The organism is Kitasatospora sp. NPDC049258 (assembly GCF_040678895.1).
In the GTDB taxonomy this organism is placed as follows: domain Bacteria; phylum Actinomycetota; class Actinomycetes; order Streptomycetales; family Streptomycetaceae; genus Kitasatospora.
Genome location: NZ_JBFAQT010000028.1, coordinates 1 through 55595, shown reverse-complemented (window position 1 = coordinate 55595; position 55595 = coordinate 1). Strand labels below are relative to the sequence as shown.

51 protein-coding genes, 1 pseudogene and 1 riboswitch (1 of these 53 running past the window's edge) are annotated in these 55595 nt (G+C 73.3%); of the genes and pseudogenes, 31 read left to right on the top strand and 21 right to left on the bottom strand.

Annotated elements, in window-relative coordinates:
- From AB0K43_RS22590 to AB0K43_RS22540, 11 genes are all read left to right on the top strand, one after another.
- A protein-coding gene (locus tag AB0K43_RS22590; protein WP_363642464.1) for an ABC transporter ATP-binding protein crosses the window boundary here: on the top strand, positions 1–976 show its 3' portion. It extends 818 nt beyond the left edge of the window; only the last 976 of its 1794 coding nucleotides appear in the window; its start codon lies beyond the left edge, outside the window; the stop codon is at positions 974–976.
- A complete protein-coding gene (locus AB0K43_RS22585) occupies positions 973–2745 on the top strand; it encodes an ABC transporter ATP-binding protein (RefSeq protein ID WP_363642462.1) in 1773 nt (590 codons plus the stop codon). The genes AB0K43_RS22590 and AB0K43_RS22585 overlap by 4 nt, the downstream gene beginning before the upstream one ends.
- Positions 2746–2856: 111 nt before the next feature.
- Complete coding sequence (locus tag AB0K43_RS22580; protein WP_363642460.1) at positions 2857–3105, top strand: LapA family protein; 249 nt, start codon at positions 2857–2859, stop codon at positions 3103–3105.
- Positions 3102–3854 carry an amino acid ABC transporter ATP-binding protein gene (locus tag AB0K43_RS22575; RefSeq protein WP_363642458.1) on the top strand — a complete coding sequence of 251 codons (753 nt, stop codon included), beginning with the start codon at positions 3102–3104 and terminating at the stop codon, positions 3852–3854. The genes AB0K43_RS22580 and AB0K43_RS22575 overlap by 4 nt, the downstream gene beginning before the upstream one ends.
- Before the next feature lie 9 nt (positions 3855–3863).
- A complete protein-coding gene (locus AB0K43_RS22570) occupies positions 3864–4784 on the top strand; it encodes a glutamate ABC transporter substrate-binding protein (RefSeq protein WP_363642456.1) in 921 nt (306 codons plus the stop codon).
- A 50-nt stretch (positions 4785–4834) separates the two neighbouring features.
- Positions 4835–5479, top strand: a complete 645-nt coding sequence (locus AB0K43_RS22565; protein WP_363642454.1) for an amino acid ABC transporter permease — start codon at positions 4835–4837, stop codon at positions 5477–5479.
- Positions 5476–6339 (top strand): amino acid ABC transporter permease, encoded by an 864-nt coding sequence (locus AB0K43_RS22560; RefSeq protein WP_363642452.1) that lies wholly within the window; start codon positions 5476–5478, stop codon positions 6337–6339. The genes AB0K43_RS22565 and AB0K43_RS22560 overlap by 4 nt, the downstream gene beginning before the upstream one ends.
- A gap of 76 nt (positions 6340–6415) precedes the next feature.
- On the top strand, positions 6416–7324 hold the full coding sequence (locus AB0K43_RS22555) for a LysR family transcriptional regulator (RefSeq protein WP_363642450.1): 909 nt from the start codon (positions 6416–6418) through the stop codon (positions 7322–7324).
- Positions 7325–7400: 76 nt separating this feature from the next.
- Complete coding sequence (locus AB0K43_RS22550) at positions 7401–7967, top strand: cysteine dioxygenase family protein (protein WP_363642448.1); 567 nt, start codon at positions 7401–7403, stop codon at positions 7965–7967.
- A gap of 13 nt (positions 7968–7980) precedes the next feature.
- A complete protein-coding gene (locus tag AB0K43_RS22545) occupies positions 7981–9012 on the top strand; it encodes a putative sulfate exporter family transporter (RefSeq protein ID WP_363642517.1) in 1032 nt (343 codons plus the stop codon).
- Positions 9013–9100: 88 nt separating this feature from the next.
- A complete protein-coding gene (locus AB0K43_RS22540) occupies positions 9101–9826 on the top strand; it encodes a spermidine synthase (protein WP_363642446.1) in 726 nt (241 codons plus the stop codon).
- Here the strand turns inward: AB0K43_RS22540 and AB0K43_RS22535 are convergent.
- The 3 genes from AB0K43_RS22535 to AB0K43_RS22525 form a co-directional block, all read right to left on the bottom strand.
- The gene (locus AB0K43_RS22535; RefSeq protein ID WP_363642444.1) at positions 9807–12062 is read right to left on the bottom strand and encodes a glycosyl hydrolase family 18 protein; all 2256 of its coding nucleotides are present in this window, start codon (positions 12060–12062) and stop codon (positions 9807–9809) included. The two genes, AB0K43_RS22540 and AB0K43_RS22535, sit on opposite strands and share 20 nt — an antisense overlap.
- A 318-nt stretch (positions 12063–12380) precedes the next feature.
- Entirely contained in the window at positions 12381–14195 is a 1815-nt protein-coding gene (locus tag AB0K43_RS22530; protein ID WP_363642442.1) for a hypothetical protein, read from the bottom strand.
- Positions 14196–14333: 138 nt separating this feature from the next.
- Positions 14334–15113: a TetR/AcrR family transcriptional regulator gene (locus AB0K43_RS22525; protein ID WP_363642440.1), complete on the bottom strand. Its 780-nt coding sequence runs from the start codon at positions 15111–15113 to the stop codon at positions 14334–14336.
- Between the two features lie 191 nt (positions 15114–15304).
- On the opposite strand from AB0K43_RS22525, the gene AB0K43_RS22520 reads away from it, so the two are divergent.
- Both AB0K43_RS22520 and AB0K43_RS22515 read left to right on the top strand, forming a co-directional pair.
- On the top strand, positions 15305–15958 hold the full coding sequence (locus AB0K43_RS22520; protein WP_363642515.1) for a molybdopterin-dependent oxidoreductase: 654 nt from the start codon (positions 15305–15307) through the stop codon (positions 15956–15958).
- The gene (locus AB0K43_RS22515; RefSeq protein ID WP_363642438.1) at positions 15942–16586 is read left to right on the top strand and encodes a cytochrome b/b6 domain-containing protein; all 645 of its coding nucleotides are present in this window, start codon (positions 15942–15944) and stop codon (positions 16584–16586) included. Before AB0K43_RS22520 ends, AB0K43_RS22515 begins: the two co-directional genes overlap by 17 nt.
- On the opposite strand, the gene AB0K43_RS22510 is transcribed toward AB0K43_RS22515, so the two are convergent.
- A complete protein-coding gene (locus tag AB0K43_RS22510; protein WP_363642436.1) occupies positions 16556–17074 on the bottom strand; it encodes an NUDIX domain-containing protein in 519 nt (172 codons plus the stop codon). The genes AB0K43_RS22515 and AB0K43_RS22510 overlap by 31 nt on opposite strands.
- 87 nt (positions 17075–17161) lie before the next feature.
- On the opposite strand from AB0K43_RS22510, the gene AB0K43_RS22505 reads away from it, so the two are divergent.
- The gene (locus tag AB0K43_RS22505; protein ID WP_363642434.1) at positions 17162–18388 is read left to right on the top strand and encodes a serine hydrolase domain-containing protein; all 1227 of its coding nucleotides are present in this window, start codon (positions 17162–17164) and stop codon (positions 18386–18388) included.
- A gap of 31 nt (positions 18389–18419) precedes the next feature.
- On the opposite strand, the gene AB0K43_RS22500 is transcribed toward AB0K43_RS22505, so the two are convergent.
- Positions 18420–18743 carry a nuclear transport factor 2 family protein gene (locus AB0K43_RS22500; protein ID WP_363642432.1) on the bottom strand — a complete coding sequence of 108 codons (324 nt, stop codon included), beginning with the start codon at positions 18741–18743 and terminating at the stop codon, positions 18420–18422.
- A 192-nt stretch (positions 18744–18935) separates the two neighbouring features.
- Between AB0K43_RS22500 and AB0K43_RS22495 the strand changes: the two genes are divergently transcribed.
- Positions 18936–19364 carry a DUF6325 family protein gene (locus AB0K43_RS22495; protein WP_363642430.1) on the top strand — a complete coding sequence of 143 codons (429 nt, stop codon included), beginning with the start codon at positions 18936–18938 and terminating at the stop codon, positions 19362–19364.
- 82 nt (positions 19365–19446) lie between these two features.
- On the opposite strand, the gene AB0K43_RS22490 is transcribed toward AB0K43_RS22495, so the two are convergent.
- The 3 genes from AB0K43_RS22490 to AB0K43_RS22480 form a co-directional block, all read right to left on the bottom strand.
- Positions 19447–19830 (bottom strand): DUF779 domain-containing protein, encoded by a 384-nt coding sequence (locus tag AB0K43_RS22490; protein ID WP_363642428.1) that lies wholly within the window; start codon positions 19828–19830, stop codon positions 19447–19449.
- 1 nt (position 19831) lies between these two features.
- Positions 19832–21355 carry an aldehyde dehydrogenase family protein gene (locus tag AB0K43_RS22485; protein WP_363642426.1) on the bottom strand — a complete coding sequence of 508 codons (1524 nt, stop codon included), beginning with the start codon at positions 21353–21355 and terminating at the stop codon, positions 19832–19834.
- A gap of 189 nt (positions 21356–21544) precedes the next feature.
- Positions 21545–22495: a terpene cyclase gene (locus AB0K43_RS22480; protein ID WP_363642424.1), complete on the bottom strand. Its 951-nt coding sequence runs from the start codon at positions 22493–22495 to the stop codon at positions 21545–21547.
- Between the two features lie 263 nt (positions 22496–22758).
- On the opposite strand from AB0K43_RS22480, the gene AB0K43_RS22475 reads away from it, so the two are divergent.
- From AB0K43_RS22475 to AB0K43_RS22465, 3 genes are all read left to right on the top strand, one after another.
- Positions 22759–25707: an AAA family ATPase gene (locus AB0K43_RS22475; protein WP_363642422.1), complete on the top strand. Its 2949-nt coding sequence runs from the start codon at positions 22759–22761 to the stop codon at positions 25705–25707.
- Positions 25708–25838: 131 nt separating this feature from the next.
- A complete protein-coding gene (locus AB0K43_RS22470) occupies positions 25839–26903 on the top strand; it encodes an aldose epimerase family protein (RefSeq protein WP_363642420.1) in 1065 nt (354 codons plus the stop codon).
- Positions 26904–26943: 40 nt separating this feature from the next.
- Positions 26944–27612, top strand: a complete 669-nt coding sequence (locus tag AB0K43_RS22465; RefSeq protein ID WP_363642418.1) for a helix-turn-helix domain-containing protein — start codon at positions 26944–26946, stop codon at positions 27610–27612.
- A 7-nt stretch (positions 27613–27619) separates the two neighbouring features.
- Here AB0K43_RS22465 and AB0K43_RS22460 read toward each other — a convergent pair whose 3' ends face one another.
- Positions 27620–28831 (bottom strand): globin domain-containing protein, encoded by a 1212-nt coding sequence (locus AB0K43_RS22460; RefSeq protein ID WP_363642416.1) that lies wholly within the window; start codon positions 28829–28831, stop codon positions 27620–27622.
- A 381-nt stretch (positions 28832–29212) separates the two neighbouring features.
- On the opposite strand from AB0K43_RS22460, the gene AB0K43_RS22455 reads away from it, so the two are divergent.
- The 5 genes from AB0K43_RS22455 to AB0K43_RS22435 all read left to right on the top strand — a co-directional run bounded on the left by AB0K43_RS22455 (position 29213) and on the right by AB0K43_RS22435 (position 35470).
- Positions 29213–30493, top strand: a complete 1281-nt coding sequence (locus AB0K43_RS22455) for an extracellular solute-binding protein (RefSeq protein ID WP_363642414.1) — start codon at positions 29213–29215, stop codon at positions 30491–30493.
- Positions 30494–30643: 150 nt separating this feature from the next.
- Positions 30644–31645, top strand: a complete 1002-nt coding sequence (locus AB0K43_RS22450) for a sugar ABC transporter permease (protein WP_363642411.1) — start codon at positions 30644–30646, stop codon at positions 31643–31645.
- 47 nt (positions 31646–31692) lie between these two features.
- Positions 31693–32589 (top strand): carbohydrate ABC transporter permease, encoded by an 897-nt coding sequence (locus tag AB0K43_RS22445; RefSeq protein ID WP_033823451.1) that lies wholly within the window; start codon positions 31693–31695, stop codon positions 32587–32589.
- A gap of 102 nt (positions 32590–32691) precedes the next feature.
- Positions 32692–34419: a glycoside hydrolase family 13 protein gene (locus AB0K43_RS22440; protein ID WP_363642408.1), complete on the top strand. Its 1728-nt coding sequence runs from the start codon at positions 32692–32694 to the stop codon at positions 34417–34419.
- A 25-nt stretch (positions 34420–34444) separates the two neighbouring features.
- Positions 34445–35470, top strand: a complete 1026-nt coding sequence (locus AB0K43_RS22435; RefSeq protein ID WP_363642406.1) for a LacI family DNA-binding transcriptional regulator — start codon at positions 34445–34447, stop codon at positions 35468–35470.
- 115 nt (positions 35471–35585) lie between these two features.
- Here AB0K43_RS22435 and AB0K43_RS22430 read toward each other — a convergent pair whose 3' ends face one another.
- The gene (locus AB0K43_RS22430) at positions 35586–35786 is read right to left on the bottom strand and encodes a hypothetical protein (protein WP_363642404.1); all 201 of its coding nucleotides are present in this window, start codon (positions 35784–35786) and stop codon (positions 35586–35588) included.
- Between the two features lie 95 nt (positions 35787–35881).
- Positions 35882–37066: a transglycosylase family protein gene (locus tag AB0K43_RS22425; protein ID WP_363642402.1), complete on the bottom strand. Its 1185-nt coding sequence runs from the start codon at positions 37064–37066 to the stop codon at positions 35882–35884.
- A gap of 7 nt (positions 37067–37073) precedes the next feature.
- Positions 37074–37233: riboswitch (cyclic di-AMP (ydaO/yuaA leader) on the bottom strand.
- 635 nt (positions 37234–37868) lie between these two features.
- Here AB0K43_RS22425 and AB0K43_RS22420 point away from each other — a divergent pair.
- Positions 37869–39674, top strand: coding sequence for a hypothetical protein (locus tag AB0K43_RS22420; protein ID WP_363642400.1), 1806 nt, complete (start codon positions 37869–37871; stop codon positions 39672–39674).
- A 141-nt stretch (positions 39675–39815) separates the two neighbouring features.
- On the opposite strand, the gene AB0K43_RS22415 is transcribed toward AB0K43_RS22420, so the two are convergent.
- Complete coding sequence (locus AB0K43_RS22415; RefSeq protein WP_363642398.1) at positions 39816–40691, bottom strand: hypothetical protein; 876 nt, start codon at positions 40689–40691, stop codon at positions 39816–39818.
- A 419-nt stretch (positions 40692–41110) separates the two neighbouring features.
- On the opposite strand from AB0K43_RS22415, the gene AB0K43_RS22410 reads away from it, so the two are divergent.
- Positions 41111–41356: a DUF397 domain-containing protein gene (locus tag AB0K43_RS22410; RefSeq protein WP_363642396.1), complete on the top strand. Its 246-nt coding sequence runs from the start codon at positions 41111–41113 to the stop codon at positions 41354–41356.
- Between the two features lie 179 nt (positions 41357–41535).
- Here the strand turns inward: AB0K43_RS22410 and AB0K43_RS22405 are convergent, their stop codons facing one another.
- Positions 41536–42042: an ATP-binding protein gene (locus AB0K43_RS22405; RefSeq protein WP_363642394.1), complete on the bottom strand. Its 507-nt coding sequence runs from the start codon at positions 42040–42042 to the stop codon at positions 41536–41538.
- Between the two features lie 448 nt (positions 42043–42490).
- Between AB0K43_RS22405 and AB0K43_RS22400 the strand changes: the two are divergent.
- Positions 42491–43326: pseudogene (locus AB0K43_RS22400) on the top strand (helix-turn-helix transcriptional regulator).
- A gap of 43 nt (positions 43327–43369) precedes the next feature.
- Here AB0K43_RS22400 and AB0K43_RS22395 read toward each other — a convergent pair.
- Complete coding sequence (locus AB0K43_RS22395) at positions 43370–43975, bottom strand: helix-turn-helix domain-containing protein (RefSeq protein ID WP_363642392.1); 606 nt, start codon at positions 43973–43975, stop codon at positions 43370–43372.
- Positions 43976–44178: 203 nt separating this feature from the next.
- Entirely contained in the window at positions 44179–45717 is a 1539-nt protein-coding gene (locus tag AB0K43_RS22390) for an MFS transporter (RefSeq protein ID WP_363642390.1), read from the bottom strand.
- Positions 45718–45803: 86 nt separating this feature from the next.
- Between AB0K43_RS22390 and AB0K43_RS22385 the strand changes: the two genes are divergently transcribed.
- On the top strand, positions 45804–46223 hold the full coding sequence (locus AB0K43_RS22385; RefSeq protein ID WP_363642388.1) for a MarR family transcriptional regulator: 420 nt from the start codon (positions 45804–45806) through the stop codon (positions 46221–46223).
- 97 nt (positions 46224–46320) lie between these two features.
- Here AB0K43_RS22385 and AB0K43_RS22380 read toward each other — a convergent pair whose 3' ends face one another.
- From AB0K43_RS22380 to AB0K43_RS22370, 3 genes are all read right to left on the bottom strand, one after another.
- Entirely contained in the window at positions 46321–47271 is a 951-nt protein-coding gene (locus tag AB0K43_RS22380) for a M56 family metallopeptidase (protein ID WP_363642386.1), read from the bottom strand.
- A gap of 168 nt (positions 47272–47439) precedes the next feature.
- Positions 47440–47853 carry a hypothetical protein gene (locus AB0K43_RS22375; protein ID WP_363642384.1) on the bottom strand — a complete coding sequence of 138 codons (414 nt, stop codon included), beginning with the start codon at positions 47851–47853 and terminating at the stop codon, positions 47440–47442.
- Positions 47854–47993: 140 nt separating this feature from the next.
- The gene (locus AB0K43_RS22370) at positions 47994–48578 is read right to left on the bottom strand and encodes a DUF5134 domain-containing protein (RefSeq protein ID WP_363642382.1); all 585 of its coding nucleotides are present in this window, start codon (positions 48576–48578) and stop codon (positions 47994–47996) included.
- A 160-nt stretch (positions 48579–48738) separates the two neighbouring features.
- Here AB0K43_RS22370 and AB0K43_RS22365 point away from each other — a divergent pair, with 160 nt between their 5' ends.
- On the top strand, positions 48739–48984 hold the full coding sequence (locus AB0K43_RS22365; protein WP_363642380.1) for a hypothetical protein: 246 nt from the start codon (positions 48739–48741) through the stop codon (positions 48982–48984).
- Between the two features lie 53 nt (positions 48985–49037).
- Here AB0K43_RS22365 and AB0K43_RS22360 read toward each other — a convergent pair whose 3' ends face one another.
- Genes AB0K43_RS22360 through AB0K43_RS22350 form a run of 3 tightly spaced genes read right to left on the bottom strand, consistent with a single transcriptional unit; the run spans position 49038 to position 51591 of the window.
- Positions 49038–49808, bottom strand: a complete 771-nt coding sequence (locus tag AB0K43_RS22360; RefSeq protein WP_363642378.1) for an amino acid ABC transporter ATP-binding protein — start codon at positions 49806–49808, stop codon at positions 49038–49040.
- Positions 49805–50689, bottom strand: a complete 885-nt coding sequence (locus AB0K43_RS22355; RefSeq protein WP_363642376.1) for an amino acid ABC transporter permease — start codon at positions 50687–50689, stop codon at positions 49805–49807. The genes AB0K43_RS22360 and AB0K43_RS22355 overlap by 4 nt, the downstream gene beginning before the upstream one ends.
- Positions 50686–51591 carry an ABC transporter substrate-binding protein gene (locus tag AB0K43_RS22350; protein WP_363642374.1) on the bottom strand — a complete coding sequence of 302 codons (906 nt, stop codon included), beginning with the start codon at positions 51589–51591 and terminating at the stop codon, positions 50686–50688. The genes AB0K43_RS22355 and AB0K43_RS22350 overlap by 4 nt, the downstream gene beginning before the upstream one ends.
- Positions 51592–52081: 490 nt before the next feature.
- On the opposite strand from AB0K43_RS22350, the gene AB0K43_RS22345 reads away from it, so the two are divergent.
- From AB0K43_RS22345 to AB0K43_RS22335, 3 genes are read left to right on the top strand one after another with little or no spacing between them, the layout of a single operon-like run.
- Positions 52082–53482 (top strand): DUF6421 family protein, encoded by a 1401-nt coding sequence (locus AB0K43_RS22345; protein WP_363642372.1) that lies wholly within the window; start codon positions 52082–52084, stop codon positions 53480–53482.
- The gene (locus tag AB0K43_RS22340; RefSeq protein ID WP_363642370.1) at positions 53479–54228 is read left to right on the top strand and encodes an SDR family NAD(P)-dependent oxidoreductase; all 750 of its coding nucleotides are present in this window, start codon (positions 53479–53481) and stop codon (positions 54226–54228) included. Before AB0K43_RS22345 ends, AB0K43_RS22340 begins: the two co-directional genes overlap by 4 nt.
- Positions 54225–55298, top strand: coding sequence for a low specificity L-threonine aldolase (locus AB0K43_RS22335; RefSeq protein ID WP_363642513.1), 1074 nt, complete (start codon positions 54225–54227; stop codon positions 55296–55298). Before AB0K43_RS22340 ends, AB0K43_RS22335 begins: the two co-directional genes overlap by 4 nt.
- Positions 55299–55595 lie beyond the last annotated feature (297 nt).

The window sequence follows — 55595 nt, the reverse complement described above, 5'->3', positions numbered from 1 at the left end:
GTACGGCGCCCACCTGGCGGTCGCCGGCCGGATCGGGATCGGCGAGCTGGTCGCCGTGTACGGCGCGACCGCCTTCCTGGCCGCGCCGCTGCGGATCCTCGGCGAGGCCGCGCACGCCTACAGCGTGGCCCGGGTCTCGGCCGCCCGTGCCACCCGGGTGCTGAGCCTGTCCCGGGGCGACGGCGAGCCGGGCCCGGCGGCCGAACTGGTCCGGCCGGACCGCGCCGACCTGCACGACCCGCTGACCGGGCTGACCGCGGTGGCCGGCCGGCTGACCGCGGTGGTCTGCGGCGACCCGGACTTCGCCGGCGAGCTGGCCGACCGGCTCGGCGGCCACCTGCCGCCCGCCGGCGGCGAGCCGGCCGGTCCGGGCGTGCGGCTCGGCGGCACCGCGCTCGACGACGTCCCGCTGGCCGAGGCGCGGGCCGCCGTCCTGGTGCACGACAAGGATCCGGTGCTGCTCTCCGGCACCCTGGCCGAGCTGCTGGACGTACCGCGCTCCGGCCGGGTGGCGGTGGCCGAGGCACTCGCCGCGGCCCAGGCCGAGGACGTGCTGGACGCCCTGGTGGACGGCTCGCCCGAGTGCGCCGGGGACGCCATGGCGGCCCGGATCACCGAGCGCGGCCGCTCGCTCTCCGGTGGCCAGCGCCAGCGGCTGGCGCTGGCCCGCTCGCTGGTCGCCGACCCCCCGGTGCTGGTGCTCGACGAGCCCACCAGCGCGGTCGACGCGCACACCGAATCGCGGATCGCGACCGGGCTCGCCGAAGTCCGGGCCGGGCGCACCACCGTGGTGTTCGCGACCAGCCCGCTGCTGCTGGACCGGGCCGACGCGGTGGTGCTGGTGCACGGCGGAAGGGTCGCCGCGGTGGGCCGCCACCGCGAGCTGCTGGCCGGCGACCCGCACTACCGCGCGGTGGTCACCCGCGCCGACGAGAGCCCGGTGGACCGGGACCGAGCCGTGAAGGAGCCGGTATGAAGCCCCCCGTCGTCCAGGAGACCGGGCCCGCCACCATGCTGCCGGTCGGCTCGCCGGCCGCGGTCCGCTCCTACGTCCGACTGCTGGCCCGCCGGCACCGGGGCGGCTTCGCCGGCGTGGTGCTGCTGCACACCGTGGCCACCCTGGCCGGTCTGGTCGGGCCCTGGGTGCTCGGCTCGCTGGTGGAGTCGCTGAGCGCGGGCACGGCCGAGGGCCGGGTGCTCGGCGCGGTCGGTTGCTACCTCGCGGCGCTGGTGGTGCAGTCCGTCTTCACCGGGCTGTCCCGGCTGCGCGGCGGGGTGCTCGGCGAGGAGGTGCTGGCCGACCTGCGGGAGGACTTCCTGGTCCGCTCGGTCGCGCTGCCGCCCGGCGTGCTGGAGCGGGCCGGCACCGGTGACCTGGTCTCCCGTGGCACCACCGACATCGACCGGCTGGGCAAGTCGGTCCGCGAGGCGGTGCCGGAGCTGGCGGTCGCGGTGGTCTCGCTGGTGCTGGTGGCCGGAGCGCTGCTCGTCACCTCGCCGCTGCTGGCGGTCAGCGCGCTGATCGGGCTGCCGCTGCTGCTGGCCTCCTCGCGCTGGTACTTCCGGCGGGCCCCGGGCTCGTACCGGGCGGAGTCCGCGGGCTACGCCGCCGTCAACACCGTGCTGGCCGAGACGGTGGACGCGGGCCGGACGGTGGAGACGCTGCGCCTCGGCGAGGAGCGGGTCGAGCTGACGGACCGGAAGATCGCCGAGTGGCTGGCCTGGGAGCGGTACACGCTCTGGCTGCGGGTCACCTGGTTCCCCACCATCGAGGCCGCCTACACCCTGGCGATCCTGGGCACCCTGCTGCTCGGCGGGGTGTACGCGCTGAACGGCTGGATCGGTGTCGGCCAGCTGACCACCGGGGTGCTGTACGCCCAGGCGCTCACCCATCCGGTGGACATGATCCTGCGCTGGTACGACGAGCTGCAGATCGGTCAGGCCTCGCTGGCCCGGCTGGTGGGCGTGCGGGAGGTGCCCGACCCGGAGACCGACGAGTCGGCGCACCCGGACGGCCTGCGGGTGACCGCGGACCAGGTCCGGTTCGGCTACCGGGAGGGCTCCGACGTGCTGCACGGCATCAGCCTGGACGTCGCGCCGGGCAGCCGGGTCGCCCTGGTCGGGCCGTCCGGCGCGGGCAAGTCCACCCTGGGCCGGCTGCTGGCCGGGGTGTACGCGCCGAGCCGCGGCACCGTGACGCTGGGCGGGGCGCAGCTGTCCCGGATGCCGGCCGAGCGGGTCCGCACCCAGGTGGCGCTGGTCAACCAGGAGCACCACGTCTTCGTCGGCACCCTGCGCGACAACCTGCGCCTGGCCCGGCCGGACGCGGACGACACCGAGCTGCGGGCCGCGCTGGCCGCGGTGGACGCCGGCGAGTGGGCCCGGGCGCTGCCCTCCGGTCTGGACACCGAGGTCGGCTCCGGCGGCACGGTGCTGACTCCGGCGCAGGCGCAGCAACTGGCACTGGCCCGGCTGGTGCTGGCGGACCCGCACACCCTGGTGCTGGACGAGGCGACCTCGCTGCTGGACCCGCGGGCCGCCCGGCACCTGGAGCGCTCGCTGGCCCGGGTGCTGGACGGCCGGACGGTGATCGCGATCGCGCACCGGCTGCACACCGCCCACGACGCTGACGTGATCGCGGTGGTCGAGCAGGGCCGGATCAGCGAGTACGGCAGCCACCCCGAGCTGGTGGCGGCCGACGGCCCGTACGCCGCACTGTGGCGCTCCTGGCGGGACGAGCGCTGACCGGCCGTCGGCGCGCCCGGGCCACCCGGGCGGGTGTACCGCGTTGCGCCGCCCGGGCCAACCCCGGGCGGCGCGCCGCCCGGGCCGCTCGCGGCGGAGCACACTGCCCAGGTGACCAAGATTTCCGACGGCTCCCCGGGAGCCAACAAGCGCGGTGAGATCGCGGGCATCCCGACCAGGGTGATCGCCATTGTGGTGATCACTGCCCTGGCGCTCTGGTTCCTGTTCGCCAACCTGGACCGGGTGAAGATCCAGTTCTGGGTCTTCACGGTGACGGCTCCGCTCTGGATCGCCCTGCTGGCGACCCTGCTGGTCGGGGCGGCGCTGGGCTGGCTGGCCAAGGGGCGCCGCACCGAATGACCTCCGCAGGGTTCACCCCGCTGATCGAACTCAGCGGGGTGAACAAGCATTTCGGCGCCCTGCACGTGCTGCGGGACGTCGACCTGGTGGTCGGGCGCGGTGAGGTGGTGGTGGTGATCGGCCCGTCCGGCTCGGGCAAGTCCACCCTGTGCCGGACGATCAACCGGCTGGAGCCGATCGAGAGCGGCACCATCAGCGTCGACGGGCAGCCACTGCCCACCGAGGGCAAGGGGCTCGCCAGGCTGCGGGCCGAGGTCGGGATGGTCTTCCAGAGCTTCAACCTGTTCGCCCACAAGAGCGTGCTGCAGAACGTGGCGCTCGCCCAGGTGAAGGTGCGCCGCCGGCCCCGGGAGGAGGCCGAGGCTCGGGCCCGGGACCTGCTGGAGCGGGTCGGGCTGACCGGGCAGGCCGACAAGTACCCGGCGCAGCTCTCCGGCGGCCAGCAGCAGCGGGTGGCGATCGCCCGGGCACTGGCGATGGACCCCAAGGCGCTGCTCTTCGACGAGCCCACCTCGGCCCTCGACCCCGAGATGATCAACGAGGTGCTGGACGTGATGCGGGGGCTGGCGCAGGACGGGATGACCATGGTGGTGGTCACCCATGAGATGGGCTTCGCCCGCTCCGCCGCCAACCGGGTGGTCTTCATGGCGGACGGCCGGGTCGTCGAGGACCGGGAGCCCGAGGCGTTCTTCGCCGAGCCGCGGAGCGAGCGGGCGAAGGACTTCCTCTCCAAGATCCTCAAGCACTGAGGCGGCGGCGTGCGACGGACCCTCGGCGTTCCCCTGCCCCTGACCCTGCTTCGGCTCCTGCTCCTCCTGCTGCTCGTGGCGCCGGCCGGCTGCGGCCGGGCCGGCACCCCGCCGGTCAAGGGCCCGCAGCCGGGCGCGCTGCCCGGCTACCAGGTGGCCGGCGGCGACCCGGTGCCCGACTCGCCGACCCTGGCGGCCGCCCGGGCCCGCGGCCACCTGGTGATCGGGGTCAAGGAGGACCAGCCCTACCTCGGGCAGAAGGACCCGGCCAGCGGCGTCTACTCCGGCTTCGACATCGAGATCGCCAAGATGGTCGCCGCCGACCTGGGCTTCGCCCCGGACCGGATCGAGTTCAGGACCGTCGCCTCGGCCAACCGCGAGACCGCGTTGCAGAACGGCCAGGTCGACTACTACGTGGGCACCTACACGATCAACGACAACCGCAAGAAGCTGGTCGGCTTCGCCGGGCCGTACTTCGTCGCCGGCCAGGCCCTGCTGGTGCGCCGCAACGAGAAGGGCATCGACGGGCCGCAGGACCTGGCCGGCCGGAAGGTCTGCTCGGCGGCCGGCTCCACCCCGTACCAGCGGATCCAGCGGGACTACCCGCAGGCGAAGCTGGTCGGCTACGACACCTACTCGGCCTGCGTCGACAACCTGATCACCGGCCAGGTGGACGCCGTCACCACCGACAACGCGATCCTCCAGGGCTACGCCGCCAAGGTGCCCGACGAGCTGCGGATCGCGGGGCAGCCGTTCTCCACCGAGCCGTACGGCATCGGCACCCCGCGCGGCGACACCGCGCTGCGGCTGGCGATCGACGACGCCCTCGCGCACCACGAGCAGAACGGCGACTGGCTGCGGGCCTACCGGGCGACGCTGGGCCTGTCCGGGGTGCCGGCCCCCGAACCGCCGCCGATCGACCGGTACTGAATCGGCACCGACCGGCACCGACCCGGTCCTGCGAGAGGGATCCGCCCGGCATGAAAGTCCTGACCGACAACTTCTCCACCTACTGGCACGGCTTCCTGGGCACCCTCTGGCTCACCCTGGTCAGCGCGGCGCTCGCGCTGGCGCTCGGCGTGCTGGTGGCGGGGTGCCGGGTCTCCCCGGTGCGCCCGCTGCGGACCTTCGGCACGGCCTGGGTGACGGTGCTGCGCAACACGCCGCTGACGCTGCTGTTCTTCGTGGTGGTGCTGGGCCTGCCGCGGTTCGACGTGACGCTGCCGTTCTTCACCTTCGCGGTGCTCGCGCTCGGCTGCTACACCTCGGCCTTCGTCTGCGAGGTGCTCCGCTCGGGCGTCAACACCGTGCCGGCCGGGCAGGGTGAGGCCGCCCGCAGCCTGGGGATGACCTTCGGCCAGACGCTGGGCGTGGTGGTGCTGCCGCAGGCGTACCGCTCGGTGGTGGCCCCGCTCGGCAGTGTGATGATCGCGCTGGCGAAGAACACGGCCATCGCCGGCTCCTTCAGCGTCACCGAACTGCTCGGCGTCTACCGCCCGCTCAACGAGCTGGGTTACGGCATCGTCTGGACCTTCGTCTGGATCGCGGCCGGCTACCTGGTCATCACGCTGGCGATCAGCCTGCTGTTCAGCCTGCTGGAGCGGCGCGCGGCGGTGGCCCGATGAGCGAGGCCTCCGCGCTCCACGACGCCCCCGGCCCGCGGGCGCTGGCCCGGCACCGGCGGTACGGGCTGATCGCGCTGCTGGCGATCGCCGCGGTGCTCGGCTGGGTGGTGTACATGCTCGTGCACACCCACCAGTTCACCGCCGAGAAGTGGCGCCCGTTCGAGTACCGGGGAGTCCAGGAGCTGCTGCTGAGAGGGCTGGGGAACACCCTGAAGGCGTTCGCCCTGACGGTGCTGCTGGCGCTGCCCTTCGGTGCGCTGTTCGCGGCCGGGCGGCTCTCCGAGCACCGGGTGCTGCGGTGGGTCAGCACGCTGGTGGTGGAGTTCTTCCGGGCCATGCCGCTGCTGGTGATGATCTTCTTCATCTTCGTGGCCATGAAGGTGCAGCCGCTCTGGGCCCTGGTCGCCGGGCTGACCCTGTACAACGGATCGGTGCTGGCCGAGGTGTTCCGGGCCGGCGTGCTCGCGGTGCCGGCCGGGCAGCGGGAGGCCGCCTTCGCACTCGGCCTGCGCAAGACCCAGGTGATGGCCTACGTCCTGGTGCCGCAGGCCAACCGTGCGATGCTGCCGAGCATCATCAGCCAGCTGGTGGTCGCGCTGAAGGACACCTCGCTCGGCTTCCTGATCACCTACGAGGAGTTCCTGCACGCGGGCAAGCTGATCGCCACCAACCTGGACTACGGCCTGCCGTTCATCCCGGTGGTCATGGTGATCACGCCGGTCTACATCGGCCTGTGCCTGCTGCTGTCCTGGCTGGCCCGCTGGGTCGAGCGGCGCGGGCGGCGCAGCCCGCGGGCGCGCGGCGGGGCGCCGATGGCGAAGGCGGGCGTGGTGCTGGGCCTGCCACCGACCGGGGAGTGACGCGGGAGGCCCGGGGATACCAAAGTGACGGAGTAGAGGTGGGTCGCGGACCCCAAAATCCGCTTATGCTTCATCAGTGTTCGACTCACGGCACATCAAGACCTTCCACCAGGTGGTCAGCAGCGGCTCCTACTCCGCCGCCGCCCGGGTGCTCGGCTACACCCAGCCGGCCGTCACCCAGCAGATGAAGGCGCTGGAACGCACCGCGGGCGTCCCGCTGTTCACCAGGGCCGGCCGCGGGCTGCGGCTCACCGAGGCCGGCGAGGCGCTCGCCCGGCACGCCGAGACCATCCTGGGCAGCCTCGCCGCCGCCCAGCAGCAACTCGGCGCACTCGCCCGGCTGCGCGCCGGCCGGGTGCGGGTCTGCGGCTTCCCCAGTGCCAACGCCACCCTGATCCCGGAGGCGATGGCCCGGCTGCTGGCCGACCACCCGGGCGTCCGGGTGGAGCTGACCGAGGCCGAGCCGCCCGAGTCGGTGCAGCGGCTGCTGCGCGGCGAGTGCGACGTGGCCCTGTCGTTCAGCTACGTCGGCGGCGGCAACGCCCCGGTGCCCGAGGAGCTGGCCGAGATCCCGCTGCTGGAGGACCGGCTCACCGTCCTGCTGCCGGTCGGCCACCCGCTGGCCCGCCGGCACGCCGTCCGGATGGCCGACCTGGTCGAGGAGCGCTGGATCGCCGGCTGCCCCCGCTGCCGGGCCAACCTGCTGCAGGTCTGCGCCGAACAGGGCTACGCTCCCGACGTGGTCTTCACCACCGACGACAACCTGGCCGTCCAGAGCCTGGTGGCCGCCGGGGTCGGCATCGCGCTGATGCCCTCGCTGGTGCTCGCCTTCATGTGCCACCAGAAGGTCACCGGGCGCCTGGTCGAGCCGCACCAGTTCCGCCGGGTCTCGGCGTACGTGCTGCGCGAGCACCTGCGGGTGCCGGCCACCGCCGTGGTGGTGGAGGAGCTCAGGCTGGCCGCCGCGGCCCGGGCCGGCTGCTGATCCATAAGCGTTGATGGGGAGTCGGCCAACAAACCCTCCTTGGACGTGATGGGACGAGTGGCTCGACCCTGCAGGCATGACCACCACCGCCCCGAGGGCAGTCACCGCCGCCTGCACCCGGCGCATGCGCGGCTTGATCGAGGAGATCCGGGAGACCGTCGACCGCGGGCTGCCGCCGGACCTGACGGCCTACCTGGTCGGCGAACGGCTGGCGCCGCACCTCGGCGCGCCGGACCTGCTCACCGCCGAGCACTGCGAGGGCGACCCGGACCGCTACCGCCAGCACCTGCTGCACGCGGAGGCCGACGGCAGCTTCTCGCTGGTCGCGCTGGTCTGGCTGCCCGGCCAGCGGACTTCCGTCCACGACCACCTGTCCTGGTGCACCACCGGGGTCCACCTCGGTGAGGAGAGCGAACGCCGCTACCGGCTGATCTCCGACGGCCGCAACGCCCGGCTGGTCGCCACCGAGGACGTGGTCAACCCGCAGGGCGCGGTCTGCGGCTTCGCCCCGCCCGGCGACATCCACCGGGTGAGCAACTCCGGTGCCGGGCCCGCGATCTCGCTGCACGTGTACGGCGCGGACCTGGCCCGGCTCGGCAGCAGCATCCGCCGGGTCTACCGGCTGCCCGCCGAGGAGCGGTGACCTCGTCGTGGCACTGACCCTGCGGGCCGCCGCCCGCCCGGTGGCGGCTCCGCCCGCCTTCCGCCGCAACGGCCCGGGCCTCGCGCTGGCCGTCCTCGGCGTGGCCGTCGCCTGGGGCGTGCACGCGGTGCTGCCCGCCGTCCCGCGGCTCACCGCGGCCGTCGCGCTCGGCATCGCCGCCGCCCATCTGCCGGGCCTGCGCGCCCTGGTGCGGGGCGCCGCCCGGCCCGGGCTCTCGCTGGCCGGGCGCCGGCTGATGCGGATCGGCATCGTGCTGCTCGGCTGCAAGCTCAGCCTGCACGACGTGCTCGGCCTCGGCTGGGCCACCGTCGCGATGGTGCTGGCCGTGGTCGCCGCGACCTTCGCCGGGACCCTCTGGCTCGGCCGCCGGCTCGGCCTGCCCGGCGACCAGCCGCTGCTGATCGCCGCCGGCTACTCGATCTGCGGGGCCTCCGCGATCGGCGCGGTGAGCGAGGCCGCCGGCAGCGAGGAGGAGGACGCCGCCACCGCCGTCGCCCTGGTCACCCTGTGCGGTACCCTCGCCATCGCCGTCCTGCCGATGCTGCACCAGCCGCTCGGCCTGGACCCGACCGGCTTCGGCCGCTGGGTCGGGGCCGGCGTGCACGACGTCGGGCAGGTGGTCGCCACCGCGCAGACCGGCGGGCCGCTCGCGCTGCGCGAGGCGGTGCTGGTCAAGCTGATGCGGGTGACCCTGCTCGCGCCGCTGGTGGCCGGGGTGGGGATCGCGCTGCGGGAGCGGCGGCGGGCCGCCCCGGCCGTCCGCAAGCCTCCGGTGGTGCCGCTGTTCGTGGCCGGCTTCCTGCTGGTGGTCGTGGTGCGCAGCGTGCTGGAGGTGCCCGACGGGCTGCTCTCCGGCGCCCAACAGGCGCAGGAACTCCTGCTGGCCGCAGCCCTGTTCGGCCTCGGCAGTGCGGTCCACCTGCCCACGCTGGCCCGCACCGGCGGCCGGGTCGCCGCGCTCGGGCTGGCCTCCTGGGTGGTGGTCGCCGGGGTGTCGTACGCGGGCGTGCTGCTCACCACCTGAGGGCGTGTGGTGGGCGCGGAAAATCGCCGAGGCGGCGCGGGTGGTCGGTTAGAGTCGGATCGATCACGATGCACCATCCGGAGGACGCATGATGCCCGGACCCCAGAGCCCCGTCACCCTCGACCGGCAGGACGGCCCGTACGGGGAGGTGGTGCTGCGGCAGCGCGGCGAGCACTACGAGATCATCGCCAACGGCTGCTTCCTGATGGACACTTCGGACGGCCGCTCCGAGCGGCTGCTGGTCGCGGCGGCCCTGGGGCAACTGGCGGTCGAGCGGCCGTCGGTGCTGATCGGCGGCCTCGGGGTGGGCTTCTCGCTGGCGCACGCGGCGGCCGAACCGCGCTGGGGGCGGATCACGGTGGTCGAGCGCGAGCAGGCGGTGATCGACTGGCACCGGGCCGGGCCGCTGGCCGCGTTCTCGGCGGGCGCCCTGGACGACCCGCGGGTCGCCGTGGCCCACGCCGACCTGCTGGCCCACCTCGCGGAGCCGGGGGAGCGGTACGACGCGCTCTGCCTCGACATCGACAACGGCCCGGACTGGACGGTCACCGAGGCCAACGCCGGGCTGTACGGCCCGGCCGGGCTGGCCGCCGCGCACGGCAGGCTGGCGGCCGGCGGGGTGCTGGCGGTGTGGAGCGCGCAGCCGTCCGGGGAGTTCGAGCGGGCGCTCGGCGCGGCCGGGTTCGTGGACGTGCGGACGCTGGAGATCGACGTGGTGCGCGGCGTGCCGGACGTGGTCCATCTGGCACGCCGCGCGCGCGGGGGCCCCGACCCGTCGCCGGGCCGGGACGCCGCTACTTCAGGCCGTTGCTGACGGCGGTCATCAGCTCGCCGTTGGCGGTGTCGCCGTCGAACGACCAGACCATCGCGCCGCCCAACCCCTGGGCCTTGATCCAGGCGGTCTTGCGGGCGATCTCGGTCGGGTCGTCGTAGGTGTAGAAGACGCTGCCGTTGTAGAGGTAGGCGAAGCCAGCCACCGGGTCCCGGTAGATGGTGTAACCGCCGCTCGTCGCCATGTCCTTGAGCTTGTGGTAGTCCTCGTACCCGGGCTCGTAGGTGCCGGGGCCGGGGCCCGTGCCGGTCTGGAACAGGCCGTTGGTGGTACCGCGCGGCACGCCCGTCCAGCCGCGGCCGTAGAACGGGATGCCCAGGGTGAGCTTGCTCCTGGGGGCCCCGCCGGAGAGGTAGGCGTTGATGGCGATCTCGGAGCTGAACCTCTGGTTCGCCGGGCTCGGGTCGCCGGCCGGGAGCTTGATGGCCGACTGCTGGTTGGTCACGGTCTCCCAGCCGCCGTGGTAGTCGTAGCCCTGGATGGTGGCGAAGTCGAAGGCGCCGAACAGGCCGGGGATGTCGATGCCGGCGGAGACCTTCAGCGGGTCGGCCGGCAGGAAGGCGCTCAGCGTGTAGTGCTTGCCGGTGGTGGCGCCCAGCGCGTCCAGCTGGCGGCGGAACTCCTGGGCCAGCAGGGTGTAGTTGGCCTTGTCGGCGGGCTTGAAGATGTTGCCCAGGTGGCCGTCCGAGTTGGGCCACTCCCAGTCGAGGTCGATGCCGTCGAAGATACCGGCGGCCGAGCCGGCCCCGCCGCGGCCGTCGATCACCGGCAGGTTGCCCTTGATGTACATGTCGATGCAGGAGCTGACCAGCGCCTTGCGGGAGGCGTCGGTGGCGGCGGCGTCGGAGAACCACTTGCTGTAGGACCAACCACCCAGCGAGATCTGCATCTTCAGGGCGGGGTACTTGGCCTTGAGCTGCTTCAGCTGGTTGAAGTTGCCCGCCAGCGGCTGGTCCCAGGTGTCGGTGGTGCCGGCCACCGAGGTGCCCGCGTCCCAGCCCCGGCCGAAGTCGGCCCAGGCGTCACCGGCGCCGTCGCCCGCGTTCGGGTCGGAGTCGTTGCCGGCCGCCTTGTTGGTGATGAAGCACTGCTTGGTGGTCGGGTGGATGTTGGCGAAGGCGTAGTTGAGCGTGGTCAGCTTCGCCGCGGAGCCGGAGGTGTCGAGCTGCTTCACGCTGTAGCCGCGGGCGTAGACGCTCCACTGGGTGAAGTAGCCGATCTTCAGCCCGCCACCGCCGCCGGTGCCCGGCTGGGTCCTGGCGGTGACGGCGGCCGAGGCGGGCGAGACGTTCCCCGCGGCGTCCCTGGCCTTGACCGTGAAGGTGTACGGGGTGTCCGGGGCCAGGCCGTCGACGGTGGCGGCGGTGGTGGCCACCGTCCTGGCGAGCCCCGCGCCGTTGTAGATGTCGTACGCGGTGACGCCGATGTTGTCGGTGGCGGCGGCCCAGCTCAGCGAGACCGAGGTGGAGCTGGTGCCGGTGACGCCCGGGGTGCCGGGCGCGGTCGGCGGCTGGGTGTCCACCGGCGGGGTCGGCACGGTCACCTGGACCGGTCCGGCGGCGGCGGAGCGGTTGCCGGCGGCGTCGAAGGCGACCACGGTGAAGCTGTGGGTGCCGGCCGCCAGGCCGGCCAGGCTCGCCGAGGTGCCGGTGACGGTGGCCGCCTTGGTGGCCCCGTCGAACACGTCGTACCCCGCCACCCCGACGTTGTCGGTGCTGGCCGACCAGCTGAGCGCCGCTCCGTTGGCACCGGACAGGGCGCCCTGGAGGTTGCCGGGCACGCTGGGCGCGGTGGTGTCGGAGGGTGCGCCGGCGCAGGGCTGGCCGTTGAGCTTGCAGTTCAGCAACGGCTTGTAGGCGCCCGAATAGGCGATGTTGAAGCCGAAGTTGTACGAGGCGCCGGGCGCGATGTCCGGCTGCCAGCTCGGGTTCTTCACCGTCACGTGCGAACTGGCCACCGTGTAGGTGGCGTTCCACAGCGAGGCGACGCTGTTGCTCGCCGGGAGGTCGAACTCCAGGGTCCAGCCGCTGATGGTGGCCGCGGTGCCGTTGCTGATGGTGTAGCCGCCGCCGTAGCCGCTGCCCCAGTCCTGGTCCTTGGTGAAGGTGGCGGTGGCGGAGGCCGCGTGGGCGGCGGTGGCGGGGAGGGCGACCGCGATCAGTGGGGCGATCAGGCTGCCCGCGGCGAGCAGGGGCAGCCGGTACCGACGTCTGCGCATGGAAGAGCTCCTGTCCGGGAGCGCGCCCGGGGCCGTGGCCGGAGCGAGCGGGCTCCCCTACCTGTGGGGGAAGGTGCCAGGTGCGGTGGTGATGCGCGCTCGGGCGGTCGGGGACAGCCCGGAGCCCAGGTCCCGGGCCGTCGGGGTGCCGCGGAGGTCCTGTGTCATAGGAGGGTAGGGAGCCCCGGCGTGGCTGGCAATAGGTCTGGACCAGACCACGGGGTGTGCGGCCCGGCCCGCGGCCGGTCGTCGCAGCCCGCCCATGCGCTCCCGGAGCTGCATGGCCGGCGTTCGACGATCGGCCGCGGGCGAGCGGGCTCAGCCGAACGGGCTGTACGCCGGCGGCTCGGGGGCCGGGGGCTCCGCCGCCGCGGCGGGCGCCGACGGGGCCTGCGGGGCGAACGGGTTGAAGTCCGGCGGGGGCACCCGGACCGGCGTGCCCTTGCCGGGCGCGGGCCGCTCGGCCGGTGCCTCGGCGGCGGGTGCGGCCGGCGGCGCGGGCGGGGCGAACGGGTTGAAGTCCGGCGGCGGGACGCGGACCGGCGTGCCCTTGCCCGGCCCGGGCGGGGCCGCGGCGGGGGCGGCCACCGGCGCGGCCGGCGCCGCGGCGGGCGCGGGGGCCGAGCCCGTGGTGACCGTGCCGAACGGGTCCGCCGGCAGGCTGGGCAGCGTGGTGCCGAACGGGTCGGCGGCGGCCGGGGCCGGGGCGGGGGCCGCCGGGGCGGGAGCGGCGGCGGGCGCCGACGGGGCCTGCGGGGCGAACGGGTTGAAGTCCGCGGGCGGCACCCGGACCGGGGTGCCCTTGAGCGGTGGCTGCTGCTGGACGGGGGCGGCGGCCGGCGGCGCCGGCGGTGCGAACGGGTTGAAGTCGGCCGGCGGCACCAGCACGGGCGTGCCCTTGGGCGCCTCGGGGGCGGGCGGAGCCACCGGCGGTGCGGCCACCGGCACCGGCGGGGCCACCGGCGGGGCCGGCGGTACGGGCGGCGCGGCGGGCGCCGGCTCGGCCGGCTGCTGGGCCGGAGCCGGCGGCCAGGCCTGCGCCTGGGGCTCCGCCTGGGGCTGGGCCTGCGGCCGCGCCGCCGGGAGCGGGCTGGTGTCGACCACGCCGTCCCAGGCCAGCTGGATGCTCTCCAGCACCCGGGCGAAGGCGCCCGCGTACAGCTCCCAGTCCTCGGTCCGGGTGGTGCTCAGCTGCACGGTGAGCACCGAGCGGCCGTCCGGCAGCGGGACGAAGGCCTGGGCGACCGCGCTGACCAGCAGCTGGGACTGCCCGCCGGGCGCCAGCGGGGCCGGCACCGAGGCCGCCCGCGGCTCGACCAGCAGCACGGCGGGCCCGGCCGGCAGCAGCACCCGCCAGACCTCGGCGGCGGGCCGGTCGTCGGCCAGCGCGTTGGCCAGCTCGCCGACCTCCTGCGCGTGCGGGGTGAGGGCGGCGACCAGCGAGGCGTGCGTACGGCGGCCGGCGACGCTCACGGCCGCGAGGCCGGCGAAGACCACCCCGGCCGCGGCGGTCTCCTCGGCCAGCGCGGCCGCCACCACGGCCCACTCCTTGCGGAGGTCGGCCCCGGCGCCGGCGAACAGCTCCTCGGTGACCTCGGTCAGGTGGGTGCCCAGCGCGGCGGCGCCGCCGCGGATCGCCAGCGGGTGGAAGGCCGAGGGCACCAGCAGCCTGGCCTCCACGCCGGACCCGGTCGACAGCTCGTCGGGCTCGCGGACCTGGCGGTCGGCCGCCAGCGCCGCGAGGGCGGGCGGGAACGCCGGGCGGAGCTTCTCGTCCGCGCTCTGCGGGGTGACCGGCAGCTGGAACGCGCGGGCCGAGGGGGCGGCCGTGCCGCGCACCGTGCCGCCGCCGTACCGGGCCAGCAGCTCGGCCGCGGCGCCGGCGGCCGGCTCCGGGCGACGGGTGTGGGCGGCCTCGACCACCGTGCCCAGGCCGTGCACACCGGTCAGGCCGGGGCCGTTGGGGCCGATCCGGACGCCGAACAGCGCGCCGGCCGACGGGTGGACGGTGCTCCCGAAGGCGGCCAGGGCGGTCGACGGATAGTGCGTCGCCCGCTCGCCCAGCAGCGCGTCGGCCAGTGTGTCCAGCGTGGCCGCGATCCGCTCCGCGGCGGTGAAGCCGTCCTGAGTCATGGCGCCGAGCCCCCCTCGCTCTCGGTGTGGCAGTACGCCCACTTTCTATCAGAAACCGCTGGCACCGCGGCATTCGGCGTCGAACCTCACCAACCGGCCGCCGCAGCTCCGGATCCCGGGCACCGGACCGGGCCGGATTCAGCCGGCCGGCGGGGTCGCCAGCCGTCCCAGATCCGCCGCCAGGCCGGGCACGGCCAGCAGAGCGGCCAGCTCGCGCAGCAGCCGGCCGGTCGGCCCCTCGGGCTGCTCGGCGGCGAAGAACCCGGCCAGCTCGGCCGCCAGCGCGGGCTCCCGGGCCGCCGTGACGGCCAGCGCCGCGACGAACTCCTGCACCAGCTGGAGCTGGAGCTCCGCCAGCGGGACGCTCCGCCCGGAGAGCCAGTCCAGCGAGGTGATCTCGGCGTTGGCGATCCAGGCCCGGACGGTACGGCGCAGCCCCGGGCTGGGATCCGGGATCGCCAGGTGCAGCAGGATCTGCTCCTGCGCCGCCCGCCGGACCTCGTCGATCACCGCCGTGGTGCCCGGGCTGGCCGCCACCGACCCCCCGCGCAGCAGTGCCTCGAAGCCCGGGCCGTGGCTGCTCACGAAGTCCAGGTAGCGTCCCATCACCCGCAGCAGCCGCTCCGAGAGCGGCCCCTGCGCCTGCTCCTCGAAGCGGCCCGCCAGCTCCTGCCCGGCCCGGCGCAGCGACTCCTCGTACAGCGCCTGCTTGCCCGGGAAGTAGTGGTAGACCAGTGGCCGGGAGGCGCCCGCGGCGGCCGCGATGTCGTCGATCGAGACGTCCTCCGGCGGGTGCTTGCTGAACAGGTCGAGGGCGACCGCGATCAGCTGCTCCCGGCGCTCGTCCACGCTGAGCCTGCGGCGCGGCGCGCGCTCGTCCTCCGACCGGGTCGCCGCCGACGGCGTACGGGAAGCCATGCCGCTCAGCCTAGCCGTCCGGGCGGGCCCGGCCGGACGTTCGATCATGTTCCGGCCGGACCGTCCTTGGAGGAGATGACGAAATTCTGACGGCGACCCCGCAGCTCTGGCCTCCCCGCCGCTGACCTGGTCGAATCGACGGTGTGAGTGAGAGTTCCGGAACACCTGTCGGACGCCGGGTCGTCCTCGGCATGCTGGGCCTGGGCGCCGCCGGGGTGGCCGCCGGGCCGTTCCTGCAGCGGGCCGTCGAGGGGGTCACCAGCAAGGACCCGACCGGGCTGAGCGGGCTGCTGCCGGGTGGCGGCGGCTTCCGCTACTACTCGGTGGTCGCCTCGGTGCCGACCCGTACGGCCGAGGACTACACGCTGACCGTCGACGGACTGGTCGAGCGCCCCACCACCCTGCGGCTGGCCGACCTGCAGGCGATGGAGCAGCACCGGATCGTGCACGACGTGCAGTGCGTGACCGGGTGGCGGGTGCCGGGCACCCCGTTCGAGGGGGTCCGGCTGTCCAGCCTGCTGGACGCGGCCGGGGTGCGGCCGGACGCCGGCGCCGTCCGGTTCAGCTGCTTCGACGGCAGCTACACCGAGAGCCTCACGATGGACCAGGCCCGCCGGGAGGACGTCCTGGTCGCGCTGAAGATGCAGGACCAGCCGGTGAGCCACGCGCACGGCGGCCCGGTGCGGCTGTACGTGGCGCCGATGTACTTCTACAAATCGGCCAAGTGGCTCTCCGGGATCACGGTGACGCCCTCGGTCGAACCCGGCTACTGGGAGCGGTACGGATATGACGTCGACGCCTGGGTCGGCCGGTCGAACGGACGCGACGATGCGCCCACCGGGTGAGCGGGCGCCGCAGGGGCGGATCCCGCGGTTCAGCCGGGCGGAGCGCTGGGTGCACCGGATGACGGCCGCCCTGATGACGGTCTGCCTGGTGACGGCCGCCTTCCTGTACTACCCGCCGCTGAGCGAGCTGGTGGGGCGCCGCCGGCTGGTCGTGGTGGTGCACGAGTGGTGCGGCCTGCTGCTGCCGGCCCCGCTGCTGCTGGGGCTGGTCTCGGCCGCCCTGCGCGCCGACCTGGGCCGGCTGAACCGCTTCCACCCGGTGGACCGGGAGTGGCTGCGCGCGGTGCGCCGCCGCTCGTACCACCGGCCGGCCGGCAAGTTCAACGCCGGCCAGAAGCTGTACGCGGCCTGGAGCGCGGGTGCGGTGCTGGTGATGCTCGGCACCGGGCTGCTGATGTGGTTCACCCACCTGGCGCCGCTGGTCTGGCGCACCGGGGCCACCTTCGTGCACGACTGGCTGGCGGTCGCGGTCGCGGTCGCGGTGGCCGGGCACGTCTGGATGGCGGTGCGCGACCCGGAGGCCCGCCGCGGGATGCGGACCGGCAGCGTCGACCCGCTCTGGGCGACCCGCGAGCACCCCGACTGGGAGCCCGCGGCTCAGGCCGAGGCCGAGCGCCACTCCAGGTAGCGCCGCCAGGCCTCCCGCCCGTCCGGCACGAACTCCCACTCGGCGAGGCGGGCGGTCAGCTCCGCCTCGGTCAGCCAGTCGTGCCAGGCCACCTCCTCGACCTGCGGGGAGACCGGCCCGTCCCACCGCGCCCGGTAGAGGTCGCACCACCAGGACTGCTTGTCGCCGTCCTGGTAGCGGAACTTGAACATCGGCTCGGGCCGGATCCCGCTGACCCCGAGCTCCTCCTCGGCCTCCCGGACGGCCGCCTGCGCGTAGCCCTCGCCACTGCCGACCACACCGCCGACGAAGCAGTCGTACGCGCCGGGGGCGAACAGCTTCTGCTCGGTGCGCCGGTGCGTGAAGATCCGCCCCTGCGGGTCGCGGACCAGGATGAACACGCACCGGTGGGTCAGACCCTGCCGGTAGACCTCACCGCGCGGCGCGGTGCCGATCACCCGGTCCTGCTCGTCCACCACGTCCAGCAGCTCGTCAGCGGGGTTCGTCATGGCCCCACGGTACCGAGTCGGCGTCAGGTGGATCACCGGTCTAAGGTTCGAACGAGGTACGGACGGCGGCGACGAGGGCGGCGAGCGGTGACCACGGTGGAGATCTGGGGCGAGACGGCCGACGGCTTCGAGCCCGTGCGGGAGGCGTTCGCCCGGAACTTCCGGGACCACGGCGAGCTGGGCGCGGCCTTCGCGCTGTACGCCGACGGGCGCAAGGTGGTCGACCTGTGGGCCGGTGACGCCCGGCCCGAGGTCGGCGCCCGGCCCGCGCCCGCCACCCCCTGGACGGCCGACACGGCCCAGGTGCTGCGCTCGGTCACCAAGGGGCTGACGGCGGCGGCCGCCCTGCTGCTGGTCCAGCGCGGTCACCTGGACCTGGACGCGCCGGCCGCCTCGTACTGGCCGGAGTTCAAGGCCGCCGGCAAGGACCGGATCCCGGTGCGCTGGCTGCTCTCCCACCAGGCCGGGCTGCCGGTGCTGGACAGCCCGTTGCGGGTGGAGGACCTGATCGCCTGGGAGCCCGCGGTGGCCGCCGTCGCGGCGCAGGCGCCGGCCTGGGAGCCGGGCACCGCGCACGGCTACCACCCCTACACCTTCGGCTGGCTGGTCGGCGAGCTGGTCCGGCGGGCCGACGGGCGCAGCGTCGGCCGCTACTTCGCCGAGGAGGTCGCCCGTCCGCTGGGGCTCGACCTGTGGATCGGCCTGCCGCCCGCGGCGGCCCCGCGGGTCGGGAGGCTGGTGGACCTGCCGGCACCGCCGGCGGCCAGGACCGGCCCCGGCGGCCTGAAGGTGCGGCCCAAGCAGTCCGTCAAGGACGCCTACCGCGACCCGACCTCGCTGACCGCCCGGGCCTTCGCGGCCGTCCGGCCGAACGTGGACCTCAACGATCCGGCGGTGCAGGCCGCCGAGGTCCCCGGCGCCGGAGGCATCGGCACCGCCCGCTCGCTGGCCCGGTTCTACGCCGCGCTGATCGGCGCCGCGGACCGGCACGGCGGGGCGCCCGGCGAGCGGCTGAGCCCGCTGTTCACCCCGCAGGTGCTGGCCGAGGCGACCGGCCCCTCGGTGGACGGACCGGACCGGGTGCTGATCGTCAACACCGCCTTCGGCCAGGGCTTCTTCCGACACGGCGGGACCTCCCCGATGTCCTCCCCGGCCGCCTTCGGCCACCCCGGCCGGGGCGGTTCGCTCGGCTTCGCCGATCCTGAGCTGGGGATCGGCTTCGGCTACGTCACCAACGGCATGCAGCCCGGGGTGACCGGCGACATCCGCTCCCGGACGCTGATCGCCGCCGTCCGCGGCTGCCTGGGCGGATGACGGGGCGTCGGCGTCCGGGCGCGGGAGGGGTTCAGGCCTGTCCGGTGTCGAACCGGCTGACCTTGCCGCCGTCCACGGTGAAGCGCCAGGCGGTGCGCATCTCGCCCCAGGTGTCGTTGCGGAAGTTCGCGACCAGGGCGAGGCCGCCGTCCTTCTCGGTCTGCACGTCCATGCGGCCCCGGGAGGAGAAGATCTCCCGGTCGGTCCACTCGGCGAGGTCCCGGTCCGAACCGTCGTCCGACATGGTGGCGTCCGGGGTGAGCGCGGCGGCGAACGCCTCCCGGTCGCCCGCGTTGATCGCGGCGACCAGGGTCCGGACGGCGGGTTGGGACAGCTTGTCGACGGGGATGGTCATGGGTCTGCGGCTCCTGTTCCGCGGCCCGGTCGGCCGCTGCTTCCCAGAGACCACGGCCGCGGCGGCGGCGCGCGCCGCTTGGGCCGTTCGCAGTCGCCCCGGTGCCCGCCTGACGGGGTGTCGGCCGGCGGGATCGGCCGACCGGTGTGCTTGGATCCGGCTGGGGGACCAGTCGGAGGAAGGGAGACCGGGATGGGGCCGGCCGAACTGCTCGTCCTGACGTTCCCGCAGGCGACCATCACCCGGGAGACCGCCGTGGCGCTGCGGACGCTGCGCACCGCCGGGGACATCCGGGTGATCGACTCGCTGGTGGTCACCCGGCACGCCGACGGCGCGGCCACCTACGGCGAGCTCGCCGACTTCGAGCACCTGCGCGGGGTGGTCGCGGACGGCGGCCACGAGCTGCCGCTGATCGGTCCGCAGGACGCCCAGGAGGCGGCCGAGCTGCTGGAGCCGGGCTCGGTGGCGCTGCTGGTGCTGATCGAGCACGCCTGGGCCGAGGCGGCCGCCGAGGCGCTGCGGGCCGTCGGCGGGCGGATCGCCTCCGGGGTGCGGATCCCGCCGGAGACCATCGAGGAGGCCGTCCGGGCCGCCGAGGCGCGTCTGGCGACGGAGGGCTGACGGGGATCGGGGCACCCCCGGCCTGCGGGGGTGCCCCGATCGGGCGGCGGCCCGGGTCAGCGTCCCAGGTCAGCGTCCCGGGTCAGCGGCCCAGCGCCGAGGCCTCCTCGTCCGTGAGCAGGCGGGAGCGGAGCAGGAACCGCCGGCCGGTGGGCGCCTCCAGCGAGAAGCCGCTGCCGCGGCCCGGCACCACGTCGATGGTCAGATGGGTGTGCGACCAGTAGGCGTACTGGTCACGGGCCATCCAGACCGGCACCGGTGCCAGCCCGTCGACCGTGAGCGAGCCGAGCCGGTGGTCGGCGGCCGAGGTGAGGAACTCGCCGGCCGGGTAGCACATCGGCGCCGAGCCGTCGCAGCAGCCGCCGGACTGGTGGAACATCAACGGCCCGTGCTCGGCCGCCAGTTCGCGCAGCAACTCGGCCGCCGCCGCGGTGACGGCCACCTGGGAGTGGGTGTCGGGCGGCATCCTAGAAGAAGCCCAGCGCCTGCGGGGAGTAGCTGACCAGCAGGTTCTTGGTCTGCTGGTAGTGCTCCAGCATCATCTTGTGGGTCTCCCGGCCGATGCCGGAGTTCTTGTACCCGCCGAAGGCGGCGTGGGCGGGGTAGAGGTGGTAGCTGTTGGTCCAGACCCGGCCGGCCTGGATCGCCCGCCCGGCCCGGTAGGCGGTCGAGCCGTTCCGCGACCAGACGCCCGCGCCGAGCCCGTAGAGGGTGTCGTTGGCCATCTCGATGCCGTCCTCGAAGCCGTCGAAGCGGGTCACCGCGACCACCGGGCCGAAGATCTCCTCCTGGAAGATCCGCATCCGGTTGTGCCCCTCGAAGACGGTCGGGGCCACGTAGTAGCCGCCGGCCAACTCCCCTTCCAGCTCGACCCGTTCGCCGCCGATCAGGACCTTGGCGCCCTCCGCCTGGCCGATCTCGATGTACGAGAGGATCTTCTCCAGCTGGTCGTTGCTGGCCTGCGCGCCGACCATGGTCGCGAGGTCCAGCGGGTTGCCCTGGCGGATCGCCCGGACCCGCTCCAGGCCGTCGCCGAGGAAGGAGTCGTAGATCGAGCCCTCGATCAGCGCCCGGCTCGGACAGGTGCACACCTCGCCCTGGTTGAGGGCGAACATCGCGAAGCCCTCCAGCGCCTTGTCGTAGAAGGCGTCCCGCTCGGCGGCGACGTCGGCGAAGAACAGGTTGGGGCTCTTGCCACCGAGTTCCAGCGAGACCGGGATGAGGTTGGCGCTGGCGTACTGCATGATCAGCCGGCCGGTGGTGGTCTCCCCGGTGAAGGCGATCTTGCGGATCCGCGGGCTGGCGGCCAGCGGCTTGCCCGCCTCCACGCCGAATCCGTTGACCACGTTGACCACGCCCGGCGGCAGCAGGTCGGCGACCAGCTCCATCAGCAGCATGATCGAGGCCGGCGTCTGCTCGGCGGGCTTGAGCACCACCGCGTTGCCGGCGGCCAGGGCCGGGGCGAGCTTCCAGACGGCCATCAGGATCGGGAAGTTCCACGGGATGATCTGGCCGACCACGCCCAGCGGCTCGTGGAAGTGGTAGGCGACGGTGTCCTCGTCGAGCTGCGACAGCGAGCCCTCCTGGGCGCGCAGCGCGCCGGCGAAGTACCGCAGGTGGTCGACGGCCAGCGGGATGTCGGCGGCCAGCGCCTCCCGGACCGGCTTGCCGTTGTCCCAGCTCTCGGCGACCGCGAGGGCCTCCAGGTGCTGCTCCATCCGGTCGGCGACCCGCAGCAGCACCTGGGCCCGCTCGGCGGGCGGGGTGCGGCCCCAGCCGGGGGCGGCGGCGTGTGCCGCGTCCAGCGCCGCCTCGATGTCCTCGGCGGTGCCGCGGGCCACCTCGCAGAAGGTCTGCCCGGTGACCGGCGTGGGGTTCTCGAAGTACTGGCCGCGCACCGGACGCCGCCACTCGCCGCCGATCCAGTGTTCGTACCGGGGGCGGAACTCGACCACGGAACCGGGCTGTCCGGGGGGCTGGTAGACCGTCAACGCTTTCTCCTCGCAACGACAGGCGCCGCCGTCCGGGCCCGCCCCGGGGCAGCGCGTCGGGCAGCCTAGGCGGCCCGGGCGGAAGGGTGCTGGAAGCTGACTGGAGGGGAGGCGGACGGGGGCCGGCTCCCTCAGCTCGGCACCCTAACCGCCCGGCGCGCAGCGCCGCTACGGTGCGTACCGGACCGGTTACGAGAGTCGGTAGCGGCCGGTGCGGGCCTCCCAGCGCAGGTAGCCGGCGAGCCAGGCGGCCAGCCCGTCGGCGTACCGCTGGGCGGCGCCGCGCTGCTCGTGGTCGAGCTCCAACTGGTGGTACACCGTCGCCAGTTGGAGGCGGAGCGCGGCGAACCGGTCGATCATCAGCTGGGCCTCGCCGAGCACCACCGCGCTGGCCTCCTCGGCGGAGCAGCTGCGCTCCTGCTGGACGATCATGACCAGGTTGTAGACGTCGCCGCGCGGCGCCTCCAGCGGGTAGGACCGGACGTCGTTGCTGAGCGAGGGTATGTCGGCCGCCAGTTGCCGGAGTTGGCGCAGCACGGGGTGGTGGAACGCGCTCTGCGGCACCTCGAACCGGCCGAGCCGCTCGATCATGTCGAACAGGGTCTCCATCGCCGCGGTGCCGCGGCGCAGCACCATGTAGCTTTCCCGGTCCGGGAGTTCGGCGAAGGCCCGGCCGGCCGCCTCGGCCGGGTGGCTGGCGAAGTACCACTCCCAGTTGTAGGCGGCCCGGGCCCGCCAGCGGGCCGGCATGCCCGCCGCGGTGCGCCGCCAGATGTCGGCGAAGGCCTGTTCGACGGGGGATCTTCCGGAGGCCGGCGCTCCGTGTACGATCGTGGTCAGTCGGTCGCAGATCCTGGCCACTTCGGCCGGATGTTGGCCGAGTTCAGTGTCGAACTGATCGTCGAACAGGAAATAGAATCCCAAGAGATCGGTGGCCAGGCCGAGTTCCTCCGCTCCGGCTTCGGGGTAGCTGATAGCGGCGAGGTCGGCCACCTCCCAGTGCGCGTAGGCCGATTCGTCGGCGCAGGCCGCCAGGCGGCTGTGGCGGTCGAGCCAGAGGCGGTGGTGGGCTGCCGCACGGGCCTGGTGGGGGCTTCGTCTGTGGGGGAAGGGAAGCTCAAGCGAGGTGCAGTCGGACATCGTTCTCCCGGCGCTGCTGAGGGTCTGTGCTGTGCGTACTGCTCGGCCTCGGGGCGGCCCGCATCTTTAAGATCATCTCCAGCTGTGCGGGCCGAAGATTATCTGATCACATCATCAGACGTCAGAGGTATCAGGGCATTTGCCCTGGGCACTCGGTCTCAACCCTGTCCGTGGCCTCCGGCCTGCGCGAATGCCGCCCATGGGGGCGTGCGCGGCGCTAATGTCGAGGCGGAACCACGGAACTGTGAGGCGGAGGGCGAGCGGTGGCCGGAGATCAGCACGGGCAGGCGGAGCGGGAGCACGGTGCCGGGGTGGTCGACGAGCCCCTCCACGAGCGCGAGTCGGAGCTGGAGACCGCCGAGCAGGCGGTGAAGCGGCTCTGCCGCCACTTCGCCGCCGGCGGCACCGAGATCGGCGAGCTGCTGCTCTACTCCGGTCCGGCCGGCATGGGCAAGACCACCGTGCTCCACCAGGTGCGCCGGCTGGCCGGCGTGGAGCGCGGCTGCACCGTGCTGTTCGCCCGCGGCGGCGAGCGCCAGCGCAACGAACCCTTCCGCGTGCTGCGGCAGTTGCTGCTCCCGGTGCTCGGCGCGCTGAACGAGGCCGAGAGCCGCGAGGTGTTCGGCAGCTGGTACGGCATCGTCGGCCCCGCGATCGGGCTCTTCCCGCCCTCCGGCGAGCTGGAGCCGCTGGACCCGCAGGGCGTCCGGGACGGTCTGGACTTCGTGCTCACCCAGCTCGCCCCGCGCCGGGCGCCGCTGGTCATGGTCATCGACGACCTGCACTGGGCCGACCTCGAATCGCTCACCTGGCTCGCCTCGTTCGCCGTTCGCTCCCGCGAACTCCCCGTCCTGCTGGTGCTCGGCTACCGCGACGAGTTCGAGGAGGAGGCCCGTGGGCTGATCCAGCAGATCGAGGGCATCGCGGCCCGTCGTCACCAGCTCAACCCGCTCAACCCCGGATCGGTCACGCACCTCGTGCGCGGCGTCTTCGGCGACCGCGCCGACGACGCCTTCTGTCGCCAGGTCTGGGCGATCACCGCCGGCACGCCGTACGACATCATGATCCTGCTCCGCGAGGTCCGCGAGCAGGGGCTCGACCCGATCGAGGAGAACGCGCCCAGGCTGCGCGACCTCGCCGCCGCCGCGCGCGGCCAGACCCTGCAGTACTGGCTGGAGAAGCTCGGCCCGGTCACCCTGCGGTTCGCCTGGGCCGCGGCCCTGCTCGGCACCGACATCAAGCAGCCGCTGGCCGCCACCATCTCCGCCCAGGGCCCGGACCAGTCCGACGAGTCGGTCCGCCAGCTGCGCAAGCACCGGGTGCTGACCAGCAGTCCCAACGGCCGGCTGGAGTTCGTCCACCCGCTGATCGGCACGGCCATCTACCTGACCATGCCGCCCGGCACCAAGACCGCCATGCACGGCATCGCCGCGGCCGCCATCGAGAACTCCGGCGGCTCGCTGATCGCCTCCTCCCGGCACCTGTTGGAGACCCACCCCGAGGGCGACTACACCATCGTCCGCAAGCTGCGGAAGGCCGCCGCCGAGCACCTGGCGATCGGCGCCCCCGAAGCCGCCCAGCGCTGCCTGGCACGAGCCCTGAACGAGCCGCCGGACGAGGCCGACCGGGCCGAGGTGATCTTCGAGCTCGGCTGCTCGGCGCTGCTCACCGACCCGGCCTCCACCGTCAACCAGCTGGAGCTCGCGCTGGACATGGAGGGCGGCCTGCGCGACGACCTGCGGGTGGACGCCACCTTCCGGCTCTCCGAGGTGCTGGCGCACGCGGGCGACCTGGTCCGGGCCGCCGAGATCTGCCAGCAGGAGGCCCGGCGTACCCCGCCCGGGCCCGGCCGGCTCCGGCTGGAGGCCGCGCACTTCATGTGGGCCGCCTTCCAACGCGACGAGGAGGACGGGCCGGACCGCTCGCGCCGCCTCCAGGAGCTCTACTCCACCCTGGGCGAGCGGGACACCGCCGCCGAGCGCGCGGTGCTCGCGATGCGGGCCTGGGACCTCACGCTGCGCGGCGCTCCCGCCGCCGAGGCCGTCGGCCTGGCCGACGAGGCGCTGGCCGACGGCCGGCTCCCGGGTGAGCTCGGCTGGACCAACACCACCTGGGGCTTCGAACTCCCCGCCCTGATCGGCCTCACCCTCACCTACACCGACGAGCTCGCCCGGGCCGAGCGGCTCTTCTCCGACGCCATCCTGGAGTTCGAGGTGGCCGGGTGGAGCGGAGCGCACCGCGGCTTCGCCTACTTCCTGATGGGGCTGGTCAGGTTCCGCCGCGGCTTCCTCCCCGAGGCCGAGGACTTCCTGCGCCGGGGCCTGAAGATCTCCGAGCGGATCGCCCCGGGCATCCCGCTGCAGTGGGACATCGTCGGCGTGCTCGCCGACACCCTGCTCGCCCGCGGCCGCACCGCCGAGGCCTGGGAGCTGGCCGAGCGCTACGGCTTCGCCCCGCCGTACCACCCGACCGCCATGGTGCTGCCCGACGCGCCGACCCTGTACGGCAAGCTGCTGCTCGCCAAGGGCGACCGGGTCGGTGCCGTCGCCGCCCTCACCGAGGTCGGCGCCCAGCTGGACGCGCGCGGTTGGCACAACACGGTCTGGGCGCCGTGGGCCGGCCACCTCGCCGTCGCGCTCGCCCCGGACGACCCGGACGCGGCCCGCAAGTACGCCGAGTCGGCGGTCGCCCGGGCAAGGGAGTTCGGCTCCCCGTCCGCACTGGGCAGCGCGCTGCGGCTGCAGGCCGCCATCGCCGAGGGGCCGCGCGCCGTCGAGCTGCTCCAGGAGGCCGTCGGCCACCTCGGGCTCTCCCCGGCCGGCTACGAGCACGCGCACGCCCTGGTCGACCTAGGCGCCGCGCTCCGCCGGGTCGGCCGCCTCGCCGCCTCCGGCGAGTACCTCTACCAGGGCATGGAGCTCGCCCAGCACTGCGGCGCCGACGGCCTGGTCGCCAAGGTCCGCCAGGAGCTCGCCGTCTCCGGGCTGCACCCCAACCGGCTGCGCACGCTCAGCAAGGACGCGCTCAGCCAGCCGGAGTGGGACGTCGCCCAGCTCGCCGTCCAGGGCGTGCCGCCGCAGCGGATCGCCGAGCAGCTGAACATCCAGCTCAGCCTGGTGCACCGCCGGCTGGCCGCCGTCCACCGCAAGGCCGGCGCCGGGCCCGAGGGCCTGGCCGCCGCCCTCGGCCTGCCCGAGAGCGCCCCGGAGTAGGCCCGGCCCGACGCGACCGAGCGGCCCCCGCGCGCTGATCCGGCCGCGGGGCCCGCCGAGGTCATAGGCTGCGGGGCAGACCCCAGGCATGGTCGCCATGGCTCAGCCAGACGGCCGGTGAGGAGCAGGTGATGATGTCGGCGCAGGCCACCGAGGTACGTCGGGAGCCCTTCGAGCCCAGCGGCGCGGGCTCCGCCATCGAGCGCTGGACGCTGCGCTGCGGGCCGCTGGAGGCGAGCGTGCTCAACCTCGGCGCGACCCTGCACACCCTCACCGCGCCGGACCGCTCCGGCACCCCGGCCCAACTCCTGCTCAGCACCGAGGAGCTGGGCCCCCTGCTCGGCCCGGCCCGGCACTTCGGGGCCACCGTGGGCCGGTACGCCAACCGGATCGCCGGCAGCCGGATCACCCTGGACGGGGTGGAGCACCCGCTGCTGCCCACCGGCCACGGCGTCACCCTGCACGGCGGCCCGGACGGCTTCGCCAACCGGATGTGGGAGGCCGAGCAGGCGCCCGGCGGGGTCCGGCTCCAGCTGCACAGCCCGGACGGCGACCAGGGCTTCCCCGGCGGCCTGGACATCACGGTCTCGTACACCCTCACGGCCGAGGCCCTGACCATCGCATACCACGCGGTGACCACCCACCCCACCGTGGTCAACCTGACCAACCACGCCTACTTCAACCTGGCCGGCGAGGGCAGCGGGGACATCCTGGGCCACCTGCTGACGCTGGACGCCGACGAGTACACCCCGGTCGACGAGCGGCAGATCCCGTTCGGCCCGTTCGACCCGGTGGCCGGCACCCCGTTCGACTTCACCGCCGCCCGGCCGGTGGGCAAGGGCATCCACGAGGACCACCCGCAGCTGCGCGGCCCCCGCGGCTACGACCACAACTGGGTGCTGCGCGAGCGCCCCGCCGACGGCACCCCCGCCCGGGCCGCGCTGCTGGAGGACCCGGTCAGCGGCCGGACCTTGGAGGTGCTCACCACCGAGCCCGGCATCCAGGTCTACACCGCCAACCACCTGGCGGGCACCGTCACCGGCCTCGCCGGGGTGCCCTACGGCCCGTACGCGGGCATCGCGCTGGAGACCCAGCACCACCCGGACTCCCCGCACCAGCCCTCGTACCCGAGCACCGAGCTGCGGCCCGGGCAGGAGTTCCGCTCCACCACGGTGCTGCGCCTGGGCACCGTCTGACCGGCCGGGCCGGCCGGGCCGCGCGCCGTATATTGGCAGCGTGGAGAGATCGGACCCCGGTGTGCACCGCGCGCTCGCGGCTCCCGCGCGGCGGGTGCTGCTGGCGGCGCTGACCGAGGCGGCCGAGCCGCTGGACAGCCGGCGGCTCGCCGAGCTGACCGGCCAGCACGTCACCACCGTCCGCCACCACCTCACCGCGCTGGCCCGGGCCGGGCTGGTCGAGGGCCACCGCGACGCGACGGTGGCCGGCCGGGGCCGGCCGCGGCTGCTGTACACCGCGGTGCCGGCCCGCGAGCAGCTGGCGGCCTACCAGGACCTGGTCGAGGTGCTGGTGCTCGGTTACGGTGCGGACCCGGCGGCCCGGTCGGTGCGGGCCGAGCAGGCCGGCCGCAGCTGGGCCGGTCGCCGCCCGGCGGCCGGGGCCGGGCCGGCGGGGGAGGTGCCGGAGGCGCCGCTGGCGGAGCAGGTGGCGGCCGAGGCCGAGCGCTGGGGCTTCGAACCGGAGCTGCGGGCGGGCGGTACCGAGGTGGCGCTGCACGGCTGCCCGTTCCTGCGCAACGCCGAACGCCACCCCGAGGTGGTCTGCGCCGTGCACCAGGGCCTGCTGGATGTGCTGGCGGAGCGTGCCGGCGCCCCCGGCACGGTCCGCCTGCACCCCTTCGCCGAGCCGGGCGTCTGCGTCATCTCGCTCGCTCCACAGCAGAAATGACGGTGCGTCAGACCGAGGCGAGCCAGAGGTCGGGGCCGAAGACCTCGTAGCGGATCGCGGCGGCGGGCACCCCGCGGCGCAGCAGGTCCGCCCGGGCGGCGCGCATGAACGGCAGCGGGCCGCACAGGTAGGCGGTGACGCCCGGGGGCAGCTCGACCAGGGCGAGGTCGGCCAGGCCCGGCCGTGCGCCGGCCCCGTCGGCGTCCTGCTCGTACCAGCGGTGCAGCTCGGCCCCGGGCAGCGCCGCGGCGAGCTCGGCGAGCTGCCCCGCGTGCGCGTGGTCGGCGGGGGAGCGGTCGGCGTGCACGGCGACCACCCGGCGGGTCGAGCCGGTCCGCACCAGGTGGTCCAGCATGCCGGTGATCGGCGTGCAGCCGATCCCCGCGGAGGCGAGCAGCAGCGGGCCGGTGCCGTCCTCCAGGACGAGGTCGCCGAACGGGTGGGAGACGCTGAGCCGGTCGCCGGCCCGCAGGTGTCGGTGCAGGTGGCCGGAGGCCTCGCCGGCCGGGCCGTCCTGGCCGTGCACCCGCTTCACGGTGATCCGCCAGCTCTCGCCGGGCGCGGTGGACAGGCTGTACTGGCGGATCTGCCGGGCGCCGTCCGGCAGCCGGACGGCCACGCTGACGTACTGGCCGGGGCGGAACGCGGGGGCCGGGCCGCCGTCCGCCGGGCGCAGCGTGAACGACACCGCGTCCCGGGCCTCCTGCTGCCGGGCGAGCACCGTCATCTCCTGCCAGACCTGCCCCTCCTCGACGCCGGCCGTGCGGTAGAGCCGGGCCTCCAGGGCGATCAGCTCGCCGGCCATCAGCCAGTAGACCTCGTCCCAGGCGGCGGCGACCTGCGGGGTGACCGCCTCGCCGAGGACCTCGACGATGGCGGCGAACAGGTAGGTGTGGACCACCTGGTACTGCTCGCGGGTGATGCCGAGCGAGGCGTGCTTGTGCGCGATCCGGGCCAGCAGCGGGCCGGCGGCGCCGCGCTCGCCCCGCTCGTGCTGCTGGGCCTGCTCGACCAGCAGGGAGGCGTAGGCGGCGATGGCGCCGGCGAGGGCCTGCTGCTGGGCGCCGGAGGCCTGGTTGCCGCGGTTGAAGAGGTCACGCTCCAGCTCGGGGTGGTCGGCGAACATCCGGGCGTAGAAGAGCGTGGTGATCTCCGAGATGGCGGCTCCGACGGCGGGCAGGGTGGCGCGGACGGTCGCGGTCGACTCGGGCGAGAGCACGGGTGCCTCCAGGGCATGGCGAACGGGTCGGTGCTGCGGCTGGGGCCGCCCGCTCAATATAAATGATGCTCATCCTCTTAAATGAGTGAGGGTGGGAGGGTCGGGAGGGCATGCTTGCGAACCTTGCGGCAAACCGCGCAAGGGGGTGGCGCAAACTGGATGAACTGGCCGGAAGTCGGCTACCTTGCGGCAACGCCGAGGACACGCGGGCGTAACGATCGCCAGATCTTGCAGAAACTTGCTGCAAGGACTTTCCGATGCGATTGCATCGCTGTTACGTTCCTGCCCAAGCCCGACGGCCGCAACGGCGCAGTCGGCTGGGACAGCCATTATGCGCGGTCCTTCTCCCTCTCGGGCACCCCCACCTCATTAGGAGTTCTCATGCGGCGTGGCATCGCGGCCTCCGCTCTCGTTGCGGCCCTTGCGGTAACGCTTGCAGCCTGTGGCAGCAGCGGCACCAGCGCGGACGGCAAGTCCTCCGGGCCGGTCACCATCACCTACTGGGACACCTCCAACGCCACCAACGAGGCTCCGAACTACCAGGAGCTGGTCAAGAAGTTCGAGGCCGCCAACCCGAACATCAAGGTCAACTTCGAGAACGTCCCGTTCGACCAGGCGCAGAACAAGCTGCAGACCGCGATGGGCGCCAAGGGCGCGCCGGACGTCTTCCGCTCCGAGGTCGGCTGGACCTCCGCCTTCGCCAAGGCCGGCTTCCTGGAGCCGCTGGACGGCACCCCCGCGCTGGCCGACGCCGCCGCCTTCCAGCCGAGCCTGATCCAGCAGGCCAAGTTCGACGGCAAGACCTACGGCGCCCCGCTGGTCACCGACACCCTCGGCCTGCTCTACAACAAGGCGCTGTTCGAGAAGGCCGGCATCACCAAGGCCCCCGCCACCTGGGACGAGCTGAAGGCCGACGCCGCGCAGCTCAAGGACAAGGCCGGCGTGGACGGCTTCTTCATGCGCGCCGGCGACGGCTACTACGCGATGCCGCTGCTCTTCGGCGAGGGCACCGACATGGTGGACGCCAAGAGCAAGAAGATCACCATCGCCTCGCCGGAGGCCGCCAAGGCCGTCGAGACCTACAAGTCGCTGTTCACCGCGCCCGGCACCGTCAAGGCCGACGTGACCACCGACTCGTACGCGCACATGATGGACGCCTTCAACACCGGCAAGGTCGCGATGATCATCCAGGGTCCCTGGGAGGTCACCAACATCTTCAAGGGCTCCGCCTTCAGCGACCAGAAGAACCTCGGCATCGCCCCCGTCCCGGCCGGCTCCACCGGCAAGGCGGGCGCCCCGACCGGCGGCCACAACGTCTCGGTCTACGCCGGTTCGGACGACGCCCACAAGGCCGCCGCCGAGAAGCTGGCCGGGTTCCTCACCTCCGCCGAGAGCCAGACCTTCCTCGCGCTGAAGAACTCCACCCTGCCGACCCGCACCGACGCGTACACCGCCGAGGTCAAGGCCAACCCGGGCATCGCAGGCTTCCAGGCGGTCCTCGGCTCCGCCCAGCCGCGCCCCGAACTGCCCGAGTACAGCTCGCTGTTCTCCTCCATCGGCACCAACCTCGGCAAGATCGTCCAGGACCAGTCGGCCACCCAGGCCGGCCTGGACGCCACCGCCGTCGACTACGCCAAGCTGCTCCCCGGCTTCACCAAGTAGTGCCACCGGCCGCCCGGCCCGCCTCGAGCGGACCGGGCGGCCCCGGCCGTCGGCCCGTCCGGCCACCCCCGAACGAACCACGACAGCAGTCGACGTCAGCAGTCGCAGTCGCCGCAGCGAGGCGGCGGAACTCCCGAAGAGGTGTCAACCATGGCAGTCGCCGTGCAGGGCGCGCCCAGCAAGGGCAGCCGAGAGCGCGAGCCGCGCCCCGGTCTCGGACAGCGCATCAGGCTCTCGTACCAGAAGTACTGGTACGCGTACGTGATGATCGCGCCGGTCGTGATCGTGCTCGGCGTCCTGGTCGGCTACCCGCTGGCGCGCGGCGTGTACCTGACCCTCACCAACGCGACCAGCCTCAACGTCGGCCGCCAGATCGGGGTCCGGCACATCCCGGACAGCTACCAGTTCGTCGGCCTGCACAACTACGCCGACGTGCTCTGGGGCCCCGGCTCCTACGACCGGTTCTGGTCGCACTTCGTCTGGACCATCGTCTGGACGGTGGTGTGCGTCGCGCTGCACTACTCCATCGGCCTCGGCCTCGCCCTGCTGATGAACCGCAACCTGCGCGGACGCGCCGTCTACCGGATGCTGCTGATCCTGCCGTGGGCCGTCCCGACCTTCGTCACCGTCTTCTCCTGGCGCCTGATGCTCGCCGACGGCGGGATCGTCAACAGCGCCCTGGGCTTCCTGCACCTGCCGGAGCCCTCCTGGCTGAGCGACCCGCTCGCGGCGAAGGCCGCCGCGATCATCGTCAACACCTGGTGCGGCGTGCCGTTCATGATGGTCTCGCTGCTCGGCGGGCTCCAGTCGATCCCGAGCGAGCTGTACGAGGCTGCCGAGATGGACGGTGCGACCCCCTGGCAGCGGTTCCGCCACGTCACGCTGCCCGGCCTGCGGTCGGTGAGCAGCACCGTGGTCCTGCTCGGCGTGATCTGGACCTTCAACCAGTTCGCCGTCATCTACCTGCTGCTCGGCAACGGCGCCCCGGACGCGCAGATCCTGGTCACCTGGGCCTACCGGCTGGGCTTCGGCCAGCAGCCCCGGGCCTACGCGGAGTCCGCCACCTACGGTGTGCTGCTGCTCTCCATCCTGGTCGTCTTCACCAGCTTCTACCGCCGCTGGCTGGCCCGCAACGAGCAGGCCAACGGATGACCCCGGCCCGAGTCGCACCCCCCACCCACCCGAAGGAGGCCGCCGAGATGAGCGCCGTCACCGAACTCCCGACCGCCGCCCGGCCCGCCGCGAGCCGCGCCGTCGCGCAGTCCCGCGGCCGCGGCCGGCGCTCGGCCTCCGTGCTGTCGCACGCGCTGCTGGTGGTCGCCGCCCTGATCGCCGTCTTCCCGGTGCTGTGGATCGCCTTCATCTCCCTGGGCCCGGACAAGACCGACTACCTGCACCCCGGCCACATCTTCGGGCGCACCAGCTTCGCCAACTACAGCTTCGTGCTCCAGCACACCGACTTCCTCAGCTGGTTCGGCAACTCGGTGCTGGTGGCCGGCGGCACCACCGTCTTCGGTGTCCTGGTGGCGGCCACCACGGGCTACGCGGTCTCCCGGATGCGCTTCCCGGGCCACCGACACCTGATGTGGACCCTGCTGCTCACTCAGATGTTCCCGATCGCGGTGGTGATCGTGCCGATCTACACGATCCTCGCCAACCTGAACCTGCTGGACAGCTACTTCGGCCTGATCCTGACGTACGCGGGCACCACCGTGCCGTACTGCGGCTGGCTGCTCAAGGGCTACTTCGACACCATCCCGGTGGAGATCGACGAGGCCGGCCGGGTCGACGGGCTCAGCCCGTTCGGCACCTTCTGGCGGCTGATCATCCCGCTGGCCAGGCCCGGTCTGGCCGTGGCGGCCTTCTACTCCTTCCTCACCGCCTGGGCCGAGGTGCCGTTCGCCTCGACGTTCCTGCTCAGCTCGGACAAGTACACGCTGGCGGTGGGCCTGCAGACCTACATCAGCGAGCACGACGCGCAGTGGCACCTGATGGCCGCCACCTCGGTGCTGATCGCGCTGCCCGCCGCCCTGGTCTTCTACCTGGTCCAGCGCCACCTGGTGACCGGCCTGACGGCCGGCGCCGCCAAGTCCTGACCCACCGCCAGACCCCGCACCACCAATGCCTGTTGCCGCGAACCGGCCGCCCCCGCACGGGTGGCCGGGACGCTACCTACGTCCTGTGAGGGATGACAGTCCATGACCCAGAACCTGGCCGACACCTCCCGGCCCGCCGCCGTTCCCGCCGCTGAGCCGACCGCTGAGCCGATCGCGACGAACGCCGGTGCCTCCAGAGGCTGGTGGCGGGACGCGGTCATCTACCAGGTGTACCCGCGCAGCTTCGCCGACGGCAACGGCGACGGCATGGGCGACCTGCCGGGCGTCCGCAGCCGCCTGCCGTACCTGCGCGACCTCGGTGTGGACGCCGTGTGGCTGTCCCCGTTCTACGCCTCCCCGCAGGCCGACGCAGGCTACGACGTGGCCGACTACCGCGCGGTGGACCCGATGTTCGGCACCCTGCTGGACGCCGACGCGCTGATCCGCGACGCCCACCAGCTGGGCCTGCGGATCATCGTCGACCTGGTCCCCAACCACTCCTCCGACCAGCACGAGTGGTTCCAGCGTGCGCTGCGCGAGGGCCCGGGCTCCCCGCTGCGCGAGCGCTACCACTTCCGGCCCGGCAAGGGCGCCCAGGGCGAACTGCCGCCCAACGACTGGGAGTCCATCTTCGGCGGCCCGGCCTGGACCCGCACCGTCGACCCGGACGGCACCCCGGGCGACTGGTACCTGCACCTGTTCGCCCCCGAGCAGCCCGACTTCAACTGGGAGAACCCGGCCGTCGCCGACGAGTTCCGCTCGATCCTGCGGTTCTGGCTGGACATGGGCGTGGACGGCTTCCGGATCGACGTCGCGCACGGCATGGTCAAGGCGCCGGGCCTGCCCGACCTCGGCTCGCACGACCAGCTCAAGCTGCTGGGCAACGACGTGATGCCGTTCTTCGACCAGGACGGCGTGCACGAGATCTACCGCGCCTGGCGCAAGATCCTGGACGAGTACCCGGGCGAGCGGATCGGCGTCGCCGAGGCCTGGACCCCGACCGTGCAGCGCACCGCCAACTACGTCCGGCCCGACGAGCTGCACCAGGCCTTCAACTTCCAGTACCTGGGCACCCACTGGGACGCCGCCGCGCTGCGCGAGGTGATCGACGTGTCGCTGGACGCGATGCGCCCGGTCGACGCCCCGGCCACCTGGGTGCTCTCCAACCACGACGTCACCCGGCACGCCACCCGCTTCGCCAACCCGCCCGGCGGCACCCAGATCCGCACCGCCGGCGACCGCGAGCTGGGCCTGCGCCGGGCCCGCGCCGCCACCCTGCTGATGCTCGCGCTGCCCGGCTCGGCCTACCTCTACCAGGGTGAGGAGCTCGGCCTTCCGGACGTCACCGACCTGCCGGACGAGGTCCGCCAGGACCCCTCGTTCTTCCGCCAGGCCGGCCAGGACGGCTTCCGCGACGGCTGCCGGGTGCCGATCCCGTGGTCCGGCACCGAGGCCCCGTACGGCTTCGGCCCGACCCCGGGCGGCCCGAGCTGGCTGCCGCAGCCGGCCTCCTGGGCCGAGCTGAGCGTCGAGGTCCAGACCGGCGACCCGACCTCCACCCTGGAGCTGTACCGCTCCGCGCTCGCCGTCCGCCGCGAGCACCCCGCGCTCGGCGCCGGCACCGCGGTGAGCTGGCTGCCCTCCGCCGAAGGCGTGCTGGCCTTCCGCCGGGACAGCGCCGCCGGCTCCTTCGTCTGCACCGTCAACACCACGCCGGAACCGGTCCGGATCGCCGCCCCCGGCCGGCTGCTGCTCGCCTCGGCCGAGCTGGCCGTGGTCGACGGGGAGAGCGTGCTCCCCACGGACTCCGCCGTTTGGTGGGCGGTCTGACGTGGTTGCAATAGGCTCTGGGATCGTGACTACGGCGCGACTCTCAGACATCGCGGCACAGGCGGGGGTCAGCGAGGCGACCGTCAGCCGGGTGCTCAACGGCAAGGCGGGCGTTTCGGCGACCACCCGGCAGACTGTACTGGCCGCGCTCGACGTGCTCGGCTACGAGCGGCCGACCCGCCTGCGCCAGCGCAGCGCCGGCCTGATCGGGCTGATCACCCCGGAGCTGAGCAACCCGATCTTCCCCGCGCTGGCCCAGGTGATCGAGCAGGTGCTCAGCCGGCACGGCTTCACACCGGTGCTGTGCACCCAGACGCCGGGCGGCTCGACCGAGGACGAACTGGTCGACATGCTGGTCGAGCGGGGGGTGGCGGGCATCGTCTTCGTCTCCGGCCTGCACGCCGACACCACCGCCGACCACGACCGCTACGCCCGGCTGACCGGGCGCCAGGTGCCGTTCGTCCTGATCAACGGCTACAGCGAGAAGATCGACGCGCCGTTCATCTCACCGGACGACCGGACCGCGATGTGGATGGCGGTCCAGCATCTGGTCGAGCTCGGACACGAGCGTATCGGCCTGGCGGTGGGCCAGCGCCGGTACGTGCCGGTGCTGCGCAAGATCGAGGGCTTCACCGCGGCCGTCCGGGAGCTGCTCGGGCGGACCACGGAGGAGGCCCAGGACCTGATCCAGCACACCCTGTTCAGCGTGGAGGGCGGGGACGCGGCCGCGGGTGCCCTGCTGGACAAGGGCTGCACCGCGATCGTCTGCGGCAGCGACATGATGGCGCTCGGCGCGATCCGGGCGGTGCGCCGCCGCGGCCTGTCGGTGCCGCAGGACGTCTCGGTGGTCGGATTCGACGACTCGCCGTTGATCGCCTTCACCGAGCCACCGCTGACCACCATCCGCCAGCCGGTCGAGGCGATGGCCACCGCCGCGGTCGACGCCCTGCTGGAGGAGGTCGGGGGCAATCTGGCGCAGCGCGCCGAGTACATGTTCCAGCCCGAACTGGTGATGCGCGGCTCCACCGGAGCGGTCGCCAACGGCCGGTAGAGCGCGTCCTGACCTTCGCGCACGTCCGCCCGGCGGATGTGCGAACGGCCCCGGAGCGGGAAGCTCCGGGGCCGTTGCGCACGTACTCGGGGGTGAGGGCTCTCGGCCCTGGGCGTCAGCCCTCCTCGACGACCGGCCGGGGATGGTCGAGCCGCAGCTCGTCGGCCGCGTCGCCGGTCCGCGCCTCGGTGCGCCGGGTGCGGTCGAGGTAATCCCGGACGATCAGCTCGACCGCGTCCTGCGGGTTCCTGGTGCCGCACTGCAGCATCACCTCGATCGCCAGATCGGCATCGAGGGTGACGGTGACCTTCGCCATGACGGGCGCTCCTTGGTGGGTGGCTCGTCGCAGCTTAGGCCGCCGCCCCGGGAACCGGCCAGGCTTCCGGGGACGGCGGGTCCGTCAGCGGGCCGTCAGATCCGGCCCGCGAAGTCCGGGGCCCAGTCGGCGATGGTCTCGGTGCGCACGCCCGCGCTGGGGTTGGCGGCCTCGACGTACTTGCCGTCGCCGACGTACAGCGCGACGTGGTAGACGCCGGAGTTGCTGCCGTTGTTGGACCAGAACAGCAGGTCGCCCGGGAGCAGGCTGTCCAGCGAGACGCGGGTGGCGGTGTCCGCCTGGTCCGCGGCGACACGGGGGAGCGAGATGCCGGCCTGGCGGTAGGCCGCCTGGACCAGGCCCGAGCAGTCCCAGCCGCCGTCGCTGCTGCCGCCGTAGACGTAGGCCTGACCGACCTTGGAGAGCGCGAAGTTGACCGCCGCGGCCTTGGAACCGGTGGCCTGGGTGGCGGCGGCGGGCTTGGCCGCGGTGGTGGTGGCCGGGGCGGCCGGGGCGCTGGTGGCCGGCTTGGCGGCGGCCGGCGCGGCGACCTGGGCGTCGCCGCCCAGGGACAGGTGCTGGCCGGGGTAGATGTGGTCGGCGCCCTCGGTGAGGACCGACTTGTTCAGCTCGTAGAGCTTCTCCCAGCCGCCCTGGACGTGGTTCTCCTCGGCGATCTGGGACAGCCAGTCGCCGGCGACCACGGTGTAGTCGTGGGCGCCCTGGTGGCCGTTCCACTGGCGGTCGCCGGTCCAGTGCTTGCCGCTCCACTGCTGGGTGCTCTGCTGGCTGCTCTGCGGGGCGGCCGGCTGGGCGGCGGGCTTCGGAGCGGCGGCCGGCTTGGGGGCGGCGGCCGGCTTCGGGGCGCTCTGGGTGGTGGTGGCCGCGGCGCCGGTGTTCAGCTGCGGGGCCTCGCCGCCCTTGGTGAGGCCGGCCTGGACGGAGCACACCGGCCAGGCGCCGGGGCCCTGGGAGGCGAGCACCTTCTCGGCGACGGCGATCTGCTGGTCCTTGGTGGCCAGGTTGGCCTGCGAGGCGTAGGCGGTGCCACCGAAGGCGGCCCAGGTGCTGGAGGTGAACTGCAGGCCACCGTAGAAGCCGTTGCCGGTGTTGATGGCCCAGTTGCCGGAGGACTCGCACTGGGCGACCTTGTCCCAGGTGGCGACCGAGGCGGCGGAGGCCGAGCCGGCGGTCAGGCACGGGATGGTGAGGCCGATGCCGACGACGCCGGTGGTGGCGATGATGCGGCGGGCACGCTTGGAAGCGCTGATGGGCAGCATGAAGACGCGTTCCTCTCCCACGCCTACGAGGTGAGCTGTCGGATTCGGGCTGGAGTTGCCCGGCCGTGCGTGTGCACGGCTTCACCCCAAGCCCCGGACCGGCACTGACGTACCGCTCCCGGGCGACCTACCTGGTTCCCCCGCTCCTGCCATGGTGCGTTCTATGCGCTGCCAGCCCACCCGGCGGCAGGACTCGGCGTCCCGGGTGGCTGGGTCCGTGTGACCACGAACGTGGGAGGACATTAGGCAGAGATAAGTTGAAACCGCAAATATGTGTGATGGCCGTCACATCGCCCGCATCGATCCCTCAAGATCGATAAACCCCGTTCGCGCCGTTCATATTCGCTCGCTTTCGCGCAAAAGCCTTTATCGGATGGGGACTTGCCTATGCTTCAGTCGGCAGAGCCGGACCTGCGGCCTGGGGGAGGGGTAACCGATCATGGAGTTCGAGGAGAGACCGCCGGAGCCCGGCGACGGCGCCGGGCCGCAGTCGCCGCCGCGCCGGCCCCGCTCGCATCGGGCCGAACCGGACCATAAGGGACGTATCGCCCGGCGCAGGCTACTGATCTGGGGGGCCGTCGGAATCGTCGCGGCGGTCACCGGGGAGGAGGTCGTCCGGCAGGCCCCGGTCGGTTCCCGGCGCCCGGGGCCGGGCCGCACCTCGCCCGGTGCGACGCCCGGCGGCCACCAGCACGGCTCACCGCCCGCGCCGAGCAGTGCCGCGCCGCCGCCCTCGCAGCCGGCCCCGACGGTGCCCGAGGGTGGCCGCCACTGGTCCGACCCGGCGGGCTGGGGCGGAGCGGTGCCGGGGCCGAAGTCGGCGGTGCGGATCACCGACCAGGTGCTGCTCGACGCCGACGCGGCGGTGGGCTCGCTGCTGATCGAGCCGACCGGCTCGCTGGTCTTCGCCAAGGACCGCAGCCTCACCCTGAGCGCGGCCGGCAACATCGAGGTCCGCGGCAGCCTCAGCCTCGCCCCCGGGGACACGGTCGTGCACACCCTGAAGTTCCCGGGCGTGGACGAGAGCCGGTTCAAGGGCGGCGGGATGACCGTGATCGACACCGACACCGGGCTCTGGGTGAGCGGCGCCGGCTACCTGCGGCTGGACGGCTCGCCCCGGACGGCCTGGGTGCGGGCGGCCGGCGCGCTCAAGGCGGGCGACAGCAGCATCACGCTGGCCGCCGCGCCGACCGGCTGGCAGGTCGGTGACGAACTGGCCGTCACCCCGACCGCGCCCCCCGACGGCGAGGACTTCTCCACCCAGTACGACCTGCGCACGGTCCGTCAGGTCAAGGGCAGCACCGTGGTCCTTGACGGCCCGTTGAAGTACGCCCACCCGCGGGTCGCGGTCGGCGGCGGGGTCACCGTCGGCGCCGAGGTGCTCAACCTGACCCGCAACGTTCGGGTCGAGGGCACCGAGCAGGGCCGGGCCCACATCCACCTCACCAGCTCCCGCCACGCGGACGTGCGGCACGCCGCGCTGCGCTGGCTCGGCCCGCGGGCCAACGGCAAGGACCAGTGGAACGGAAAGCCCGTCACCGAGCCGGTGCTCGGGCGCTACGGGCTGCACTTCCACATGCTCGCCGACGCCAGCCGGGGCACCGTGGTGGAGGGCGTGGTGGTGCGCGACACGGGCAACCACGCCTTCGTCCCGCACATGAGCCACGGCGTCACCTTCCGCAGCTGCATCAGCCACAACACCTGGGAGGACGCCTACTGGTGGGACGGTCCGCAGGACACCCGTACCCCGCAGGGGCCGTCCGACGACATCCTCTACGACTCCTGCGTCGCCTCCCGGACGGTCTTCGAGCCCAACCCGCGCGGCTACCGGCTGACCGGGTTCAGCCTCGGCGCGGGCAGCGGCAGCAAGGCGAGCGGCTGCGTGGCGGTCGGCGTCCAGGGCGCCACCGGTGCCTCCGGGTACGAGTGGCCGGAGACCAGCGAGGGGGTCTGGACCTTCGAGCGGTGCCTGGCCCACAACAACCTGGAGAACGGCATCTTCGTCTGGCTCAACGCCCAGCACCACCACACCGTGGGCCAGTTCGTCGCCTACCACAACGGCGGCTGGGGCATCGAGCACGGCGCGTACCTGAACGACTTCGACTACACGGCGAGCGTCCTGTACGGCAACGCCGCCGGCGGGATCGCGGTGCACGCGCTGGGGCGGGACAAGGGGACGGTCTTCGACGGCCTGCTGATCGACGCCGCCGGGCAGTCCGACTTCGCCGTCGCCACGGCCAAGCACCAGCTGGCCGGGCAGCCGGTGACGATCAGCCGCTGCCGGCTGACCGGCTACCGCAAGGCCGGCATCGCCTTCCGGGCGACCTCCGACGGGCAGCCGGACTCCGTCGAGGTGCTGGACTGCTCGTTCAGCGGCAACGAGGTCTGGCTGGACCCGGAGTCGCCCACCCCTGAGCGGATCGTGCTGCGCAAGGCGGGCGAGAGCCAGGCCGTCCAGCTGACCAAACCGGACAAGGGCGGCGGCAGCTCGGCGCCGCAGTGGAACGCCTCGGTCGCCCCGGTCAGCGTGCCCGACGGCCCGCGTCAGCCGGTGACCCCGGCGCTGAAGCTGAGTGACATCGCGGCGCCCACCGGCCGGGTGGGCTGACCGGCGCCGCTCGGCCCACCGGGCTCCGGTGCCCGCGCGGCCCGCGGCAGGAACGGCTTCGGCCCCGGCCACCCGTCAGCGGGTGGCCGGGGCCGAAGCGTGACCGGGGCAGCCCGGGCCGAGGTACGTGCCTGGTCGGGCTCAGCCGGCGGGCTGCTCCTCGACGGGCTCCTCGACCGGCGCCGGGGGCGGCAGCTCGGCGAGGTAGATGCCGGCGATCAGCTGACCGACCGTCGGGTACGCGCCCAGCGGGGCGGCGCTCGGGCAGCCGGTCTCCTCGGCCGCGGTCGCCAGCAGCTCGGGGTCGGCCTCCGGGCCGATCACCAGCGGGGCGAGCGCGGGGCGCTGCGAGCCGGTGGCCCGCAGGTGGTCGACGGCGGCGGCCACCGAGCCCGGGACGTCCAGCGCGGCGGCCACCACCGGGACGGCCAGGCGGGCGGCCAGCAGCACGCCGGTGATGCCGGCGGCCGTGGCGGCCTCCTCACCGCCGACCACGGTCAGCACGATGCCGTCCGCGGCCGTGGTGATGGCGAACAGCCGGGCGCGGTCGGCGCGGGCCAGACCGGCCTCGGAGAGCCGCACGTGCACGGCCTCGGCCAGCAGCGGGTGCGGGCCGAGCGCGTCGGTGACGGCCGAACCGGCCTCGGCGGCCACCTGGTGCAGCTCGGCCAGCCGGCCGTGCGGACCGGTCAGCAGCGGCACCACGACCGGCGCCGGGTAGCCCGCGGAGGTGGCCTGCGCGAGCAGCTCGGCCACCGTCACGGCGTCCTCGGTGCCCTCGCTGACGCTCAGGTAGGCGGCGGCGGCCTCGATGCCGGGCTGCTCGCCGCGCACGATCGAGAGCAGCTCGTCCACCACGGGACGGGACTCCGGACCGGCCGCGGCGGGCACCGCGAGCACCAGGGCCGGGGAGCCGACCGGGATCTCCGGGCGCTCAGGACGACGGTGGCGCCCCCGCGCACGGGAGCCTGGCGTACGGACGGGCAGTGGCGCGCCCGGGATCGCTGCGGTGCTCATGGCGGAGATCGTAGGACATTCGGCCGGTTCCCCTGCAGTCGGATCCCAGGAGTGGGTGAAACCGTGCTGGACAAGTCGCGCATTTCCGGCCAAACCATCCCCCATTCCATGTCGGGCCACGGACACTTCGGTGGATCCACCGTGATGCGGCTCACACTGGCCGGAGGTGACTGCCCGTGAGCTGCGCGGCTCCGATCGAAGATCGACACGGTGCTCGGCGGGGTGTACGGACGGTCATCGGGTCGGTCGTGGTTCGCTGCGGTTTGTCCGGTTCCGTACCGTCAGCAGCCTTGGTGGAACCGTTCTGTAGCCCCACTCGTGTCGTGCATCAGCACGGTCGGCATCCCGTGCTGATGCACGTGCAGCCGGGCTATCATCACGTCAGGTGAGGACATCGCCGGTCAATCGGGGAGATTTCAATGGGTGAAGCTTTCAACGGCATGGCGGCTGCGGACCTCGACGGCGTGGTCTGGCAGAAGAGCCGGCACAGTAACTCCCAGGGCAATTGCGTGGAGTTCGCGGCTCTCCCCGGTGGAGAGGTCGCGATGCGGAACTCGCGCTTCCCGGACGGCCCGGCGCTGGTCTACACCCGGGCCGAGATCACGGCGATGCTGCTCGGTGTGAAGGACGGGGAGTTCGACCACCTCGCCGCGGGGGCGAACTGACGCCCCGCCGAACCAGGGACGAGAAAGGGCCGTCGTGGGCGTAGTCGCCACGGCGGCCTCGGTGTTCTCCGGGTCGGGCGCGCGCAGGGCCGCGGATGGAAGGAGAGAGGGTGCGGGTGCCAGGGGCGCGCGCACGAGGGGGCTCGGGCGCGCGGGCGACGGCCCGCGCCGGGCCGGGCTCAGGCCGATCGGCGGTGGCGCCCGGCGACGGGCGCCTCGGGAGCCGCCTCGAACAGTGCCCAGACCACCTTGCCCGCGCCGGCCAGCGGGTGCCAGCCCCAGGAGCGGCTGAAGGAGTCCACCAGGTGCAGTCCGCGACCGGACTCGGCGACGAAGTCGGCCTCCCTGGCCACCGGCCCGGTGCTGCTCGGGTCGCTGACCGCGCACACCACCTGGGGTGAGCGGTGCACCAGGCTTATTCGGATCGGCAGCGCGGCGTCGGGAGCCTGCCGCGGCCCCGGCTGGGCCGGCAGGCGGGCGGGCTCGGCCGCCCCGAGGGCGTGCCGGAGCGCGTTGGTCACCAGCTCCGAGGCGACCAGCGAGACATCGTCGAAGAGCTCCCCCAGGCCCCATCCCTGCAGCGTCGATCTGGCGAACTCGCGCGCGGTTCTGACGGCTTCGAAGCGGGGAGCGAGGGTACAGCTGACCACGTGGGGGTCGGTCGCCAGCGCCGTTCCGGTGCTCATGAAGAGCTCCTCCCATAAGGGGGCCGACACGGCTGGACCCGCCGGGGTCATGCCGGTCACCTCCGACTCGCTCGGCCGCGCGGCCGCTGCGCCCGACGACCTCTCGCGCGCACGCGAATCCGGCTGCGCGAACTGCGCTGCCGGGTACGGCGTGCGGTTCGCGCATGAGGTCGAGGCGGAGCCCGCGGAATTGCCAGGGGTGTGCAGGTGCACGTGCACCATGGTCCTCTGCGCTCACTGCAGATGCAAGAGTCGATTCACGTGCAGTCGGAGGATTGGCATATGCAAGCGCCGAATGCACGTGCAAGATGGTGGGTGTGATGCAGAACTGGTAGATCGTTGCACCAGTACCGGCACCGAGAGCGCTCAACTGATGGCAGACTGTGCGCTGTTTGCCCGAGGTGGAGGTTTCGACCGCATGACCACAGTTCAGCCCGGTGGTGGTTCGATGGTGCGCCGGATCCTCCTCGGCTCCAGCTCCGCCGCCTTCGCGAAGGACGCGCCATCACCCGCGAGGACGCCGGCTACGCCATCCGCGCCTCCGAGTCCAAGATCAGCCGGATGGAGCTGGGCCGGGTGAGCTTCAAGGAGCGCGACGTCGCCGACCTGCTCAGCCTCTACGGCGTCAACGACGGCACCGAGCGCGAGGCACTGCTCGGCCTGGTCCGCGAGGCCAACAAGTCCGGCTGGTGGCACAGCTTCACCGATGTGCTGCCCAACTGGTTCCAGACCTACATCGGTCTGGAGGAGGCCGCGGCGCTGATCCGCACCTACGAGGTGCAGTTCATCCCCGGTCTGCTCCAGTGCGAGGAGTACGCCCGCGCGATCTTCGGTCAGAGCCGCCCCGCGCTCGCCGAGGAGGAGATCGAGCGCCGGGTCAGCCTGCGGATGCGGCGCCAGAGCCTGCTGACCGAGAACCAGGGGCCCAAGCTCTGGGCGGTCATCGACGAGGCGGCGCTGCGGCGTCCGGTCGGTGGGCCCAAGGTGATGCGCGCCCAGGTCCAGCATCTGATCGACATGTCCGAGCACGGCAACGTGGTCGTCCAGGTGATGCCGTTCCGGTTCGGCGCGCACGCCGGCGAGAGCGGCGCCTTCTCCATCCTGCGCTTCCCCGAGCAGGACCTGGCGGACGTGGTCTATCTGGAGCAGCTCACCAGCGCGCTCTACCTGGACAAGCGGGACGACGTCGACGCCTACATCCAGGTGATGGAGCGGCTCTGCGTGGACAGCCTGACCCCGGGCCAGACCGTCGACCTGCTCGCCGGCATCCTCAAGGACCGCTGAGACCCGGCCGACCGGCCGGCGTCGTACCGGCGCCGGTGCCCGGTCAGGCCCGTACCGACGGCTGCGGCCGGTCGGGCGCCTGCGGCTGCGGCGGCACCCCCAGCTCCCAGGCCAACCCGTAGCGCGCGAACAGGTCGGCCCGGATCGGGGCCAACGGGACGGCGGCCCCCGGCAGCAGCACCCCGATGCAGGCACCCATCAGCGCGCTGCGCAGCACGGCGTGCTCGGCGACCGGGTCCGGTGCGCCCCAGTCACGGAGCAACTCACGGATGATCCCGCCGAGTTGCTGCTGCTCCGGATCCTGGACGAAGGCGCCGGAGTCCGGCTCCAGGATGAGCGCCAGGTGCGACCGCATGACCAGCGGGTGTTCCAGGGCGACCTGGAGCACCGCGTCGATGGCACGGGCCAGCCGGGCGTCCGGCGAGGCGCCGGGCCGCAGCCCGGACAGGGCCGCGGCCAGCTCCAGGTGCATCAGCCGATGGGTCGCCGCCTGCATCAGCAGCCGTTTGCCGTCGAAGTAGTAGGAGACCAGGCCGCGGGCGAGGCCCGCCCGCTCCGCGATGTCGCCCAGCGTGGTCCGGCCGTATCCGTGCTGGTCGACCAGCTCGACGGTGGCCTTGAGGATGCGTCGACGCGAGCGCCGGCGCATCTCCTCATTGACCGATTCCCCGCGAGGTGCCATCGTGTCAGCTCCGAACGTTCATTGGCTCCCGGCCAATATACTGGCCGGGTCACCCGCCGACGAGGGATCCGGGTACGTCCGGACACCACCCCGGGGCGGTACGCCGAAGTGCCGGCTCCACCAACACGGGGGTTTGGTGGAGCCGGCACCAGGGCCGTTCGTTCGACGGTTCAGAGCTCGGACAGCTCCTTGCGCCCCGCGCCCGCCTCGGCCGCGGTGCCCGCCTCGACTCCGGCGGCCGGCCCGTAGCGGTAGTCCGGCACCGAGGCCGCGGGCCTGGCCCGCCGCTCCACCGCCGCACCGATCAGGGTGACCAGCAGGCCGAGCGCCGCGATCCCGGTCACCAGCAGCAACGCCGGGCGGTATCCGTCGAGTTGGGCCTGCGGGCTGTCACCGCCCGCGCTGCCCGCGGTGATCACGGCGGTGGTGATCGCCAGCACGATCGCGCTGCCGACCTGGAAGGCCGTGTTGACCAGCCCCGAGGCGAGACCCTGCTCCTCGTCCGCGACCCCGCTGGTGGCGTTGATGTTGACGGAGGGGAAGGCGAGCGCGAACCCGATGCCCAGCAGCACCATGCTCGGCAGCACCAGGGTCACGAAGCCGCTGTGCTCGCCGAGGCGCAGGAAGCTCGCGTAGCCGGCGGTCAGTGCCAGCACCCCGATCGGCAGCAGCCGGCCGGTGCCGAACCGGTCGATGATCGCTCCCATCCGGGTCGCCGACAGGGCGACCAGCGCGCCGGCCGGCAGCAGGCCGAAGGCCATCTCCAGGGCCGACCAGCCGAGCAGCCGCTGCAGGTAGAGCGTGGTGATGAACTGGAAGCCCGCGTAGGAGCCGAACAGCGTGAAAGCGGTCAGGTTGGCCCGGGCCACACCGCCGTTGCGGAAGATGCCGAGCCGCACCAGCGGGTGCGCGGTGCGCGACTCGATCAGCAGGAAGGCGGTGGTCAGCGCGGCCACCACGGCGAGCGAGCCGAGGGTGCGCAGGCTGGCCCAGCCCGCGCCCTGGGCCTCGGTCAGGGTGAAGACCAGCAGCAGCAGGGCCCCGGTGCCGGTGACGGCGCCGGCCACGTCGTACCCGCCCTTCGCGCGCTCGGGCGCGGCCTGGCGGGGCAGCAGCCGGATCGCGAACGCCAGCGCGAGCAGGGCGACCGGCACGGGCATCAGGAAGGTCCAGCGCCAGCCGGCCGAGGTGAGCAGCCCGCTCAGCACCAGGCCGAGCGAGAAGCCGCTCGCACCGCAGGTGGTGTAGATGCTGAGGGCGCGGTTGCGGGCCGGGCCCTCGGCGAAGGTGGTGGTGATGATGGACAGGCCGGCCGGAGCGGTGAACGCGGCGCTGACCCCCTTGAGGAAGCGGGCGGCGATCAGCAGCGCGCCGTCGTCGACCAGGCCGCCGAGCAGCGAGGCGCCGGCGAAGACGGCCAGCGCGACCAGGAACACGCGCCGGCGGCCGAGCAGGTCGGCCGCGCGGCCGCCGAGCAGCAGCAGGCCGCCGTAGCCGAGGACGTAGCCGCTGACCACCCACTGGAGGGTGGAGGTGGAGAGGTGCAGGTCCGCCCCGATGGACGGCAGGGCGACACCGACCATCGAGACGTCGAGGGCGTCGAGGAACATCGCGGCGCACAGGACGACCAGCGTGCCCGACAGGCGTGGGCTCCACTGGGTGTCCGGACGGCCGCCGGCGGCGGCGAGGGCGGGATCGGCTGAGGTCATGGCAGGAGACTACATGCACATGCATTGAGTGCAAGCGCATTTAATGAGGCTGCAATAAGTTACCGTGCACGTGGTAGGGTGCGAGGGTGACTGAACTCGACACGCCCCCAGACCCGGCCCTGGTCGCCGAGTGGCGCGCCCTGCTGGCCCGCCACGCGGCGGCCGCCTGCGCGCTGGACCGGGAGCTGGGGGAGCGGTACGACCTCGGCATGAGCGAGTTCGAGGTGCTGGAGCGGCTCTGGGAGGACGAGCAGGCCCCCCGGGAGGCGGGGCTCCGGGTCCAGGACCTGGCCTGCACCGTGCACCTCAGCCAGAGCGCGCTCTCCCGGCTGATCGGCCGGCTGGAGAAGGCCGGCCTGGTGGAGCGGGCGATCTGCCAGGTCGACCGCCGCGGCATCTACGTCGCCCTCACCGAGGATGGCCGCACCCGCTACCGGGAGGCCAGGCCGCTGCACCGCGAGATCCTCGCCCGCACCCTCACGGACGGCGGCGCCGGGCGCGGCTGACGGCCGGCCCGGCGCGACCGGCCCCCGGCGCGACCGGCCCCCGGCGCGACCGGCCGCCTGCGCGACCTACGCGCCCGGTCGGTCGGGCGCGGGCGGCTCAGAGCAGTGCGGACAGCCCCGGCCAGGCGGCCAGCAGGACGGCGGCGGCCGGCGCCGCCAGCGCCGCCAGGGTGAGCCGCAGCCGGTGCGCCTTGCGCAGCCTCGGCTCGCCCGCGAGCAGCCGGTCGACCCGGCGCGGCGACTGGGCGAGCTGCTGCGGGGTGCATGAACCGAACACCCCCCGGCCGGAGTTGAGCTCGACCAGGGCGAGCGCCGTGGTCAGCCGGCCGTGCCGGCGGGCCGCCCGGTCGTCGGCCGCCAACTCGACCAACTCGCCGACCTGGTCGCGGAAGGCACTGAACACCCCGACCCCGGGGAAGCCGTCGGCGAGGGCCTGCGCGCACTGCGACAGCCAGTGGTGCCTGGCCCGGACGTGGCCGCGCTCATGGCTCAGCACCGCCGCCAGCTCCCGCTGACTCAGCTGCTGAAGGGCGCCGGTGGTGACCACCAGCCGGGCCGCCGAGCCGGGCAGCGACCAGGCCTGGGCCCGGGCGTCCTCCAGCACCACCAGCCGCTCCCTGGCCCGCTCGGCCGCGCCCAGCCCGGGCGGCAGCTCCGGGGCGGAGCGGCTGAGCCGGTCGTGCTGGTGGTCGCGCAGCGCCCGGGCCGCCCGGACCTCGCGGACCAGGGAGACCGCCGTCCACAGCCCGCCGGCGGCGAGCAGCGCGGCCCAGAGCCGGCCCCAACCCGCCGCGTCCGCCAGGCCGTACGCCGCCTCGACCCCGTGCGGCGCACCCGTGAACACCAGCGCCCGCAGCTCCGGCAGCGCGGCGGCGCAGGCCAGCAGCAGGCTCAGCACGCAGCACAGCAGCACCGCGACCACCAGGCACTGCCAGACGCACAGCGCCAGCACGGGTTCTCGCTCGGCCCAGCGGGCCCGGGCCAGTCGGCCGGGGGCCACGGTGGCGAGCAGCACTCCGAGCAGCAACAGGCTGAGCAGGGCCGTCATGGCAGATGCTCCCCCCGGGGAGGACGGGCGCGCGGCGGTGCGCACCCCCAACCTATGCGCCCGGCGGGCGTCTTGGGGCGGGCAACCGGCAGCAGTGACCAAGACCACGCCGCATCCGCACCCGGGCAGCCCGTCGTGTCGACCGCCCGGGCTCCCGCGGCGTTCGCCCTAGACCGCAGGTCCGAGCACGGGATCGAGCTCGGCCAGGATGTCCTGCAGCCGACGAGCCCCGGAGCGCACGCGGTCGCCGGTCTCCCATGACAACTCCGCGCACAGCTCCAGCGCGTCGTCCCGGTCGTCGGAGAAGATGCTGAAGACGTCCCGCACCGCGGTCTCGATCCAGTCGGCGTGATTGTCATCGGCGACGGCCGGTGCGGATGCCACCGGTGCCAGCCCGGTCCGGTCCTTCCGACGGAGCACGGCTTCGGCGGTCACCCGGGTGACGAAGGTGTCGCCCGGGTCGAGCACGAGCTCCAGCAACGCCTGGAACGCCTCCGGCAGCTCGGCGAAGGCTGCCAGGCCGTGACCGGCATCCGCCCGGTCACGGTGGTCGTGGCTCCGCCCGAGCTCACCGAGCGCCATGACCGCCGCACCTCGCGGGTCACCGTCCACCTGCTGGTCCCCCTTGGTCGATTTCGGCCACCGTACCGGCGGGGCACCACCGGGTGGTCGCCGGGACGAAGTCGGACCGGAGGCCCGGTCGCCGGCCGCGCAGGCAGCTGTCACATCGTCAGCAGCATCGCGAACATCCCGATCCCCATCGCCACCCGGCAGGCCCGGCCGAGACCGCCCAGGACCGCGGCCGGACCGGCGGCCGCCACCAGCCCGGCGACCGCTCCCGTGCGGGCGGGGGCGGAGAGCAGCCGGCTGCCGCTCCACAGCGAGTAGGCGCCGAAGTAGACCAGCAGGGCCCCGGTCACCGGCGGCAGCCCGGCGGCCATGTGGTGTGCGTGGGCCGCCCCGGCCGGCATCGCCAGGGCCATGTACGCCATGGCGAGCGCCCCGACCCCGTGGTGCAGCCGGTGTGCGCGCGGGCCGGACGAGCCGACCCGGCCCAGGGCGCCCAGCAGCATGGCCCCGGCCAGCACGGTGAACAGCCAGCCCCAGACCGGGCCCGGCAGCAGCGCCATGCCGGCCATGCCCAGCGCCATCAGTGCCTCGGCGGTGTCGGACTCGCGGTCCGCCGGACCGCTCGCCGCCCCCGCGCAACCGCGGCCGGCGCCGGTGCGTAGCCGCAGTGCGCAGAGCGCCGCGGCGCCCGCCGACAGGGCGGCCACCAGCCAGGTGACCACGGCCGGGCCGTGCATGGGCGCCCCCTCGACCTGCGTGCAGACGGGTTCAGGGTCCACGGTCGCCGAGCGGGGACCTGCCCGGGCAGGGCGCGTACGGGGCGCACGGGGGCTTGCCCGCCGAAAGGCCCATCCGCTGTGCGAGGGTGGGCGGGAGACGGACGACAGGGGGGATCGAATGGGGACAGCGGGGCACGACGGCTGGGTTCTGTGGATCACCACCGTGGTGATGGTGGTCTCGGGCGCGGCACTGGCACTGAACACGGGAGGCGTGGCGGAGAAGTGCTTCCGGCTCGCCAGTCGCTCCTGGCGCCCGTTCGGCGGCGCCACCCCGGGCACGCTCCGGCGGATCGGCGTCGGCTGGGCCCTGCTCGGCGCGCTGCCGGTGCTGGCGGAGCTGGTCCGGGCGCGCGCCGGCGGCTGACCGCCGGCGCCCGCCCCGCGCTGGGCGTTCGGCCCGCCCCGGCGCCCGGTTGCTCAGCCCGGCGCGCTGTACCGCCCCGCGCCGGTGGTCCGCCGCAGGAACCGGCGGGTGCGCTCCTGCTGCGGATCGCCGAAGAGCTGCGCCGGTGGCCCCTGTTCGAGCACCACGCCGGCGTCCAGGAAGCAGACCTGGTCCGCCACCTCGCGGGCGAAGTGCATCTCATGGGTGGAGATCACCATGGTCATGCCCTGCTCCTTGAGGTCCCGGACCACCGACAGGACCTCGCCGACCAGCTCGGGGTCGAGCGCCGCCGTGATCTCGTCCAGCAGCAGCAGTCGGGGCCCGGTGGCCAGGGCCCGGACGATCGCCACCCGTTGCTGCTGGCCGCCGGAGAGCCGATCGGGGTACTCCCCGGCGCGCGCCGCCAGCCCGAGCCGGTCGAGCAGTTCGAGCGCCCGGGCCTCGGCCTCGGCCCGCGGGACCCGGTGCACCCGGCGCGGTGCGAGGGTGACGTTCTGGAGCACCGTCAGGTGCGGGAAGAGGTTGTAGGACTGGAAGACCACGCCGATCCGGCGCCGTACCGCGTCCTGGTCGGCCCGCGGGTCGGTGATCTCCTCGCCGTCCAGGAAGACCGCGCCGTCGTCGATCTCCTCCAGCAGGTTGGCGCAGCGGATCAAGGTGGACTTGCCGGAGCCGGAGGCCCCGATCAGCGCCGTCACCGAGTGCGCCGGGACGGTCAGGTCGACGTCCCGCAGCACCGGCCGGCCGCCGAAGGCCTTGCGCACGGACTCCAGCCGCAACACCGGGGTGGCCTGCGCCGTCATACCGCACCTCCCTGCTGCTCGCGCCCGCTCATCCGGGCGCTCACCCAGTCGGTGAGCCTGGTCAGCGGGATGGTGAGGGCGACGAAGACCAGCGCCGCGACCAGATAGGGCGTGTAGTTGAAGGTCCGGCCCGTGATGATCTTGGCCGCGTAGACCGCGTCGATGACCCCGCCGATCGACACCAGACCGCTGTCCTTCTGCAGCGACACCAGCTGGTTCAGCAGCGGCGGCACCACCCGGCGCACGGCCTGCGGCAGCACCACGTACCGCATCGCCTGGGCGTTGCTCAGACCGAGCGAGCGGGCCGCGGCACGCTGGCTCGGATGGACCGCCTGGATGCCGGCGCGGAACACTTCCGAGACGTACGCAGAGTAGGTGAGCACCAGGGCCGCGCCGCCCAGCAGCAGCGGATCGGCGGTGACCCCGGTGAGCCGCAGCGCCGGCACCCCGGTGATCAGGATCAGCAGGCAGATGATCAGGGGCAGGCCGAGGAAGAAGTCCACGTACGCGGTCGCCAGCAGCCGCACCGGCAGCAGCACCGGACCGCGCAGTGTCCGCAGGATCGCCAGCAGCAGCCCGAACACCACGATCAGCGCCCCGCAGACCAGCGTCAGCTCCAGGTTGACCCACAGGCCCTCCAGCACCTTCGGCAGCGCCTCGCGGGCCCGGTCGAGGTCGAGGAAGGTCTCCTTGGTGCGCTGCCAGCCCGGCGAGTTGACCACCAGCAGGCCCAGCGCCAGCGCCGTGCCGGCGGTGCTCACGGTGGCCACCAGCGCCGCCCGCCGCGAGCGCCGCCGGCGGTACGCCTCCCGGGCGAGCCGCCGCGGGGACGGCCGGTAGCCGTCCTCGGTGGGCGGTGCCGGTTCGACCAGGCTGCTCACTTCAGGACCGGCGCGGCGACCGCGTCCGACAGCCACTGCTTCTCCAGCGCCGCCAGCGTGCCGTCCGCGCGCAGCGCCTCGACGGCCCGGCCGACGCAGCCGGTCAGGGCGCTGCCCTTGTCCAGCACCAGCCCGAACTCCTCCGGGTCGGCGCCGGTGCCCTCCAGTTGCCCGACCACCTGGGCGTCCGGCACCTCGGCGCCGGTGACGTAGAACGCGGTGGGCAGGTCCAGCACCAGGGCGTCGATCTGGCCGTTCTTCAGCGCGCTCTTCGCCAGGTCGTTGCTGTCGAAGACGGCCGGCTGCACCGACGGCTTGATCTGGTCGGTCACGGCCGCCAGGCTGGTGGTGCCGACCTGCGCGCCCAGCTTGGCGCCCCGGAGGTCCGCCAGGCTGCGGGCCGAGGCGAACCTGGAGCCCTTCAGCGCCACCACGGTCTGGCGCACCTGGTAGTAGCCGGGGGAGAAGTCGACCGCCTGCCGGCGCTCCTCGCTCACCGACACCTGGTTGATGTCGAGGTCGAAGTCCTTGGCGCCGGGCGCGAAGGCCTTGTTGAACGGGCTGACCACCCAGCTCACCTTCTCCTTCGGGTACCCGAGCCGGTCCGCCACGGCGTAGGCCACCGCGGCCTCGTACCCCTTGCCGTTGGACGGGTCGTCCCCGGAGAACCACGGCTCGTACGCCGGCTTGTCGGTGCCGATGGTCAGCGTGCCGGCCTTCCTGGTCGCGAGGGCCCCCTTCTCGCAGGACCCGGCCGAGCCGCTCGCGGTCGCGGCGCCGGAGGTCGCCGCGTCCTGCGGCGCGCAGCCGGCCAGCACCGGGGCGGCCGCCACCACGGCGGCCAGCAGCAGTGCGGCACGCACCGCGGGCCGGCCGGCGGACAGGGCAGGGAGGGAGGTCATGGCAGGACTCCAGAGGTGAGGAGGGGAGCGGGACGTCTCCGGCGCCGCCGGCACGGGTGGGACCGGGCGGGGCGACCGGGTGGTGTGCGGACCCCGGCGGGCATTCCGGGAACGATCGTGCCCACCACGCGCACGGCGGACACCGCGTGGTCAGCGGTGGCGGGGCTGCGGGACTCGGGGCATGGTCGGCGTACGACGGCACCCGCGCGGCGCCCCGGGATCGTCAGGAGCGACAGCCGCAGCCGGCGCTCGGACGACAGGAAGGCACCGGGAGGGGGTCGAGGTGGCGTACCGCCACCGAATTCACCGCCGGGAGCATGCCCGGAGACTGGCACCCCGCCCGGGCCGGTGTCCAGAACGTCCAGACAACCGTCCACATCGCGGACTGTTGCCCGGATCGCACGGAGTACCCCCCGACCCCCCTTGAACAGGAGAACCTTTCGTATCTATGGTGGTCATGTCGAAATACTCCTGTCGAAGTGAGTCTCCAATGCAGAATCTTTCGCCGAAGCTCGCGGTAGCGGGCGACCCCGCCGCCACCGGCCCGGCCGGTCACCCGGCCTGGCTTCGCCTCAAGGACGCTGTCGAGACGCTTCGACCGCTCCAGTCCAAGGACGGCTCGATCGACCTGGCCGCCGTCCAGCGGCACAGCGTCGACCCGCTGATCGAGAGCGTCAGAGCCGCTGTCGCCGAGCTCGCCCCGCTCTTCCCGCACGACGCCGAGTACCTCGCCGCCGTGCAGGCGGACCTCGGCAAGTGGGCCGACACCGGCTACCGCGAGCCCGACTTCCTCGACTCGCTGCTCGCCTTCCAGCCCGCCGAGCAGCGTGTCGACGGCCTCGACCACCTCGTGGTCTTCCCGATGTACACCCAGAACGGCAACCCGAACCGCAACCTCGAGGCCGTCCTGCTCAAGGTCGTCTGGCCGGACTGGCTGGCCGAGCTGGAGCGCAGCCGCTTCGACAACCCGATGTTCGTGCCGATCACCTTCACCGACTTCACGGCCGGCTACGACACCAACTCCGCGGTGCTCTTCCCGGAGACCGTGGCCGTGCGCAAGGCCCCCGAGCGCTTCACCTGGGGCGGCATCTTCTGCGACCGCGAGGCCGCCCGCTTCCGAGCCGTGACCACCAGCGCCGTCGACCTGCTCGGCCTGGAGATCCCGGCCGACGCCTCCGGCCTGCTCGCCGACCAGGGCCGCGCCCAGCAGACCTTCGTCCTGTGGGACCTGGTGCACGACCGCACCCACAGCCACGGCGACCTGCCGTTCGACCCCTTCATGATCAAGCAGCGCAGCCCATTCTGGATGTACGGCCTGGAGGAGCTCCGCTGCGACCTGACCGCCTTCAAGGAGGCCGTCAAGCTGGAGGGCGAGGGCTACGACCAGGGCCGCGACGTCCAGTACGCGATCCTCTTCGACCGGATGTTCCGCTTCCCGGTCAGCGGTGACCGGGTGCGCAACTACGACGGCATGGGCGGCCAGCTGCTCTTCGCGTACCTGCACAAGCACGACGCCCTGCGCTGGCGCGACAACCGCCTGAGCATCGACTGGGCCCGCGTCGCCGAGGTCACCAACCAGCTCTGCGCCGAGATCGAGACCCTCTACCGCGACGGCATCGACCGGCCGAAGACCGCGCACTGGATCGCCGCCTACCAGCTGGTCTCCCGGTACCTCACCCCGCACCCCGCGTCCACCTGGGCCAAGGGCCCCGAGGCGCTGCCGCTCGACCTCACCGACGGCAAGGCCCTGAACAAGGCCCTGTGCGACGCCGTCCACCCGGACGAGTTCCCGCTGAGCATGTTCTACGAGGCCCTGTCCAAGAAGCTCAGCGGCGTCATCGCCGCCACCACCGGCATCACCGGTGCCGGCATCGAGGGAGTCGCCGCGTGAGCACCCCCCGTCTCGAAGGCAAGGTCATCGCGGTCGCCGGAGCCAGCGGCCCGGCCGGCCAGGCCACCATGCGCCGTCTCGCGGCCGAGGGCGCGACCGTGATCGGCGCCGACATCGACCAGCGCCGGCTGGACACCGCGGTCGACGCGGTCCGCACCGCCGTTCCCGGCGCCAGGATCACCGGCCAGATCATCGACCTCCTCGACCCGCAGGAGGTCCACGACTGGGCCGACCACCTGGAGGCCGAGCACGGCCACGTCGACGGCCTGTTCCACCTGGTCGGCGGCTGGCGCGGGAGCAAGTCCTTCTTCGAGAGCCGCATAGACGACTGGGACTTCCTGCACGACACCGTCGTCCGCACCCTCCAGCACACCTCGCTGGCCTTCCAGCCCGCGCTGCTGCGCAGCGGGTCCGGCCGGTTCGCGATGATCGGCGCCGCGGCCGCGCACAAGCCCACCGCCGGTGGCGCCGCGTACGCCGCCGCCAAGGCCGCCACCGAGGCGTGGACCCTTGCCATGGCGAACTCCTTCGTGAAGGAGACCACCAGCGAGGACGGCGAGCCCACCGCGGCGGCTGCGATCCTGGTGATCAAGGCCCTGGTCTCCCCGGAGATGCGGGCCGAGAAGCCGGACGCCAAGTTCGCCGGCTTCACCGACACCGCCGACCTGGCCGAGCACCTGGCGGGCCTCTGGGACCGCCCCGCAGCAGAACTGAACGGACAGCACCTGTGGCTGACAGCCCGATGACCGACCCGCACACCGACGCCGTACGCCACCACGACCCCTCCGTCCGGGGCTTCGCCAGCGACAACTACGCCGGCGTCCACCCCGAGATCCTGGCCGCATTCGCGGTGGCCAACGGGGGTCACCAGATCGCGTACGGCGAGGACCAGTACACCGAGCACCTCCAGCAGGTCTTCCGCAGGCACTTCGGCGACCGGGCCGAGGCCTTCCCGGTCTTCAACGGCACCGGGGCCAACGTGGTCGCCCTCCAGGCGCTGCTGCCGCGCTGGGGCGCGGTCGTGGCCGCGGAGAGCGCGCACATCAACGTGGACGAGTGCGGGGCGCCGGAGAAGATCGCCGGCATCAAGGTGCTCACCGTCCCCACCCCGGACGGCAAGCTCACCCCCGAGCTGATCGACCTCCAGGCCTGGGGCTGGGGCGACGAGCACCGCGCCCAGCCGCTCGCCGTCTCCCTCGCGCAGTCGACCGAGCTCGGCACGGTCTACACCGCCGAGGAGATCAAGGCGATCTGCGACCACGCCCACGAGCGCGGCATGCTGGTCCACCTCGACGGCTCCCGCCTGGCCAACGCGGCCGCCTCGCAGGGCCTGCCGCTGCGCGCGTTCACCACGGACGCCGGCGTGGACGTGCTCTCCTACGGCGGCACCAAGAACGGCCTGCTGTTCGGTGAGGCCGTGGTGGTGCTCAACCCCGAGCGGGTCCGGGACCTCAAGTTCCTGCGCAAGATGTCGATGCAGCTCGCCTCGAAGATGCGCTTCGTCTCGGTCCAGTTCGAGGCGCTGCTGGCCGGCGACCTGTGGCTGCGCAACGCCGGCCACGCCAACGCGATGGCCCGGCGCCTGGAGCAGGCCGTCCGGGAGATAGACGGCGTCACCGTGGTGCGCCCCGTCGAGTCCAACGCGGTCTTCGCGATCCTGCCGCGCGAGGTCAGCGAGCGCCTGCAGAAGCGTTACCGCTTCTACTTCTGGGACGAGCACACCGGCGAGGTCCGCTGGATGACGGCGTTCGACACCACCGAGGCCGACATCGACGCCTTCGTCGCGGCGCTGATCGAGGAGCTGGGCCGGGCCTGAGCCCGGTTTGACGCGGGGCAGCCCGGAGCGTAATGTTCTCCGGGTTGCCCCGCTGCCGTTCGGATTCAGAGATGAATTCGAATGGGAGCCCGGGAAAACGGCCCGAGAAACTCTGCTAGAGTTCGGGAGCGCCGAAAGGCCCAAGCAAAATCCGATCGAATGAAACTCCGGTAAAACGGGGCGGAAAACATCTGATAAGCTTGAAACACGAAAGAACGAAGCGCCCGGAGAGTTCACGAGAGTGGCTCGAAGGAAGTGTCCGTTCCTTGAGAACTCAACAGCGTGCCAAAAGTCAAC

What these genes read in the sequence shown, in the direction of transcription:
- AB0K43_RS22585 (WP_363642462.1), top strand. Translation starts at nt 973, where the DNA reads ATGAAGCCCCCCGTCGTCCAGGAGACCGGGCCCGCCACCATGCTGCCG.
- AB0K43_RS22575 (WP_363642458.1), top strand. Translation starts at nt 3,102, where the DNA reads ATGACCTCCGCAGGGTTCACCCCGCTGATCGAACTCAGCGGGGTGAAC.
- AB0K43_RS22565 (WP_363642454.1), top strand. Translation starts at nt 4,835, where the DNA reads ATGAAAGTCCTGACCGACAACTTCTCCACCTACTGGCACGGCTTCCTG.
- AB0K43_RS22560 (WP_363642452.1), top strand. Translation starts at nt 5,476, where the DNA reads ATGAGCGAGGCCTCCGCGCTCCACGACGCCCCCGGCCCGCGGGCGCTG.
- AB0K43_RS22550 (WP_363642448.1), top strand. Translation starts at nt 7,401, where the DNA reads ATGACCACCACCGCCCCGAGGGCAGTCACCGCCGCCTGCACCCGGCGC.
- AB0K43_RS22540 (WP_363642446.1), top strand. Translation starts at nt 9,101, where the DNA reads ATGATGCCCGGACCCCAGAGCCCCGTCACCCTCGACCGGCAGGACGGC.
- AB0K43_RS22535 (WP_363642444.1), bottom strand. Translation starts at nt 12,062, where the DNA reads ATGCGCAGACGTCGGTACCGGCTGCCCCTGCTCGCCGCGGGCAGCCTG.
- AB0K43_RS22530 (WP_363642442.1), bottom strand. Translation starts at nt 14,195, where the DNA reads ATGACTCAGGACGGCTTCACCGCCGCGGAGCGGATCGCGGCCACGCTG.
- AB0K43_RS22525 (WP_363642440.1), bottom strand. Translation starts at nt 15,113, where the DNA reads ATGGCTTCCCGTACGCCGTCGGCGGCGACCCGGTCGGAGGACGAGCGC.
- AB0K43_RS22520 (WP_363642515.1), top strand. Translation starts at nt 15,305, where the DNA reads ATGCTGGGCCTGGGCGCCGCCGGGGTGGCCGCCGGGCCGTTCCTGCAG.
- AB0K43_RS22515 (WP_363642438.1), top strand. Translation starts at nt 15,942, where the DNA reads ATGCGCCCACCGGGTGAGCGGGCGCCGCAGGGGCGGATCCCGCGGTTC.
- AB0K43_RS22510 (WP_363642436.1), bottom strand. Translation starts at nt 17,074, where the DNA reads ATGACGAACCCCGCTGACGAGCTGCTGGACGTGGTGGACGAGCAGGAC.
- AB0K43_RS22500 (WP_363642432.1), bottom strand. Translation starts at nt 18,743, where the DNA reads ATGACCATCCCCGTCGACAAGCTGTCCCAACCCGCCGTCCGGACCCTG.
- AB0K43_RS22495 (WP_363642430.1), top strand. Translation starts at nt 18,936, where the DNA reads ATGGGGCCGGCCGAACTGCTCGTCCTGACGTTCCCGCAGGCGACCATC.
- AB0K43_RS22490 (WP_363642428.1), bottom strand. Translation starts at nt 19,830, where the DNA reads ATGCCGCCCGACACCCACTCCCAGGTGGCCGTCACCGCGGCGGCGGCC.
- AB0K43_RS22480 (WP_363642424.1), bottom strand. Translation starts at nt 22,495, where the DNA reads ATGTCCGACTGCACCTCGCTTGAGCTTCCCTTCCCCCACAGACGAAGC.
- AB0K43_RS22470 (WP_363642420.1), top strand. Translation starts at nt 25,839, where the DNA reads ATGATGTCGGCGCAGGCCACCGAGGTACGTCGGGAGCCCTTCGAGCCC.
- AB0K43_RS22455 (WP_363642414.1), top strand. Translation starts at nt 29,213, where the DNA reads ATGCGGCGTGGCATCGCGGCCTCCGCTCTCGTTGCGGCCCTTGCGGTA.
- AB0K43_RS22450 (WP_363642411.1), top strand. Translation starts at nt 30,644, where the DNA reads ATGGCAGTCGCCGTGCAGGGCGCGCCCAGCAAGGGCAGCCGAGAGCGC.
- AB0K43_RS22445 (WP_033823451.1), top strand. Translation starts at nt 31,693, where the DNA reads ATGAGCGCCGTCACCGAACTCCCGACCGCCGCCCGGCCCGCCGCGAGC.
- AB0K43_RS22440 (WP_363642408.1), top strand. Translation starts at nt 32,692, where the DNA reads ATGACCCAGAACCTGGCCGACACCTCCCGGCCCGCCGCCGTTCCCGCC.
- AB0K43_RS22430 (WP_363642404.1), bottom strand. Translation starts at nt 35,786, where the DNA reads ATGGCGAAGGTCACCGTCACCCTCGATGCCGATCTGGCGATCGAGGTG.
- AB0K43_RS22425 (WP_363642402.1), bottom strand. Translation starts at nt 37,066, where the DNA reads ATGCTGCCCATCAGCGCTTCCAAGCGTGCCCGCCGCATCATCGCCACC.
- AB0K43_RS22415 (WP_363642398.1), bottom strand. Translation starts at nt 40,691, where the DNA reads ATGAGCACCGCAGCGATCCCGGGCGCGCCACTGCCCGTCCGTACGCCA.
- AB0K43_RS22410 (WP_363642396.1), top strand. Translation starts at nt 41,111, where the DNA reads ATGGGTGAAGCTTTCAACGGCATGGCGGCTGCGGACCTCGACGGCGTG.
- AB0K43_RS22405 (WP_363642394.1), bottom strand. Translation starts at nt 42,042, where the DNA reads ATGAGCACCGGAACGGCGCTGGCGACCGACCCCCACGTGGTCAGCTGT.
- AB0K43_RS22395 (WP_363642392.1), bottom strand. Translation starts at nt 43,975, where the DNA reads ATGCGCCGGCGCTCGCGTCGACGCATCCTCAAGGCCACCGTCGAGCTG.
- AB0K43_RS22390 (WP_363642390.1), bottom strand. Translation starts at nt 45,717, where the DNA reads ATGACCTCAGCCGATCCCGCCCTCGCCGCCGCCGGCGGCCGTCCGGAC.
- AB0K43_RS22380 (WP_363642386.1), bottom strand. Translation starts at nt 47,271, where the DNA reads ATGACGGCCCTGCTCAGCCTGTTGCTGCTCGGAGTGCTGCTCGCCACC.
- AB0K43_RS22375 (WP_363642384.1), bottom strand. Translation starts at nt 47,853, where the DNA reads ATGGCGCTCGGTGAGCTCGGGCGGAGCCACGACCACCGTGACCGGGCG.
- AB0K43_RS22370 (WP_363642382.1), bottom strand. Translation starts at nt 48,578, where the DNA reads ATGCACGGCCCGGCCGTGGTCACCTGGCTGGTGGCCGCCCTGTCGGCG.
- AB0K43_RS22365 (WP_363642380.1), top strand. Translation starts at nt 48,739, where the DNA reads ATGGGGACAGCGGGGCACGACGGCTGGGTTCTGTGGATCACCACCGTG.
- AB0K43_RS22360 (WP_363642378.1), bottom strand. Translation starts at nt 49,808, where the DNA reads ATGACGGCGCAGGCCACCCCGGTGTTGCGGCTGGAGTCCGTGCGCAAG.
- AB0K43_RS22350 (WP_363642374.1), bottom strand. Translation starts at nt 51,591, where the DNA reads ATGACCTCCCTCCCTGCCCTGTCCGCCGGCCGGCCCGCGGTGCGTGCC.
- AB0K43_RS22345 (WP_363642372.1), top strand. Translation starts at nt 52,082, where the DNA reads ATGCAGAATCTTTCGCCGAAGCTCGCGGTAGCGGGCGACCCCGCCGCC.
- AB0K43_RS22335 (WP_363642513.1), top strand. Translation starts at nt 54,225, where the DNA reads ATGACCGACCCGCACACCGACGCCGTACGCCACCACGACCCCTCCGTC.